This is a genomic window from Thermosyntropha lipolytica DSM 11003 (assembly GCF_900129805.1).
Classification (GTDB): domain Bacteria; phylum Bacillota; class Syntrophomonadia; order Syntrophomonadales; family Syntrophomonadaceae; genus Thermosyntropha; species Thermosyntropha lipolytica.
On the sequence record NZ_FQWY01000006.1, the window covers coordinates 1 to 57,671 of the forward strand.

Consider the following 57,671-nt stretch of genomic DNA (forward strand, 5'->3'; position numbering starts at 1 on the left):
TAGGCTCCGAATTCCAGGGCAGAAATTACGATATGCTCATAGCCCATACAACCATTGTTTTTACCAGATATATTTTGCTGGAATGGGAACGACGCAACAACCAGGACTCACGTAGTTACGGAGAAATATTCTATTTGTTATGCGATGAGGTACAGGATATTGACTACCAGACCGCCATACGGTATCTTTTGCTTTTTATTGCCGAACTGCGCAAAAAAATTTCCCAGGATTTATACGCAGAAATTTTGTGTCAAGTTCGATATTGGATTGCTGGTCAACCAGCATACATTAGGGCTTTGATGCCTGTTTTAAACTGCGAAATTTGAGTTATGAAAAAATAAGCTGGGGAGAGAAAAATGCGTCTTGCATATAAATGGCAGGTTTTGTCAATTGTGAATATAGGAATTTTTATGTCTACTCTGGATGGAAGTATTTTAAATATTGCTAATCCTACTATCGCTAAAAGCCTTTCCGTTTCCTTATCCCAGATACAATGGCTGGTAACCTCATATATGCTGGTAATAACTGCCACCCTGCTGTTTTTCGGCAAGCTTAGCGACCAGGTAGGAAGGCATAAAATATACGCCTACGGTTTTTTAATCTTTGCTTCCGGCTCACTGCTGTGCAGCCTATCCCGCAGCCTTCTTTTTTTGATAGGAGCCCGTATCATACAAGCCATCGGAGCAAGTATGATGATGGCAACCGGTATGGCCATAGTTTCTACTGCCTTTCCGGCTAACGAAAGAGGCAAAGCTCTCGGTTTTACAGCTAGTATGGTAGGTATAGGAAATATGACTGGCCCTAGCCTGGGTGGTATTCTGGTGGCCAATTTCCCCTGGCCTGTAATATTCCTTATCAATGTCCCTATCGGCCTTATAGGTTTTTATCTGGCACAAAAATTCTTCTTGCCAGCTAAAATAAATAATAATCGGCAAAAGCCAGATATAGGTGGAACTATTATCTTAAGTTTGTCTCTGGTTCTCTTCTTGCTTGCTCTTTCCCCGGAAGCAGAAAAGCGAAGCCTGTTTTTAATAATCAGCCTTTTCCTCTTTTTTTTATTTATCCTTCTGGAAAGAAAAATCTCAAATCCTTTGCTTGACTTCGAACTTTTTTATAACAAAAACTTTGTTTTTGGCAACCTCATGGCAATGCTTGCCTATACTACCCAAACCTCCGTTATTTTCATGCTGCCTTTTTACTTTGAAAATATACTGTATTTATCTCCTGCCTATTCGGGATTTCTAATGACTATTCCTCCCATAATTATGGCTCTTACCGCTCCCATAGCTGGTAATCTCTCCGATCGCATAGGAGCCATGCCTTTAACCTCTATTTCGTTTGGCATGTTATCTGCGGCACATACGGTTTTCGCTTTTTCTATCTTAAATCGCAATCTATCTCTAACTATAATAGGGCTTATAATACTCGGCATAGGCATGGGAAGCTTTGGCTCTCCTAACAACAGTTCCATATTAGGTTCCGTGCCTCCTGAAAAATCAGGCTATACCGGGGGATTTATATCTACTGTCCGCAATTTTTCTTTTTCTTTAGGCATCGCTTCTTCGGTAAGCATATTCGTATTCATTTTTAATCACTTGCCGTCTTCTTTAACCTATAATCTCGCCTATGCTAAAGCATTACATTATGTATATATGATCTCGGCAGCTATAAACTTACTAGGACTTGGTACCTCTATACTTACACGTCAATATCGCAGTACATCATCTACCAGCATGCAAAACAGCTCTATATCCTGATATTACAAGAAATTTTTTTGCAAATCTCTTTTTCTTATACTTTGACTTCTGTCCTCTTTTTTGCTATACTAATATCGCGATGTACGCCTGTAGCTCAGTGGATAGAGCGCCGGCCTCCGGAGCCGGGTGGGGAGGTTCGATTCCTCTCAGGCGTACCATTATTTTTATATAGCTTTATTCCGCCTCTGTAAGTATACCCAAATTCGGTATAAGCAGAGGCTTTTTGTTTTTCCTTATTAACCCTTATTTATATGCTGATAATTAAACATTTTCCTGGCACCAGATTAAAAAAATTAACCATTCATGTTAATGCAATTCTTTAAAAAAGCGTTCCCCCCCCCAGAAAAAATACCCGCTTCCCGCTTCCTCCCTTATAAACTGAGCAGTCATAATCCATCTATAAAGCTTTTGTTATATCTTCCTCTCCTCAATTTTCATGGAATATTTTGGAATAAACATTAATACTATTATAATAAAAATATTGACAGAACTTTTGTTTGTATTTATACTTAATTAAAAGAACACTTGTTCTTAAATTGGCGGGGGTGACGAACTAATGTTTCAAGGTTTTACTAAAAAAGAATTCTGGCAAACCTTAGCAGGATCGCTGGGTATGATAACCCTGAGCTATCTTCTAGCTGTAGGTTTTTTCCTTCTCTTCCAATAATAAAAAAGCTCCCTTATAAAGGAGCCTCTTCATCTCCAGGGTAATATTTACATTCGCCGGTACTTATCACCGCAGTTCCCCGGGAGATAGTTATTATACTTTTTTTAAATCTTTCTACGCTAGCTAGCGGAACTAAAAAATCTGCTCTGACTGCCGTATCAAATACTACTCTTTCAGTTAATACATTTTCTAAACGGCATAGATATTCTATTTTTCCCCAGTAAACATAATCAGTTTCTACTTTCAGCCTTTGACCCCGTATAAAAGGCTGTTTTTCCGCTCGTTCCAAAACATGAGAGGCAGCCGTCGCATAAGCCCTTACTAAACCAGAAGCGCCTAAAAGTATTCCCCCAAAATACCTTACTACCATCACCAGCACATTGGTATAATTATAAGACTTGATTACATTTAATATCGGCAATCCCGCTGTACCAGCTGGTTCTCCATCATCGCTGTACTTTTCCCCATAGGGCTCTCTCAATATATAAGCATAACAATAATGAGCAGCTCCCGGCCATAACTTACGAGCCCTGTCCAAAAATTCTCCCGCTTTTTCGGCACTGCTAACCGGAACTGCCCAGGCAATAAAGCGCGATTTTTTTATAACCAGCTCATGGACCGTTTCTGATTTGATACTGTAAAAATCAGCCATAGTTACTCCTGCTTCTTGTCAAAGTTTTGCTTCAGCCAGTTTATCGTATAATCTTCTCTTTTTTTATAATCATAAATAAACTTGTGGTCTGCTCCTTTAAATATCTTTAAAGTACATACAGATAGCTTACTTGTTAGATAATACGCATTAGATAGAGGAACCACCTGGTCTTCTCCGCCGTGAACAATAAGAGTTTTCCTATTTCCTATATTGCGGATATATTTATCCATATCATGATAGCTAAAATCTTCTATTAAGTCAGGTTCTAATTGAAAAACTCCGTTTTCATCAGCAAGCTCTATTTTATGTCCTGATTGCCAGAGCTTATACTGCCAGGCAGGTATAAGCCGGGCAAAAGTAGCAGGAAGAAAAACAGGTGCTGACCATAAAATGAAACCCCTTACCGCCGGATCTTCCGTTCCTCCTGCCAGCACCGTAGTCCCCCCAAAACTCCGCCCTAAAAGGATTATCGGCAGAGAGAAAGTTTTCTTTACATAATCTATAACTATTCGCAAATCCTCAGCCTGCCTGCTTAAAGTAACGCGGGAAAAATCGCCGGGGCTTTCACCACTGCCCGTAAAATCAAAAGCTAAAACGGCAAAGCCTGCTTTCTCAAGCCTGGTGGTGAAATCAAAAATCCTGCCCCCATTCTCCTTGGTTCCCCGAAAGCCATGGCAGATAATAATTATTCCGGAAGCATCAGGAAATATATGGCTATAAGCTTTAAGTATTTTCGATCCATTGCTCAGGCAAATCTTCTCCATAGCTTTTTACCCCTTCTACATGGGTTTTTTCGGTTTTTGCTCTTCTTCGCTCTCATAGCGAACTTTGTAATTACAGCGGTCACACACAAACACAGCATCTTTAGATTGTACAAGCTTGGGATAATCTTTATGGTCTTCCGCCACATCATACGTTTTTCCACACATAATACACCTGGCCGTAACCTGCTTCATGCCCTCTTCCCTCCCCATTTATTAAAGCCTGAACAGCCGGTTAAATCTTAAAATAAGCCATAGCCTCTTCCAGCGAAGCTACTATATCATTAAGCCGTTCTACAGCTGCACTTACCTCTTCTATTCCCGCCATCTGTTCTTCGGCTATCCGGTTTATTTTCAGAGCTGCCTGGGCATTGTCATGAGCCGTTCTGGTAGTTTCCTCCATGGCCATCATAGCTGTTTCCGCACTGGCTGCCATCTCTTCACTGGCTGCGGAAATTTCCTGGATCTGTTCATTTACTACTGAAACCGCGCTCATTATCTGACCGAAAAATTCTCCCGCTTTGGCAATTATCTCGGTTCCGCTATTTACTTCCTGCGTGCCATTCTGCATGGAAACGACCGCATTCCTTGCTTCATGCTGAATTTCTCTAATAAGATGGGCTATTTTCTTGGCGGCTTCCCCTGATTCCTCTGCTAATTTCCGTACTTCTTCTGCTACTACGGCAAAGCCTTTCCCCGCATCTCCTGCCCGGGCCGCTTCAATAGCAGCATTCAGAGCTAAAAGATTAGTCTGATCAGCTATGCTGGTAATCAAATCTACAATCTGCCCTATCTCCTGCGATTTTCTGCCTAAACCTTCCACTATTTCTGCGGTATGGTTAACTGCATCCCTTATAGTGTTTATCTGGTTTATGGCTTCTCTTATGCGTTCGCCCCCTTCTTCGGCCCTGGCATTAGCTGTCATAGCGGAAGAAGCAACTTCTCCGGCATTAGCTGCCAGCTGTTCAATAGCGCTTGACATTTCCGTTATAGCCTTTTTTGATTTTTCAGTAAGCTTAGCCTGCTCAGCCGTATTCTGGTTAAGCTCCTCAACCTTGGTAACCATCTTTTCCATCAGGGTAGAGCTCATGCGGGAGTTTTCCAAAAGCCTGGTACTGGCTTCTGTTACCGTCATGCTCAAATCCTTGGTTCTGCCCAGCAATTCACGCATCCTGTCTATCATCACATTAACCCTGGTAGCCAGCCTCCCCGGGGCATCCTTAGCGCGAACCGGAATCCTGTGGGTAAGGTCACCCTCACTGGCTATGGTTATCGCATTTCCGATGCGCCTTAAAGGCATATAAACCGTATAAGCAATGAGGAAAGCCGCAATCAAACCTACAGCAATCCCAAAAGCCGAATAGCCAATCATATTTAACCTGAATCGGGATACCATATCATCATAAGGCTTAGCTGGCACACCTACATAAAACATGCCTATTATATTTCCATCTTTGTCTCGCAAAGGAGCATAGGCCGTAAAATGTTTTATTCCTACTACATCGGCCTCTCCCAGATAAATCCTGCCCTGTTTAAGAACCACATCACTTACATAATCAGCTGCCTGGGTGTTAATCATACGCTGATTATCTTTCATCACATTAGTAGCTACCCGGATATCACCTTTAAAAATAGTAACTGTGTTACCTGTTAGCTTCCCTATCCTGTCAACCAGTTCATAATTTTCCTCCATCAGGCTATTTCCTTTATAAAGCCTGCTGTCAACTATTTTCCAGGTACCGGGATATTCCTGGTTAACCAGCTCAAGGGTTAAAGCTAAATCTGCCTTTAATTTTTCTTCAGCTGCAGTTATCATTTTGTTACCCATAACATAAGTAGCATAAATTCCCATCAACCCTGTAACCCCAGCCAGGACCAGGGTAAAAGCTAAAATAAGCCTTAGCCTGACATCTACCTGGCGTAAAAGCTTTTCAAACCAGTCAAGAAACCTTTGCACCCCTCTTCGCCCCTCTCCTTTGCATAATATTCCATTGTAAATATATTAACATATGCCGGGTGGCAAAAATTGTCTATTCCTGCCCTTCCTTTTCCGGCAAAATCTTGATATAGAGTACACGCTGGTAGTTATAGGAGCCTATGATATTGCCGTTTTTATCATACAGATAATTTAAAGAAGATCCTCCTACATATACTTTACCATGTTCTTCAATACCCAGGCTTTTAACATAACCGACTATAGACTGGTCATCAGTAAAAACTATCTGTACCTTGATAAGTTCCTGCTTAGGCTTTTTTTTCATATCTAATCCGGAAAAATCCGTACTGCATCCGCTGCTGCTCAAGAGAAAAACTAGAACCAGGGTCAGCAAAAGATAAATAAATCCCCGCAGATTCACCATGCATTCCTCCTGTAACCCCTCGTCTTACCCTTACCTTCAGTTTTGGCAATGCGATTTTGCCTGCGGCTCCAGCTTCTCAGCTTATTATCTACCAGATAGTGTATGGTACCGGGAGGATATTTGCCGTTCTTATCCGGCTTGCCGGCCTCCATACCTGTCAATATCTCCAGCCCTTCATCAATATGTTCTACGGCCCATATGTTGAACTTTTTAGCTTTTACCGCTTCTATTACCTCTTCATCCAGCATGAGCTGAGGTATATTTTGTTTAGGGATAATAACCCCCTGTTTTCCATTTAACCCCTGTTCCTTGCAAACTTTAAAAAAGCCTTCGATTTTCTGGTTGACCCCACCTACCGGCTGGATTTCACCATTCTGGTTCACCGATCCGGTAACGGCAATTCCCTGGTAAATGGGAACTTCAGCCAAACTCGACAGTAAAGCATATAATTCGGCACTGGAGGCACTATCTCCTTCAATTCCTGAATAACTTTGTTCAAAAGTTAAGCTGGCCGAAAGAGACAAAGGCTTATCCTGAGCATATTTAGCTCCCAGAAAGCCGCTCAAAATAAGTACTCCCTTGCTGTGAATCCTGCCGCTTAAATGTATTTCTCTTTCTATGTTTACCAGGCCTTTTTCTCCCATAAACGTCTTGGCTGTAATCCTGACCGGCTTGCCGAAACTGTAATCCCCCAGATCATAAACCGCAAGGCCGTTAATCTCTCCAATTTTCCAGCTCTTAGTATCTATAAGCAGGGTGCCTTCTTTGATATACTCCTGAATTTTATCCTCTAAAAGAGAAGAGCGGTTCTTTTTTTCCTCTATCGCCTTTTTCACATGTTCCCCTGTAACCAGTTCCTCATTTTCATATCTAGCCAGGCAATCAGCTTCGTATATTATCTCTTCCAGTTTATTAAATAAAGTAGTCAGTTTATCCTGGTGTTCAACCAGCCTGCTGCCGTATTCTACCAGTTGGGCAACCGCTTGCGGGGTAAAATGTTTTAAACCTTTACTCGTACAAACTGAACACACAAAACGGGCATAATCATACATATGCTTGCGGCTGCGTTCCATCTCGGTATCAAAATCAGCCCTGATTTTAAAAAGCTTTTGAAAGTCATTGTCATAATTGTAAAGAAGATAATAGTATATAGGTTCACCTATGAGCACTACCTTTATATGGCAGGGAATAGGCTCCGGCTGCAGGGTCTCGGTATTAGTTATGCCGATCATCCGGCCAATGCTCTCAATAGTTATTTCCTGGTTTTTTATCACCTTTTTAAGCTTATCCCATACATAAAAATTATTCAGAATATCATCTACATTTAATACCAGATATCCTCCATTAGCTCTATGTACGGCTCCTGCTTTTATTTTGGAAAAATCTGTAGATAATATACCGAATTCTCCCTCATATTCTATCTGACCAAAAAGGTTGGCATAGGTAGGATTAGTTTCAAAAATCACCGGAGCATGTTTTAGTTCTGAATTATCTACAATTAAATTAACCTGATACCTGCGGAATAAGCTTCTTTTGCTCACATGGGTTAAAAATCCTAAAGGAGAATCATCATGCTTTATAAAGCTGTCCTTGTTTTCCAGAAGGTCTTCCTGCATCTCCTCCAAATAGGTCGTAACTTCGGGAAAATCCCGATACTTTTCTATCAGCTTATTAAAATAAGGCTTAATCACCTCCCGGGCGGTTTCATCTTCCAGAGCTTTCACCTGTTCGCGTACATTTTTCTCCAGTTCCCGGTACTGTCTCAAAGCTTCATTTAATTTTTCCTGTACTACTGCTCCTTTTTTCATTATTTCATCTCTCTCTTCATCCGAGAGGCGCATAAAATCTTCCTGGCTCATTATCTGGCCATCTTTAAGGGGAATAGTAGTTATTCCACTTTCATTCCTGGCGATGGTAAAACCGTAAGCCCTGGCTTCTTCTTCTAATTTCAGATACCGCCGGTTCGTCTCCTCCATAAAATTATTTAATATTTGATTTTTCTTGTTCTCAAACTCTTCGCTGTTTAAAGCTTTGATCAGACTGTCAATAATGCTTTCGATATTTTCTGCCACCGCTTTTTGCAAAACCTTGCCCTGCCCGGGAGGCAGTTCTAAGGCCTTAGGGGCATCAGGATTTTTAAAATTATATACATAACACCAATCAGAAGGTACCGGCTCTTTTTTGGCCTTATTCTCCAGCACCTGCCTGGCCAAAGTCATCTTGCCACAGCCCACAGCTCCCGAAAGATAAACATTATATCCGGGATGGTCAATATCTATTCCTAAGGATACTGCTTTCAAAGCTCTCTCCTGGGCAATAATTCCTGATAAAGGTTTAAGTTCAGCTGTGCTCTTAAATTTAAAAATGCCGGGATTACATTTTTTTCTCAAATCTTTGACCTTGACTTTATACCTGTTAGTCTCCAAACACAAACACCCCCAAAACAGCTAAAATGTAAATATCATACCGGTTTCTCCTTTTATTAATCTATAACCCAGGCTGGCATGCAAAACAGAAGCGGCATAAAAACCTGTACAATGGCAAACTATAACCTTTTCAATGTCATAACTTTCTAGCCTGGCAATAGTCTTATCTATTCTCTCCCGGGAGGCACTCATCAGATGAGTCCCTCCTATATAAGCTTTTATTTTGGTCTTTCCTGTTTTCTGCACAGCATAATCAATAGTATTAATCATTCCGGCATGAGCACAGCCGCTTACTATGATAAGCCCATCTTCCTCATCTATTACTAAAGCCATATCATCGGCTAACTGGTCATCTACCAGTTCATCTCCTATTTTAACCTTAAAATTGCCACCAACATCTTCAAAATCATTACTTCTTGGTATTTCCCCTGTTAAATAAATCCCTGGTCTTATCCTGGTAAATCCCTCGATAAAATTAAATTCGGCTCCTCGTGCTAAAAGTTCATCCTGGCTCACTTTACATCCTATTTCCCGAAAAATCCCCGGTCCTACGGGCAAAGGACGAGGCAAGAAAATATCCTTATGGGCATATATCTTTTTATTTGAAATCGATGCGATTACCGCAAGCAAGGCTCCTGTATGATCAAAATGGCCATGACTTATTATAACACCATCTATATCCTGTAAATGAATACCTAAAACCTGTGCATTCTTTAATAAAGCATCCTTAGAGCCTGTATCAAAAAGATATTTTCCTCCCTCATGCTCCACCAGAGCAGCAAAGCCATATTCTCCTATTAAATCTGGTACCGGAGCAGTATTTTCCACCAGAATAGTAATCTTAGACGGCATTTCCATCCTCTCCCCCCAAATTTTTAAAAGATAAAGAAATTATAAATAATCGCCATTACTGAAATACCTGTAAGCAAAGTAAAAAAAAGGCTTCGCGTCTTTACGGCTACGATGATAGTAGGAATAAAAGCCCATAAATAATGATTTTTAAGGCTAAAATCGATAACGCCCTGGGGAACAAGGACGCTTAATGCGGTTAAAGCTGCTAAAACCGCCGGAGCTATATAAGAAAGCCATTCTTTTAAAACTTCCGGGAAGGTAAAGCGGGAAAAAAAAGCTACCGGCAAAATCCTGGGTAATATGCTTACTATAGATACCCCAACAATCATCATCCATATTTCAGCATTTCCCATTAATAATCACTCCTATAGTTGCTGCAACTACAGTTGCTATTATTATGTTAAAAAGATTATGCATAGAAGCAGGCCAAACCCAGCCTATCCCTAAACATAAAGCTGCTGCCACCAGGGCTACCACCAGTTCAGTTCTTTTGCTTATGACCAGAACTAAAAGACAGGTATACATAGCAGGCAGAGCAAAGCCTAATCCTATTTTATCGGTATTAGCAATAAGAGAGCCTGATAAAGCGCCTACAAAAGTGCTGCTTATCCAGCCTATGTGGGAAGTTATATTTAACCCTGCCATATAAGAGGTCGTAGGGGGTTTCTTTTTATAACGGTTAAAAGCTACAGCATAAGTCTCATCTGTAAGCCCGTAAGAAAGAAGGGTAGCCCATCGACCCGGCACATTATCTTTAAAAAAAGGTACTAAAGAAGTGGCAAACAAAAAATATCTCATATTTACCAGAATATTGGCTATTACCGCTGTAGCAACTGCTCCCCCTGCTTTCATAACGCCAATAGCTATATACTGTCCAGCTCCGGTAAAACAAAGAATAGACATCGCTGTAGCCTGAACAACTGACATTCCTGCCTCACTTGCCAGTATGCCGAAAGCAAAACCTAATGGCACATAGCCCAGCACAATAGGGAACGCATCCCTTATCCCTTCCCACAACTCTTTCTTGGTCATTTTTCTCTCCCCATATCCTTTTATACTTTCACATATAATAAAATTTTAGCATCCAGGCTACATATAAGCTAGATAGGTTTATTATTAAAATCCATATTTTCCTTAATCATATATTAGCCTCAGGTAGATTATTTTCTGTTTCAGGCTGGGGTGTTTCTTTTTCGGCTCCACTACTTTCTTCTTCCTCAATCAAGGGTTCGGTTTCTTCCTCCTCTGTTTTTTCAGGATACCTGTGCATATAACAGATATCCCTAGGAGCAGTTCCTTTTATAAAAGCAGTAACCGAGGTACGCGGGCAAAACTCAGTAGCAATAAGCCCGGTATCCAAACATATGTTTACAAGTTCCACCCCGGACGGTTTTTTAAAATCACCCTTTCCCAGTTTAAACGAAGCCTGTCCTATAAAATTAGCCCAGATAGGCCCTGCTATACTTCCGCCAGGCAAACCTACACTGCGGCCGTCATCATATCCTACCCAAACTGCACAGCAAATCCTGGGAGTATAGCCGACAAACCAGGCATCCCTGTATTCATCAGTAGTACCAGTCTTTCCTGCGGCATTATTACCAGCTATGGCTTTTAAATGCGATCCCGTACCTCCAGGTTCCAGTACCCCCTTTAGCATATTGGTAATTATATAAGCATTTTCCGCAGATATAACCTGCTTTTCTCGGCTCCTGTTTTCTTCCAGAACTCTTCCCCTTTTATCTTCAATGCGCAAAATATAAACTGGTTCATGGTAAAAACCGCCGCTGGCAAAAACCGCATAGCCTGCTGCCATTTCCAGAGGAGTAACCTCACTTGAGCCTAAAGGGAGTGATAAAACAGGTTTAATATTTTTAAAGCCAAATCTTTCGCAATATCTGGCCACCACCTTAGGATTAAGCATATCATTAACCTTCACCGCAACTACATTGTCTGATTTCATGACCGCCTCTTTGAGAGTAAATTCCCGGTTATGATAAGGTATACTTCCATAATCTTTGGGCACATAAAAAGTTCCATCACTCATTTTAAACTGTACCTTGTCACACATTACCATATCAGCCGCGGTAAAACCTGAGGCAATAGCCAGGGAATACATAAAAGGCTTAAAAGTAGATCCCGGCTGCCTCTTAGCCAGCACGCGGTTATAAGGTGAAGTGGTAAAATCCCTTCCCCCTATTAAGGCCCTTATATGTCCGTTTTGCGGATCGATGGCGACTAAAGCTGCTTGTAATTCGGGATTCTTATACTTGATCACATTCTGATAAGCCTGGTTAGCTGCCCTCTGTAAATCTAAATCCAGGGTAGTATATATCCGCAACCCCCCGGTAGCCATAGCCCTTTCTCCATATTTTTTGTTTATATACTTTTCCACCAGGGACATAAAATAAGAAGCCTCCCCGCTTATGTAGGGTGATTTTTGAAATACCAGCTTTTCATTTAAAGCCTGATTTTTTTCTTCTTCTGTTATATATCCTTCCTCCCACATCCTTTGTAAAACTATTTCCTGCCTTTTTTTAGCCGCCTCTGGATTTTGATAAGGATCATAATGGGAAGGCCACTGAGGGAGACCAGCTAAAAGAGCTGCCTCAGCCAGAGTAAGTTGGGAAGCGTTTTTGGCAAAAAAAGTGCGCGCTGCTGCTTCCAGACCATAAGCACCATGCCCAAAATATACATGGTTGCAATACATAGTTAAAATCTCATCTTTGCTGTATTTGCGTTCTAACTGCAAAGTATAATAAAGTTCCTTTATTTTACGGGCGAAAGTTCTTTCATTGGACAGATAAATATTTTTAGCTGTCTGTTGAGTTATAGTGCTCCCGCCGGCTACAATCTTCCCTGCCTTTACATTAATCCAAACTGCCCTTATAATCCCTGTCAGGTCTATACCATGATGTTTATAAAAATTCTTATCTTCCACTGCTATTACCGCCTGTTTAAAATAGAGCGGAATCTGATCATAATTAAGATTTATTCTGTTTTGGGTAGCTATACCTTCTATAGGCCGATTATTTATATCATAAACGACAGATGGCTCAGGCTCCTCTGCGCCGGGGAGCATGAGAGCACAACCACTCATATTCACCATCAGTAAAATCAATAAAAAAATCGCTAAGTATTTACGCATATAATCCCTCCTGATTCCTAAATTACCCAAAATTTATAAATTTTATCCTTAATCAAGAATTATGCCGTTATTTTTGACGAAAAATAAGTGAGACTTTGGCGTAATTCGAAAAAACAAGACGCAGAGGTTTAGGGTTTTTGTCACCTCAAAAATTCGGCAAAATGGGGGCAAGTCCTTTTTTATCTAAATTAAATCCCTGATTTTTCTGGGCTGGTTAATTTGTAAAAGTCTCAGTTTACATATTGTTTTGCATGCCAAAAAGAAAACCGTTTTTAGGTTTTAACTCCTAAAAACGGTTTGGTCTACAATCTGAGCCTTGCATTAAACTTTTATAATGGCAAGGCTTTATTTTTTATGAGTATTTGACTACTATACCGCTTAAAAGTTCTGCTACTTCCTGTACATAGTCCTGGGCCATCTCAATATGTTCATAAATCTCACGCCACTTTATTATTTGCATAGGATCATTTTCATTTTCAAATAATATAGCTAATCCATTGCGATACAGGTTATCCTGCTTTCTTTCCAGATAGGTTATCTCCTCACAGCACGCGATTATTTCATTTTTATTCTGCTCCACCTTGTTTAAAAGATTAAAAGCTTTTTCCTGAAGCTTAATTGCTTCCAGCAATACTTCTACCATTTCTTTTACCCTGTTATCTGGTTCCCCTGCCTTATAGAGAATCATGCGGTCGATGATCCCGGTTATATAGTCTAAGACCACAGCCAGAGACTGTACCAGGGCAAAAGCATCCTCCCTGTCAAAAGGAAGTATAAAAGAAGCATTAAGCCTTCTTACCAGTTCTTCAATAATGCGATCCCCTTCATGTTCCAGAGCAGTCAATTTAGCTAGTTTGAGTTCCAAGTCCTGGTAATCGTAAACTACTTCCTGTAAAATCTCTCCTCCTCTCAGCACTACCCGGGCACTTTCGTTTAACAGCAAATAAAGTTCTTTATCTTGGCGTCCAAAAAACCTCAAAATTTTCACCCTTTATGCCGTTTTTATTAATTATATCATAACAGGGACATAAGTTATAAAGCTCTCAGATAATCCGGCCTCAAATAGCGGCGGTCATTTTTTTCGATAATAGTTTTAATCAGAGCCAGCATTTTTTCTTTATCATCAGGAAGCCTTCCCTTTATGGGCAAATAGTTAGAAGCATGATTGCTTCTAAATTCCGTCCCCTGGCACTCCAGATGTTTTATCATTATATACATTTCCTCTAAAATTTCAAAAGGACCTGGCAATTCAAATTCTCCTCTTTGCTGGCGCCGGAACAGTTCAGTATTAGGGACTATCATTAAGGTTAAAGCTCCTATATAGTCTGGATTTATATCATTTAATATGCGGGCCGTGTTTTTAGCATGTTCCACCGCCTTAGGAGTTCTTCCCGCCAAACCCAAAAGCACGGTAACTGATAGTTTAATGCCTGCTCTTCTTATCCTGCGCCCTGCTTCCACCATCTCATCATAAGTTACACCTTTGCGAATATCCTGCAGAAGCTCAGGATCACCGGTTTCTACACCCAGATAAGCTATAGAAAGGCCGGCTGCCTTTAAAGCCGTAAGTTCGGTTATCTCTTTAGATAGTATACTGTCAGGGCCTGCATATATTCCTACATGTCTTAAACTGGGGAAAGTCTTATACAAGGTTTCCAATACTTCAAGAAGCTGGTCAGTAGGCATAGCCAGAGCGTCGCCATCAGCTAAAAAGACTTTTTCCACATCTCCATAATAAAGTTTAGCCATGCGGATATCAGTTTTTATCTCTTCTAAAGAACGCACCCGGAATTTTTTATCCTTGTACATGGCACAGAAAGTACAGCGGTTATGGGTACAGCCGATAGTAACCTGTAAAATATAGCTATTAGCCTCACTGGGGGGCCTGAATATATTTCCTTCATACCTCATTTCCTTCCACCTCCCTTTAATAATATTATTTTATTACAAAATAAGCTAACATGCGAAATAGTTTACAAATTATAAATTATAATCTAGCTATATTAAATTAAATTTTACCCAAAATAATAACAGGTGCGGGTTAATTGTTTAAGGAGGTATTATAATATGTCTAGACGCCGAGGTATTATGTCTGAACAGTTAAAGTACGAAATTGCCCGTGAGCTGGGAGTAGATCACATTGTGGCTACTGAAGGCTGGGGAGCAGTAAGCTCTCGCGACTGCGGCAACATGGTCAAAAAGGCTATTGAATTAGCCGAAAGGGGTTTGGCCAGCAGACAATTTTAACTCGCACCTGATTTATATGCCGGAGGGGCCTTGAGCCCCTCTTTAATTACAAAATAAAGGGGAGATTCCCCTTTATTCTAAGTCATAAATTTTATTGCTATATTTCATAACCCTGTTTTCCCAGGTACGGATAGTTATTTCTTCCTCGCCCCATGATATAAGGTATTCAGGCAGCATGGGAGTCTTACCATAACCTCCCGGAGCATTTATTATATAAGTAGGAACTGCCAGTCCCGAAGTATATCCTCTTAGTTTTTCCATAATTTTTATACCGGTTTCTACCTTGGTTATAAAATGGGAAGTTCCCCTTACCTGTTTAGCATGAAAAATATAATAAGGCCTTACTCTAATTTTCAACAATTCCTGATTCAGCTTTTTCATTACATGTTCATCATCATTTATCCCTCTCAAAAGAACCGCCTGATTACCCAGCACTACACCGGCTTTTATCAGCATATCACAGGCCTTTTTGGCTTCGGGAGTAACTTCCAGTGGTGAATTAAATTGCGTATTTATATATATAGGAGGATGTTTTTCCAGTATGCTGCACAGCTCAGGAGTAATCCGCTGCGGCAAAGTAACAGGAACCCGGGTTCCTATACGCTTTATCTCCACATGGGGAATAGAATCAAGCTCGCTTAAAATCCACTCTAACATAACATCACTTAAAAGAAGGGCATCTCCACCGGTAATAAGGACATCTCTTATTTCCCGGTTTTTTCTTATATAGTTTAGAGCTTCTTTTATCTGTTTTTTGGTGGCATGTTCATCTTTTTCCCCAAAATTGCGCCTTCGCTGACAGTGCCGGCAGTACATGGCACATTGATTAGTAACATTTATGATAAGGCGATCAGGATAGCGTCTGGTAATACGAGGAGCTGGATTAGTATAACTTTCCCCCATGGGATCATCAGATCCATTTCTATCCAGCAGTTCTTCAATTACAGGAACTGCCTGTTTATATATCGGAGAATTTTCATAATGTTCAAAATCAATCAAGCTCAAGTAATAGGGGGAAATCGCCCAGCGAAAGTGTTTGGATAATTCTACCAGTTCGGCATATCTTTTTTCATCCAGAGGTAAGAACTCTTTTAGCACTTCCGGCTGGCAGATCCTGTGCTTCATTTGCCAGATCCAGTTATTCCAATCTTCTTCTCCTGCCCCCAAATATTTTAAAATCTTTTCTTTATTAGCTTCATTTCTTTTTACCATCCGAAATCCTGTCTCAATAAAAGGCTCTTTTTCAAGATAATCATGGATGCTCTGTTTCAACTCATAAGCCCTTTTAAGGGCAAATTCCCTTCTATCTTCTGCTAAATTATGCATCACTATTATCCCTCCTTACTCAAGCATATGCACTGGTCTTTTCTAGGACGCAACAACCAACACTATTGGCGGAGGGTTTTTTTACCTGTCCCCTCCCTTAAAACGCTTACGAAGTTAGCTGACGGGTTAGGGCCTTAAGGGTAGCCCCTCGAATATAGATTCGATTCACCCCAAAAAAGTGGTTCCCCCGCTCCAGGTGTTCTACCTGGATTCAGCGTTTAACTCAACAGGTATTATATTATTTTTATTTTAAACTAAAAAGAAAAATTTGTTAATATTTTATCTCATGCCAATTATTATACCCAAAATAGCTACTATCCAGAGAGCAGCAGCTTTATTCAGACCTCTTATTTTTTTATCTTTGCCCAGCCATATAAAACCTGCTCCAATAAAACCTAAAGCACTGACTATCTGCGCCGACAATCGCCCCGGATCGGCATACCAGGGAAAACCGGAAACCTGAAAAAAATATATAGAGGTTATAGTTACCAGAGTTGATCCTACACCAACAAAAGCAAAGATTCTGGCTGTACGCCCATTATACAAAAACAAACCCAGGAAAAAGGGAAAAACCGTCGCCACAACAAGTTTCAAAATTATCTCTAACATACTACCCCCTGTAGTTAGGTGCTTCTTTGGTAATATCAACATCATGCGGGTGGCTTTCAATCAATCCGGCATTCGTTATCTTAATAAAACGCGTTTTGGTCTGCATTTCCTTGATATTCCTGGCTCCACAGTAACCCATGCCTGCCCGCAAGCCTCCCACCAGCTGGAAAATGGTATCAGCTACACTTCCCCGGTAAGGAACCCGGCCTTCTATTCCTTCCGGTACCAATTTCTTAGCATCTTCCTGGAAATAGCGATCACTGCTTCCCTGGGTCATAGCCCCCAGAGAACCCATACCTCTATATACTTTATAGCTTCTTCCCTGCCATATAACCGTTTCCCCTGGAGCTTCATCCGTACCAGCCAAGAGGTTGCCCAGCATTACGGAATCAGCTCCAGCAGCAATAGCTTTGGCTATATCCCCAGAATATTTTATACCTCCATCGGCTATGATAGGGATATCATATTTTTTCGCTACCCTACTACATTCATATACTGCCGTAATCTGGGGTACTCCTATACCTGCCACTACCCGGGTAGTACAGATAGACCCCGGACCAATACCTACTTTAACGGCATCAGCTCCAGCTTTTATAAGCTCCTCGGTCGCTTCCGCCGTAGCCACATTGCCAGCAATAAGGTCAACTTCCGGGAATTTCTGTTTTATCTTTTTTACCATATTTATTACCCCCAGGGAATGTCCATGGGCAGTATCAACCACAATAACATCAACCCCGGCCTTTACCAGAGCCTCTACCCTTTCTAAGGTATCTTTAGCCGTACCCACAGCTGCCCCGGCCAGAAGCCGTCCTTTTTTGTCTTTGGCGGCATTAGGATACTTGTGAGCCTTTTCTATATCTTTTATAGTAATAAGTCCCATAAGGTTATAGTTTTCATCAACCAGGGGTAGCTTTTCAATCTTATGCTTACGCATTATCTCCCGAGCTTTTTCCATGCTGGTTCCTACCGGAGCCGTAATCAAGCCTTCACTGGTCATTACCTCACGTATAGGCTTTTCAAAATCAGTTTCAAACCTGATATCGCGGTTAGTTATAATTCCTACCAGTTTGCGCCCTTCCGTAATAGGTACTCCGGAAATATGATAATGTTCCATAATAGCCAGGGCATCTTTTATTTTATCATCAGGTGATAAATAGAAAGGATCTGTGATTACCCCATGCTCTGATCTTTTAACCCGGTCCACCATCCGGGCTTGTTCCTCAATAGACATGTTCTTGTGAATAATTCCTATCCCACCTTCGCGGGCCATGGCGATAGCCATTTTGCTTTCGGTAACTGTATCCATTCCTGCACTCATTATCGGAATTTCCAGCCGTATGTTTCGAGTAAGCCAGGTGGAAACATCGACTTCACTAGGCATTACTTCTGAATAGCCAGGAATCAAAAGCACATCATCAAAAGTAAGCCCCTCTTTGGCAAACTTGTCATCCATTTCTGAACTCCCCTTTTTTAAATTTTAAATATCTTATAATAAATAATAGTAATTTGCAAGATAGTTATAACCTATTTTGTACACAGTGTACAAAATAGGCTAATCTCCTCCCATGGTTGAATTTACGCCATAGTGGAAGAAATGATCTTTTAGCAGTTTTATCGTCTTTTTACTTACATTGAACCTATCTGCCATTTCCTCATCAGTCGCTCCTCTTTGCAAGCAGGCAATAAATTCATCAAAATCTACTCCTGCTTCTCTGGTCATCTTGGCCAAATCATCTATTCTGCTCCAGGGCGGGAAAGATCCTCCATATTTCATAACCATTCAGCACTCCTTTTTCTTTTATCTTTCCCGCTGCCACCAAGGTTTTTTTATGGTAAAAATATCCTCATCTATATAAAATTTAAGCCAAGATATCGCAAATATCTTGGCTTAAATATATCGCTTAATCAATTATATATCAGGATAGTTTATGAATAAATATCCCGCTTCTCAGTTTAGGTTCAAACCAGGTAGATTTAGGAGGCATCACCTTGCCTGCATCGGCAATATCCATTAAATCCTCGATAGTGGTAGGATACATGGAAAATGCTACTTTCATCTCCCCACTGTCTACCCTTCTTTCCAATTCCTTTAATCCCCTTATGCCGCCTACAAAATCTATCCTCTTATCTGTTCTCGGATCAGCGATGCCCAAAATAGGAGCTAAAAGATTATTTTGTAAAATAGAAACATCAAGACGGTCTACAGGGTCATGGGGATTGAAGGTGCCTTCTTTAGCCGTAAGTTTATACCACTTTCCCTCCAGATACATGCCAAAAGTATGTTTGGCTTCCGGCCGGTAAGGAGCATTAGCCGCTTCTTCCACGATGAATTTTTCACTTAGCTTATTTAAAAATTCTTCGGTTGAATAACCATTAAGATCTTTTACTACCCGGTTATAGTCCATTATATATAAATCAATATCCGGAAAGATAACGGAAAGGAAATAATTAAACTCTTCTTCGCCGGTATAATTCGGATTTTCCTTACGCCTCATCTGACCCACTTTAACTGCGGAAGCACAGCGATGATGCCCATCGGCAATATATAAATAATCTACATTTTTGAATAGATCAATCAGCTTGTTTATTGTAGCTTCATCATCAATAATCCATACCCGGTGGGCTACCCCATCTTCGGAAACAAAGTCATATACCGGTTCTTTTACCGTCCAGCCTTTAACTATTTCATCAATCTCAGGTTTTACCCGGTAGGTCAAAAAGATAGGCCCGGTATTAGCATCACAATAATCAACATGATTTATGCGGTCCTGTTCTTTTTCGGCCCGGGTATGTTCATGCTTTTTAATAATATCATTCATATAATCATCAATAGAAGTACAAACTACCAAACCAGTCTGTACCCTGCCATCCATTACCTGTTGATAGATATAGAAGTAAGGTTTTTCATCCTGGATGAAAATTCCTTCTTCTATCATACGGTACAGATTTTCCCTGGCTTTTTCGTAAACCCTCTTGTCATATAAATCAATACTCGGATCTAAGTCAACTTCGGCTTTGTCCACATGTAAAAAAGAATAAGGGTTGTCTTTAACCATCTCTCTGGCTTCATCACTATCCATAACATCATAGGGCAAGGCTGCTACCTTGCTTACCAGTTCTTTCTTTGGCCTTATGGCCTTAAAAGGACGCACAACCGCCATAATTACTCCTCCTAAACCAGGTTAAAATTGGTAATTCATTATTATATCTACGATTTCTGCTCCAATCCGCTGTTGAGCCTCAACCGTAGAAGCTCCTATATGTGGCGAAACTGATACTTTGGGGTGATTTACCAATTTTTCATTATGCGTAGGCTCTTCTTCAAAAACATCGATACAGGCTCCTGCCAGCTTACCAGACTCTAATGCTTCAAGGAGAGCATCTTCATCTACTACGCCCCCACGAGCCAAATTCACCAGATAAGCTCCATCCTTCATCATTTCCAGCTGTTTTTTGCCTATAACCGGACCATACTCGCAACTATACGGGCAATGGAGAGATACGAAATCACTTTCTCTTAAAAGATCCTCAAATTCACGATATTCATATTCGCCAGCATCATCTAATTTTCCTCTAATGTCTGTATAAATTACTTTCATGCCTAAAGCCTTGGCTCTTTTGGCTACTTCTCTGGCAATACGTCCAAAACCGACTAAGCCTAAAGTTTTTCCATTGATTTCTATACCATTATAGTTTTTCTTATCCCATTTGCCCTGGCGCATGGTGACATTGGAAAGATGTAAAAATCTTGCCACGGCCAGCATATGCGCAATAGTAAGCTCTGCTACTGATGCACTGCTGGCATTAGGAGTATTTAAAACCTGAATACCGTTTTCCATAGCATAAGCTACATCTATGTTATCTACACCTACTCCGCCCCGGATTATAAGTTTAAGCCTTCCCGTTTCTAAAGCCTTATCTATATGCTCTCTTCTTATCTTAGTAGCCGAACGAACAACGACTATATCAAAATTTTTAAGCGCTTCTCCTAACTCCTCCGGTGCATAATGCTGTTCTACTACTTCAAAACCTGCCTGACGCAGAGATTCAACTGCCGTCTGCTCCATTCCATCCGTAACCAGTATTCTGACCATTACTGTTCCTCCCGTTTCTATCTATATATTTTAACTACCAGCACCCGATTTTATAATTTCAATATATCTTCGATATGGCCTAATACTTCCTTAACATCATCTAAAGTATAATCAGCCATATGGGCTATGCGGAATGTCTTGTCTTTCATCTTGCCATAACCATTGGAGATCTGGAAACCTCTCTTGCCTAGTTCTTTATTCAATTCAGCTATGTCAATGTTGCGGGTATTACTGATAGTAGTAAGAGTATTGGAAAGATAACGCTCATCGGCAAAAAGCGCAAAATGCTTCTTAGCCCATGCCCTTACATATTCAGCCATTTCTATATGCCGGGCAAAACGGTTATCCAAACCTTCTTCGAAAATCTTGTCTAATTGATAATCCAGAGCAAACATGTGCGAAAGTGATGGAGTTGAAGGATACTGATAATCTTTCTTCTGAATGTAGTCATATAGAGACAATAAATCTAAATAATAACCGCGATGAGGTACCTGTTTGGCTCTTTCTACTGCTTTTTTAGAAAAAGTGCAAATAGCAAGTCCTGGAGGTAACCCTAATGCCTTTTGGGTAGAAGTTATACATATATCTATACCTAATTTATCGACTTCTATCTTGCTGCCGCCTGCTGAACTTACCGCATCAACACACCATACTACATCAGGATATTTTTTTATTACTTTAGAGATTTCTTCTATCGGATTCATTACCCCGGTAGAAGTTTCATTATGGGTTATCGTTACCAGGTCATATTTGCCGGTAGAAAGAGCTTCTTCCACCATTTCAGGAGTGGTAGCCTGTCCCCACTCTACTTCAAAAAGGTCAGCCGGAACATTATTGCTCACTGCCATTTCATACCATCTTTTGCCAAAAGCTCCTACCGAGAAAACGGCAGCTCTTTTAGCCGTACAGGAACGAATAGCTCCTTCCATAAGCCCGCTTCCCGAAGTGGTAGAAAGAAGTATTTCCTCTTCGGTATAAAAAAGTTTTCTCAGCTTGTCACTTATCCTTCTCTGTAAGGCAGAAGCATCTTTACTGCGATGTCCTATCATAGGAGTCGCCATTTTTTCGAGTACATCTGGTTTTACCGATACAGGTCCAGGTATAAACAACTTTTTATGCATGATTCAGCCCTCCAAATATTTATTTTTATCCATGACAACAAATAAATTTTAATAGAAATTATAACATCTAACCAGCCCGACATTGAGGATTTTTTAGTATAATCCCCATTATTATTAACTATAAAGCTCATCAAAGATATTTATTTCTATACCAGGCCCAAGAATAGCTGTTATTATTATTCGTCTCTTTCTCTTTTTTAAACCAAAAAAGAGGATGTTTTTAATACATCCCCTTCTTTATGTATTTGTACTTAATTAACTCTAAATAGAATTATTCTTAAGCCGCATGTGCGTATGATCCAGATCAACCACGATTACTTCCCGCCCAATTTTCTTTACTGCTTCCCAGGGTATAACTAGTTTTTGCCTGTCAGCCCAAAAATTAAACATGTTCCCCCGGTTAGGTAAAATTATAGAAATTATTTTTCCGGTTTGGTCATCAATCAGCATATCTGATTCCCCTACCGTTCCCATTCGCATACCATCATAGATGTTTATTATCTCTTTACCCACCAGATCATTGAGTTTCATTAAATCCCCCCTCTTATACTCCGGTATGTCCAAAACCGCCAGCTCCCCTCGCTGTTATTTCTAAATCATCTGTTTCTTCTAATTCCACCTTTTCTACTCTGGCAAAAACCATCTGGGCTATACGTTCTCCTCTTTTCAAAATATACTCTTTGTCCCCCAGATTTATAACCAGAACTTTTATTTCTCCACGGTAATCAGCATCAATAGTTCCCGGAGTATTAAGGAGGGTAATGCCGTATTTCAAAGCCAGCCCGCTTCTAGGCCTTATCTGCGCTTCATACCCTTCGGGAATAGCAACTGCCAGTCCGGTAGGAACCAGAAAAAATTTACCTGGTGGTATAACTACTTCCTGGTCAACAGCAGCATAAATATCTAATCCTGAGGCTCCAGGTGTCATATACTGAGGTAAAGGAAGATCATGGCTATGCAGCCTTTTTACAAGTATTTTCATCCCTAACTACTCCTTTTTAAACCATTTTTTATATTCATGCTGTACTTCTTGCAACACCTTTTCAGGTCCAATAGCAGCTAAAGAAATCTCTTCCGGTCTTAAAAGCTTAGCTGCCAAATCTCTTACCATGGCAGGAGTTACCTTTAATACCTCTTCCATAACTTTCTCTACCGGAACTACTTCTCCATACATCATAACTGATTTGCCCATACGACTGCTCCGGTTAGTTACACTTTCCTGGCCCAGGTACATATTAGCCTTGAGAAGCTGCTTGGTACGATAAACTTCTTCTTCGGTAACCCCTTCACCAAGAAAACGATTCAATTCTTCATAAAAAGCAGCAAAGAACTGTTTTATCTTATTAGGCCCCGTTCCTATATATATAGCATAAGAACCAGTATCTGAATAATTAGAAGGATAGGAATAAACCGAATAGGCTAAACCCAATTCTTCACGCATAGTCTGAAAAAGCCTTGAACTCATACCTCCACCCAAAATGCTGTTCATTACATGCTGGGTATATCGTTCCTTATCCCAATACGAAATACCCGGAGCCCCCAAACATATTTGAATCTGCTCAGTATCCCTAGGTAAAAGGGTAATAAAAGGTACCGTTGCATAAGGCTTGTCCTGGTTATTACTGTCTAAAGTATAATTTTTACCGTCAAACTGGTTTAAATAAAACTCTACCTGGGGTCTGATCTTATCAGCCTTAACATTACCGGCTACAGATATTACCATATTAGATGGAATATAATTTTGCTTGTAAAAATGGTAAACTTCGTCGCGGGAAAAGTTGGCCACCGTTTCTAGAGTTCCTAAAATAGGTCTTCCCATAGCATGGTCCTGCCATAAACTTTGGGTAAAAAGGTCATGTATAAGTTCATCCGGGGTATCTTCATACATGTTAATTTCTTCTATTACTACTCCTTTTTCGGTAGCGAAATCTTTAGCCGCAAAACGAGAATTAAAAATCATGTCAAAAATAATATCCATGGCCTGGTATATGTTTTCATCCAGAGTGCGGGCATAAACACAGGTATATTCTTTAGAAGTATAAGCATTAAGCTGTCCACCAATAAGTTCAAAGCTTTCCGCTATATCCCGGGCGGTTCGCTTTTCTGTTCCTTTAAAAAGCATATGTTCTATAAAATGGCTGGCCCCTGCCATATTTTCTTTTTCGTGCCTGGAGCCCACCTTTATATAAACACCTATCGCTACTGACTTAACATAAGGTATCTCCTCAACTACCAGTTTTGCTCCCTGGGGCAGAATCCAATAGTAAATCAATATCAATACCTCCACATGTAAACTATTTTATTTTAATTTAACCATTGCCGGTATAATTTTTCTATAAGATTATTTCTCTTTTTTACCGTTTGACCACAGAGCAAATCTACACTCGTAACCGGTTGGCCATCTGCATATACGGTAAGGCTTCCTATTTTCTCCCCCATCATTACCGGTGCGTTAAGATTATATTTAAGTTTTACTTTTTTTTCAATATAAGGGGTACCATCTCCTACCCATAAAGATATCTCATTTCTAGGGTATATATCAACATAAGCCGGATTGCCATTTGTCACTTTAAGCTGTTTAAAAGGTGTGCCTTGATCTACGATTTTTACTTTTCGCGTATTATTATAGCCATATTCTAATAATCTTCTACAATCACCGGTACGATCTCCCGATTTTAAAACTACAGCAATAAGCTTTCTTCCATCCCTCTGGGCTGATGCCACTAAACATTTACCTGCAGCATCAGCAGTACCTGTTTTTATGCCATTAACCCCTTCATAAGCCCCCAATAAACCATTAGTATTAGTTATAGTTATAGGTTGTCGATAGCCAGGATGTTTAAACTTGGCAACCTTAGTAGCTACCAGTTCACTGCTTACTTTTTTAGACAATAAGTACCTTCCTATAAGGGCCAGATCATAAGCCGTACTGAAATGGTCAGAGGCTGGGAGCCCAGAAGCGTTAACAAAGTGGGTATGAAAAGCTCCTAATAAAAATGCTTTTTTCGTCATAAGGTGAGCAAATAGCCTTTCTTCTCCGGCTACATGTTCAGCCAGCACCACTGCGGCATCATTAGAAGAACAAATCAATAACGGTTTTAAAAGTTCTCCTACTTCAATTTTTTGTCCTTTTCTAAGTCCAATAGTAAACTCCGGGGTCCTGGCTGCATTATAACTTACCTCAGCTATTTCGTCCATCTTACAATACTCTTCCACCAGTATAGCAGTCATCATTTTAGTAGTGCTAGCTACCGGACGGGGTTCACCCGCATTCTTAGAAATTATAATCTGACTACTTTCACCATCTATAAGGCAGTAATAATCTGAATAAACGGTAGGATAAGCTCCTACTTCGGATACCCATATAAAAAGGAATAAATTTAGTATAAGCCAGAAAAAACTCCTTTTCATCAAATTATAACCTGTCCTTATCATTTATTCATCGCCTTTTCCCTTTACCAGTATCTCCTCAATAGTTACCATTTTATAACCTTCACTTTTAAGCCTGGCAATCATTTCCGGCAAAGCCTTAACCGTAGGTTCAGTAGGATGCATAAGAATTATAGCATCATTATGGGCTTTATTTACTACTCTCTTAACAATAGTTTCCGGACTTGGCCTTTGCCAGTCTATAGTGTCAATACTCCACATTATAAGCTCATAACCCAAATTAGAAACCGCAGTTAATATCTTATGATTTTGTTCTCCATAAGGGGAGGCAAAAAACTTCGTCTTTTTGCCTGTAATTTCCTCAATAATTTTTTCGGCTTTTCTTATCTGTTCCATGGACTGTTCCACAGAAAGCGAATTAAAATGAACATGTTCATATCCATGATTTTGGATACTATGCCCTTCCCGGCTCATCTTTTTTAAAAGTTCACGATTTTTCTCCGCCCATTTACCAGTCACAAAAAAAGTAACTTTTACCTTTTCCTTAGCCAGTATAGCAAGCATCTGGGGTATATATTCTTCCCCCCAGTCAACATTGACAGTAATAGCAACTACTTTTTTCCCGGTATTCCCCTGATATATAGGTTCCCCCAGGCGTACCGCTACGGTATTTTGACTGTAATAAATTAAAGAAAAAGTTAAAAAAGAAACTAACAGAATAAAAATCATACCTGATAATAACAGATTTTTTCTGGTAATAAAATAAATCCTCATCTATCTCTCCCCCCAAATTTCCACTACCAGTTTTCCACCTTTCACCGCTGATTTTATAATAACCGGACCTGCTGTATTGTTTTCAAACCTGAGGTCTAAAGACCCATAATCTACGGTAGCATCCATCCCTTCCGGGACATAGTGTATGCGCCTGCTGTGCATATGTCGCTCTATAATTTTCAGCCCTGCCTTTAAAGCAGCATTATAGAGCGTGCTTGCTACCTGACACACCCCCCCTCCGTAATCAAAATCCATAGCACCCATCATTATAACCGGAGCCGGCATATAGCCACGTTCGGGAGTCCTGGGCCCTACGGTATTATTAAAGGAAAAGATTTCCCCGGGCCAAACCACAGTATTATTTATAGCCTTGCTGGCTAAAGATATATTGTTAAAACGGGCATAACTGCCCGCAATAAAAGTACAATAGCTCCCAATAACGGTATCAGCCCTTTGCAAATCATCTGCCGAATAACGCGGTTTAATCTTTATTACCTTTAAACTTATCTTTTCATTTTCTCCTGCTCTTAAAACTTCATTTACAGTACTTTCCACATCAATAATAACCCCATATTTTTCAGGTATAATTTCCCCCGTAATCTTATCAATAGTTGGTTCTATCGGCACTTTTTGATATCTGACAGCTAATTCTTCAACTACTTCCTGCACTTCTTCAGGAAGTAACCCTTCCACCTTCTCTCCTGCTACTTCTACTCCCGGCTTCACACCAAAAAAATGCCTTTCTACTCTATCTAGCCAGCTGTTTATAAGAGGCAAACTTATTAAAAAAGTAAAAAGAATAAAGGTTCGCCGATTTAAGTAGCAAACATAAAACATTTTTTTATAAAATATCGACCACCCCTTAGATTTACTCATAAATTTATATGTACCAAAATTATTTAATATAACCTCATAACCCCAGAAAACACAAATAAACCGAGGTAGCTCGGTTTACTTGGAATTTAACTTATAATTTTTTAATTTTTGTTACTTTTTACATTTTTTAAAACTGCTTTGCGGGATAGATTTATCCTGCCCTGTTTATCTATATCCGTCACTTTTACTAAAATCTGATCACCTATATTTACAACATCAGTAACTTTATTCACTCTTTCCTCAGCCAACTGAGAAATATGAACTAACCCTTCTTTACCCTGGGTACCTAAAACTCCTGGTATTATCTCAACAAAAGCTCCGAAATCCATAATGCGCTTAACCGTACCCAGATAAGTCTTGCCCACTTCTACATCAGCAGTTATAGCTTCAATATAAAACTTGGCTTTTTGACCTGCTTCTTCATCGGCTGCCAGTATGAATAAAGTGCCATCATCTTCAATATCAATTTTACAGCCAGTTTCTGCTATTATGCGATTAATAGTCTTGCCCCCAGGGCCAATGACATCTCGTATCTTATCGGGATCAATCTTCATCCGGATCATGCGCGGAGCATAAGGAGAAAGTTTTTCATTGGGCTTATCAATAGCCTCCAGCATTTTGCTTAAAATATACATGCGTCCTTCTCTAGCCTGGGCTAAAGCTTTTTCAATTATTTCCCGGTTAACTCCCAGTATCTTGATATCCATCTGGATAGCAGTTACACCTTTTTCCGTTCCTGCTACTTTAAAATCCATATCCCCAAGAGCATCTTCTATTCCCTGAATATCACTTAATATGGCAAACTTATCTCCTTCTTTTACCAGTCCCATGGCAATACCAGAAACTGGTGCTTTTATAGGCACCCCGGCATGCATAAGCGAAAGCGTGCTGCCACATACACTGCCCATGGAAGTAGAGCCATTTGATTCTAATACATCAGAAACTACACGAATAGTATAAGGAAATTCCTCCTCACTAGGTATTACAGGCAGAAGCGCTCTTTCCGCTAAAGCTCCATGTCCTATTTCTCTCCTTCCCGGTCCTCGCATAGGCCTGGTCTCTCCTACACTATAAGGCGGGAAATTGTAGTGATGAATATAGCGTTTAGATTCTTCGATTCCTAATCCATCCAATATCTGCTCTTCGCCTAAGGAGCCTAAAGTAGTAACCGAAAGTACCTGGGTTTGTCCCCGGGTAAAAAGGCCTGAACCGTGAGGACGGGGAAGATATCCTACTTCACAGCTTACAGGTCGTATCTCATCTAGTTTGCGGCCATCTACCCGTTCGCCTTCTTCCAGGATCATTTTGCGTACAATTTCTTTTAAAACCTTTTCCAGGATCTCACTTATTACCTTTTCCTGTTCCGGATATATTTCGGCAAAATGTTCCAGAGTAAGTTTGTTAACTTCTTCTACTTTGCTCTCTCGCGCTTTTTTATCCGGATTCTTTACAGCTGCTTCTAATTTAGCTGTGGCAAATTCGCGTACCGCTGCCTCAATTTCGGGATCAGTTTCCTGTAATTTAGGTATCGATTTTTGCGGTTTAATTTCGGCAATGATTTTTTCCTGAAACTCGACTAATTTCTTTATTTCCTCATGGGCAAAGAAAATAGCATCGATTACCTGATCTTCAGGAATTTGATTCATTCCACCTTCTACCATCATTATGGCATCTTTACTGCCGGCTACGGTCATATGCATATCACTTTTTTCCATCTGCTCTACGGTAGGGTTAATAACAAACTTGCCATCTACCCTGCCTACTACTACACCTGCAATAGGGCCATTAAAAGGTATATCAGATATAGATAAAGCAATAGAAGCACCTGTTATAGCCGTAACATCAGGAGCGTTGTCTTTTTCCACAGATAAAACAGTTGCTACTATATGGACATCATTGCGATAACCTTTGGGGAAAAGCGGTCTTATAGGCCTGTCAATAAGTCGGGCACTTAAAGTAGCAAGTTCCGTAGGTTTTCCTTCGCGTTTTATAAAACCTCCCGGAATTTTCCCTACCGCATAAAGCCTCTCTTCATAATCAACAGTTAAAGGGAAGAAATCTATTCCTTCACGCGGTTCTTTGGAAGCAGTAGCCGTGACTAAAACTACGGTTTCGCCATAACGCATGACAACTGCGCCATTTGCCTGTTTGGCTACTTTGCCTATTTCGGCTACCAGCTTTCTTCCTCCTACTTCAGTTTCGAAATACCTTACCAGATAAAATTCCTCCTTTCGCATCAGGTTGGCATTAGTTTTTTATAAAGTTAAAGAGCGGCATTTCCGCTCTTTATCTACGTAGTCCAAGCCTGTTAACAATATTGCGATAGCGTTCAAAATCATTTTCCTTCAGGTAATCTAACAGGGCACGGCGTTTACCTACCATTTTCAAAAGTCCCCGCCGGGAATGAAAATCTTTTTTATTAACCTTCAAGTGCTCATTAAGATAATTGATCCTTTCGGTAAGAATAGCAATCTGTACCTCAGGAGAGCCGGTATCATTTTCATGAATCTGGAATTCCTTGATAATCTGCTGTTTTCTTTCCGGGGTTAAAGCCACTCCTTTTCACCTCCTCCTTTAACTAATCGCCAAATACCAAGAAAAGCGTCGGAGAACTCGCATTTCCTAGTAAATGGTTCTAAGTTATCACTGTCTGACTACCACAAACAGTTTAACCTCAGCAAAGCTTATGCCGCTCTTTACTCCAGGAAAAATCTTTTATACAACAAAGTAAATTTTAGCATAGACCAAACAAAAAGTAAATGTTGCTTCCCAGGTTAAAAAGATACTATCTTTTCGGCCTGTTCGCGATCTCGTTTAAGCTGTTCAATCAATTCTTCTACCCCTCTAAACTTCTTCTCATCCCGTAATTTATCCAAAAAAGATATATTTAATAACTTTCCATATATTAATTCCCTGAAATCTAATAGATGAGCTTCGATAGAAACGGGAAAATGTTCATGAAAAGTAGGCTTATTTCCTATATTCACCATACATTTATATTTTTGCCCATCTACATCAGCAATAGCAGCATAAACACCTTTCCCGGGTATCATTATATCCTCATCTACAGCCAGATTAGCTGTTGGGAAACCTATTTCTCTTCCCCGCTTCTCACCTTCTACTACTCTGCCTTCAACAAACGGATAATAACCTAAAATTTTGCTGGCTCTTTTTATATCTCCCTTGGCCAGCAGTTCTCTTACCAAACTGCTGGAAGCTATCTCTCCATCTACTTCCACCGGTTGAATAATATGGACCTTGAATCCATATAAATCACCCAGGCTTTGCAATAAATCAGGGTTTCCTCTTCCCCGGTAGCCAAAAGAATAATTAAAACCGACAAAAACTTCGCGCGCTTTTATGCGCTCCACAATGACTTTTCTTACAAAATCCTCTGGTTCCCATTTCGAAATTTCTTCGGTAAACGAATTATATATAAGAAGGTCTAATCCCATGTTCGCTAAAAACTCCGCTTTTTTCTGGGCACTTAGCAAAAGCTTGGGTGCTTTAAGAGGATTTATTATTTTCGCAGGATGGGGATCAAAAATAAATGCCGCAGCTATTCCTCCCTCTTCATGTGCTTTTTCAATCATAGTCCTTATCAGCTTCTGATGCCCTACATGCACCCCATCAAAATTTCCCAGGGCTAAATACACTGGTTTATCATATAAAGGCATATTTTGTACTTCTCTTACTATTTCCATGGCAAACCCCTTGTTCTCTTTTTTAAATTTTTTAGATAACCTTTTCCGGCTGCAAAAAATACTCTTTCCCCCTGCGCTGCAGTTTAGCAATGGCCAGGAGAGTATCATCTTTATATAACTTTACCCGGTCGGTTTTAGGTCTGAAATCCCGGCAATTTATGGGATTACCATTTTGTACCACCTTTATATCCTTATCTGCCAAGAGATAATAGGCATCCATAGCGGGCAGAGGATAATCAAGGGGCAAAAGCAAATCCCTTAGTTTTTCCACATCGGTGATATCCTGCAAATAGCAGGCAGATTCTAATTTAAAAACTCCCGATTTTATCCGGACTAAATCAGCCATATAGGCTCCAGTTCCTAAATCAGTTCCTATATCATGACATAAAGTCCTTATATAGGTACCGCGCGAACACTCTACATAGAGTTTTATAACTGGTAAATCCCCTTTTTTATAAATATCTAAAAGCTTTAATTCCTTAATCAAAACCTGCCGACTCTTTCGCTCAACTACTATCCCTTCCCGGGCTAATTCATAAAGCCTTTTTCCTTTATAATGAACAGCTGAATACATAGGGGGTATCTGCTCTATAAATCCTGTGTATTTTTGTAAAATAGCAATAAGTTCATCTTCCTTAAACCAGGTTTTACCAGTATAAGTTATATTTCCCCAGGCATCCTGGGTATCAGAAAATCCGCCTAAAACCATTTCGGTTATATATGCTTTATCCTCATTTTCCAAATAAGGTATTAATTTAGTAGCCTTGCCTAAAGCAACAGGCAAAACACCCCTGGCCATAGGATCAAGAGTTCCCAGGTGCCCTATTTTAGTAGGAGTAGAGAGCGTTTTTTGCAAATAACGAATAACATCAAAAGAAGTCATTCCTGGTTCTTTATTTATGTTTAAAAATCCGTCCATTATTTCACCACTTCTTCTACCATAGCCAAAACCTGAATCTTCACTTCTTCTAAACTTCCTTCCCGCGAAGCCCCGGCTGCTTTTTTATGTCCCCCTCCTCCTATTTTAGAAGCTAGAGCAGCTACATCCACTTCCCCCTTGGAGCGGAAGCCTATTTTCACCATTCCCGGGCTTATCTCGCGAAATAAAATACCGACCTCTACCCCTTTTATCATGTGCGTATAATTTATTATCCCTTCGGGATGAAGTCCTAACGCTCCTATACTTTCAACATCTTTATAAGATAAAGTCATCCAGGCTATTTTACCATGGGAGCTGAATTCCAGACTTTGCAGCGCTTTAGAAAGGAGCAAAATCTCTTTTTTATCTTTAGATTCCCAAAGATTAATCCGCAGTTTATCCAGATCTACCCCTTTTTCCAAAAGGTGGGCAGCAATGCGCAAGGTGCTGCTCCGGGTATTGCTGTATTGAAAACTTCCCGTATCCATAAGCATACCGGTATATAAAGCTTCAGCTATCCCGGAGTCTATATCAACTCCCATATAGTCCAAGATATTATAAACGATCTCGGCGGTGGAGGAAGCAGTCGGGTCAACATAGTTATAATGGGCAAAAAAGTCGTTGGTAGCATGATGGTCAATATTAAAAGTATATTTAGGTGAACTAAAGCTAGCAAGAATCGATCCTCCAGCCCTTTCTCGGTCTGAACAATCTAAAAATATCAGGTTATAATCTTTACCTTCCGGGGTGGCCGATGATTTTACGGTATGGACAGCAGCTAAAAAATGGTACAGATCAGGAACCCCATCTTCCAGTACCATTGCTGCTTTTTTGCCTAAGGACGTTAATCCCAGATAGAGTCCCAATAGAGAACCTACGCAATCCCCATCCGGAATAATATGACCTATTATATAATAATTATCTTCTGCTCGGAGTTTCTCTCCTATTTCTCTGAGGGTGCACCTTTCCGGCATAAATCATTCCTGCCTTTTTTCTTCTTTATTCAATTCTTCTAATATAGAAGCTATTTTTATTCCATGTTCAATAGATTTGTCTAAACGAAGATCAATCTCAGGCGCATGCCTTAACTGTATTTCTTCAGCCAGCCTGCTCCTTATAAATCCTTTTGCCTTCTGAATAATCCTCATGGTTTCTTCCTGTTTGGCTTCATCGCCTAAAATGCTGATATTTATCCGGGCATGACTTAAATCACTGGTTAAGTCAACCCTGGTTACGGATATGCCGGTAAAATCGATACGCGGATCTTTAAGCTCCTTTATTATCATAGAAACCGTACGCTTAATCTCTTCAGCCAAACGTTCCTGCCTGCGTCTGCTCATAAAAATCCCCCTAATCATAAAAGAATAAAGCATGAGGGCAATAAATGCCCTCTTCACTTCCTCTTAAAGCTGTCTAGGTACTTCTTCTAAAGTATAAGCTTCAATAATATCATTTACCTTTATATCATTGAAATCCTTTATACCTATACCACATTCATAGTTTTCTGCTACTTCTCTTACATCATCCTTAAACCTTTTTAAAGAAGAAATAACCCCTTCATAAACTACTACCCCATCTCTTAAAACCCTGACATTAGCATTTCTCTGGATTTTGCCTTCTACTACATAGCAGCCAGCCACAATTCCTACATTAGGCACACGGAAAGTAGCTCTGACTTCGGCACGTCCCAAATATTTCTCCCGATATTCCGGCTCCAAAAGGCCAGCCATAGCCTTTTTTACATCATCAATCACTTCATATATTACCCGGTAAAGGCGAACATCTATGCCTTCTTCTTCCGCATGTTTACGGGCCTTACTTTCAGGTCTTACATTAAAACCTATTATTATCGCATTGGAAGCAGAAGCCAGCATAACATCAGTTTCCGAAATGGCTCCTACAGCAGCATGGATGACATTAACTTTGACTTCATCTGTCGATAACCTTTGCAGTGATTGCGACAAAGCTTCTATCGATCCCTGTACATCGCCTTTGATGATAACATTCAGTTCTTTTACCTCAGCATCCTGCATATGCTTGAAAAATTCATCTAATGATACCCGGCTGCTCTTTTTCTGCTCTTCCAGCTTCTTTTCATTAAGCCTTAGTTCTACTATCTGTTTAGCAATCTTTTCATCACAGGCAATTACTTTTCCTCCTGCTTCTGGTACATCTGACCAGCCCATAACTTCAACCGGCATAGAAGGCAAGGCTTTTTCTACCCGGCGGCCTTTATCATCCATCATAGCTCTTACTTTACACATATTGCTGCCACATACCAAACAATCTCCTACATGTAAAGTACCTTTCTGTACCAGTACCGTAGCCACCGGCCCCCGGCCTTTATCCAGCTTGCTTTCTATGACCACACCTTCAGCCGGGCGATCAGGATTAGCTTTTAATTCCTGCATTTCGGCTACCAGCAATATCATTTCCAGAAGATTATCTATTCCCTGTCCCGTCTTGGCAGAAACAGGAACAAATATAGTATCTCCACCCCATTCTTCAGGTACTATATTGTACTCGGTAAGCTGCTGCATAACCCTTTCGGGATTAGCCTCCGGCTTATCAATCTTATTTACCGCTACAATAAAAGGAACACCTGCGGCCCGGATATGATTTATAGCCTCCACGGTCTGAGGCATTACCCCATCATCAGCAGCTACCACCAAAACTACTATATCAGTAACATTAGCTCCTCTAGCCCGCATGGCCGTAAATGCTTCATGGCCTGGCGTATCAATAAAAGTGATTTTGCTGTCATTTATGTTAACCTGATAAGCACCTATATGCTGGGTAATACCTCCTGCTTCTCCCAGAGCAACATTTGATTTTCTTATCCTATCCAGAAGAGAAGTCTTACCATGGTCAACATGACCCATAACCGTTACTACCGGAGGCCTGGGTTTAAGTTGACTTTCATCATCAACTATTTCCTGCAAAAGTTTTTCTTCTTCCGGTATTTCACGCTGTACTTTTACTTCATATAAGCTGGCGACAATCTCAGCCGTATCAAAATCGATAACCTGATTTATAGAAGCCATGGTTCCTAGTTCCATAAGCTTTTTAACAATTTCGGCCGGAGTTTTATTTAATTTTTCCGCCAGTTCCCTTACAGTTATATTATCTTCAATAGTTATAATTTCCGGAGTAGGTTTGTTATCATCCTCTTTTTTCTTTTTATGCTTAGACTTCTTCTGGGGACGACTATAATCTTTACGCACTTCTACTTTAGTTTCATCTTTTTTGAACTTGGTAGGCTTTATCTTTACTATTTTTCCCCCAATTTTTTCTTCATCCACAATTTTATCACTATAATCAATTATTTCTACACTATCAGATTTTATCAAATCTCTATCTCCCAATCTTTTCTCCGGTTTTTTATTTCTCTCTTTCATATTATTCCCTTTGCCATCGCGTTTCGGTTTCATATTATTCTGTTTATTCTGTCCAGCAACACCGCTCTTTTCCCGGTTATCTTCTTGCGCGCTTAAAGGGACATTTGGGGCCGAAGCAGAGGGGAAAACATCTCGCTTACCTTTTTTCTCATAAGATGTGTGAGGTTGTTCAGGCCTATCATCAGGTCTTATTCTATTCTCCACAGAAACATCATTATTTTCTCCTTCCGGGATTTGAGTTTTGTCTTCAACCGGCTTAAGCTGTTTTTTTACCCAAATCACCTGAGAATCTTCCATCGTGCTCATATGATTTTTAACATCAATTCCCATATCCTGCAATATATTAACCATTTCCTTGCTTGATAAACCTAATTCTTTTGCCAGCTCATGCACTCTTATTTTGGCCATTCAAACACCCCCATACTATTTGCTTCGTCTCCCATCCCTTTGGCCACTTGCAAAATTTTCTCTGCCATCTTGCGGTCATTTATAGTTATCGCTACACGATAAGCTTTACCCACACAATTTCCTAGCTCATACTTATTGCCCAGGAAAACAAAAGGTATACCTTTTTTTTCACATAAAGAAACCAGAGTTTCTTTATTATTGGCAGCTATATCATTGCTCATCACCAGCAAACAAGCTTTACGCCTTATTATACTGGATTTAGCTGCCATTACGCCTGATGAGACCTTACCTGCTCTTTGCGCTAAACCTATTATATTATAAACCTTCTGCAATGTATCACACACCTTAAAAACTATAACTCTATCTCCGCAATCTTTTTTTGCAGAGAAGAGATGACTTCATCGGGAATATCATGTTCCAAAGCTTTCTGCAGCCTTTTCCCTTTTATTGCCTGGTTTAAACATTCCAAACGCGGGCAAATATAAGCCCCTCTACCTGATTTCTTACCCGTAGGATCAACTGCAATCTCGCCTTCAGGGGTTCTTACTACCCTTATTAAATCCCTTTTATTCTTCATTTCCCGGCAACCTACACACATTCTCTGTGGAAGCTTTTTAGTCCTCACCATCGTTCCCCTCAGACTCCTTATCTATTTGGCTTTCACTTTTAATATCGATTTTAAAACTAGTTAACTTGGCAGCTAACCTTACATTTTGCCCCTCTTTACCGATGGCCAATGAAAGCTGGTTATCGGGAACTATTACCCGGGCCCATTTTTCTGCCTTATTTACCGAAACAGAAATTACCCGGGCTGGGCTTAAGGCATTAGCAATATATTCAGCCGGATCAGAAGAGTATTTTATAATATCAATTTTTTCGCCATTCAGTTCATTTACTACATTCTGCACCCTTAAGCCTTTAGGCCCCACACAGGAACCTACGGCATCTACTTTGTCATCAAGTGAATACACCGCTATTTTAGATCTAAAACCTGCTTCGCGCGCAATAGACTTAATTTCTACTATACCATCGTAAATTTCTGGTACCTCCAGTTCAAAAAGACGACGCAAAAAATAAGGATGCGTTCGGGAAACAAATATATTCGGTCCTTTAGGACTGTTCTTGACTTCATAAATATAGGCCTTTACCCTCTGGCCTAACTCATATTTTTCTGTCGGCATCTGGTCAGGAGGAAGCATTATTCCTTCGGTTCTACCTAATCCTATAAATAAGGTTTTATTTTCGATACGTTCAATAATTCCGGTTACTATTTCCCCTTCCCTTTCTAAAAACTCTTCATAAATTATGCTCCGTTCAGCTTCCCTTAGCTTCTGTATTACTACTTGCTTGGCCGTTTGCGCAGCAATACGTCCAAAATTGGAGGGGGTAGCTTCCACATAAACCATATCCCCTAGCTTACAGTTAGGATAAAGTTCTCTGGCTTCTTCCAGGGATATCTCCAGGCGGTAATCTTTTACATTTTCTACAATAGTTTTCTGAGAAAAAACCTTAACTTCACCTGTTTCTTCATTAAATTGTACACTTACATTTTGCGCCGTACCAAAATTTTTTTTATAGGCCGTATTCAGTGCCGTTTTAATAGCATCGATAAGCGCAGATTTGGGAATCCCTCGTTCTCTTTCTATCTCATGCAATGCCTGAATCAACTCACTAGACATTGTTTTTCCTCCTCATCAAATATCTGGATATAACCTTACGGTCAATGTCATTTCCCAGGGGATTTCAACTACCTCTTCATCAACTAATAATTCTATCTTTTCTTCATCTACACCATACAATATTCCCGTAATGTTTTTAAAGGAAGGATAATCTTTTTTCATTTTGATTTTTACTTTGCGACCGATAAACCTCTCAGGCGATTTATCTTTTTTAATTATCCTGTCTAACCCGGGGGAAGACACTTCCAAATGGTCATAAAAAATGTCTTCTTCATCTATTATATCTTTGATAGCCCTGGTAGCTCGCGTGCAGGTATCAATATCTACCCCTTGTGGGGTATCAATAAAAATTCTTAATATCTGCTCCTTATTTTCTTTCCGATACTGGATGTCAACTAACTCTATATTGATACTGCTTAATATAGGCGCGATCAGGGCTTCAATTTCCTGCACCGCAACTTTTGGCATTAAACTACCCCCTGCCAAATGAATATTTACAATAGAAAAAGTGGGCACGAACCCACCTTTTCTCCAAGCCATATTACTTCGCTTATTTAGAGTATAACACAACAACGCAAATTTATTCAAGTAAATACAAATATAAGTTTTTAAGCAAAAAGCGTCATTTGACTGCTTTCTGGCATACCTTTAAAACATCCATGCTGTTTTAAAATTTCCATAGCTGTTTTATTAAGTTTGGTTCTAAGCTGGAAATCCTCTATAGATATAAACTTTCCTTCTTTTCTGGCTTCTAAGACACCCTGGGCTGCAGCTTCTCCTACATTGGGAAGAGCTGAAAACGGAAGTATGAGGCCATCTTTATAAACTTTAAATTTAGAAGCATCGGAAACATATATATCTACCGGATAAAACTTTATCCCCCGGGCATAAGCTTCCATAGCTAATTCTAAAACCGGCAGCAATTTCTTATCTTTCTGGGAAGCGGCATTGCCCATCCTTTCAATTTCCTCAATCCTCCTTCTTACGGCATCATAACCTTTAAGAATCGTATCGGCTTCAAAATCTTCAGCTCTGATGCTAAAAAAGCTGGCATAAAATTCCTTGGGATAATAAACTTTAAAATAGGCAATACGAAAAGCCATAGTTACATAAGCTACCGCATGGGCCTTGGGAAACATATATTTTATCTTTTTGCATGACTCAATATACCATTCGGGTACCCCATGCTGTCTCATCAGCTCTTCATCTTCCGGATTTAACCCTTTTCCTTTACGCACCTGTTCCATTATCTTAAAGGCTCTCTTTTTATCCAGACCTTTGTAAATGAGAAAAACCATAATGTCATCGCGCGTACATATTACTTCACTTAAAGTGGCTATACCCTTCTGAATAAGATCCTGGGCATTATTAAGCCAAACATCGGTACCGTGCGAAAGCCCACTTATGCGTACCAGCTCGGAAAAACTAGTGGGCCTGGTCTCTTCCAGCATTTGCCTTACAAAACGGGTACCAAACTCCGGTATCCCAAAAGTTCCCACCTTAGAACCTATATCTTCCGGCTTTATTCCTAAAGGCTCCACACTGGAAAATATGCGCATAGTCTCTTTTTCACTAAGGCTTATACTGCGCGCATTAACTCCTGTTAATTCTTCTAACTCCCGAATAACCGTAGGATCATCATGCCCCAGTATGTCAAGTTTTACCAATTGAGCATCAATAGCATGATAATCAAAATGAGTAGTTATAACCCCTGCTTCCTGATTATCGGCAGGATACTGAATGGGAGTAAATTCAAAAATACTCTTGTCATGAGGAACAACAATCATTCCCCCGGGATGCTGCCCGGTTGTTCGCTTAACTCCAGTTATGCCTCTAGCTAGGCGAAGTATCTCCGAATTTTTTAAAAAAATGTCATTATCTTCGGCATATTTTTTGACAAAACCATAGGCAGTTTTTTCCGCAATAGTTGAAATAGTACCAGCCCGGAAAACATTTTCCTTGCCAAAAATTTCTTCTACATATTGATGAGCCCGGCTCTGATAATCACCGGAAAAGTTCAAATCAATATCAGGTACCTTATCACCTTCAAAACCTAAAAAAGTTTCAAAAGGTATATCAAATCCATTCTTACTCAGCTCTTCCCCACAACGGGGACATAATTTATCTTCCAAATCAGCTCCACAACCTACGGAACCATCAGCAATAAACTCACTGTATTTACATTGCGGACAAAGATAGTGCGGCGGCAGGGGATTAACTTCTGTTATGCCGCAAAAATAAGCTACCAGCGAAGACCCTACTGATCCTCTTGACCCTACCAGATAACCATCTTCATTAGATTTCTTAACTAATTTGTGAGCAATAAGATAAAGCACACTAAAACCATTATTGATAATCGCATCCAGCTCTCTCTTTATCCTCTCTTCCACCATGGGCGGCATATTTTCGCCATACTTATCCCTGGCCACATTCCAGGTTAAATTAATAATCTCCTGTTCAGCACCTTCAATCTTCGGCGGATAAAAGCCATCCAAAACCGGTTTCACATCTTCTACCATCCCGGCAACCTTATGGGTATTATAAATAACTACTTCTTTAGCTTCTTCTTCTCCTAAATAACTAAATTCTTCCAGCATCTCTTCCGTAGTTTTAAAGTAGAGAGGAGCCTGGGCCTCGGCATCAGCATATCCCTGTCCTGCCTGAATAATGCGGCGGAAAACCTCGTCTTCGGGATCTAAGAAATGAACATCTCCGGTAGCCACCACCGGTTTTCCCAACCTTTTTCCCAATTCGTAAATAAAACGGTTAATCTCTTTTATTCTCTCCTCATTTTCTACCCAGCCATTTTTTATCATAAATTCATTGTTTTTTAGAGGCTGGATTTCAAAATAATCGTAAAATGATGCTATCTCTAAAATCTTATCTTCACTTGCCCCATTGCGGACAGCGGTAAAAAGTTCCCCCGCCTCACAGGCAGTTCCTACCAGTATCCCTTCCCGATGGGCTATAAGATCTGCACGCAGGATTTTAGGTTTGCGATAAAAATTTTCCAGATAAGATTTGCTGACCAGTTTATATATGTTCTTTATTCCGGTACGATTACAAGCGAGAAGCACTATATGATAAGGCTTTTCTTTCTTGTCATTTTCCACCAGATAGCCTTCTACCCCATAAATAAGCTTGATTTTATGTTTTTCGGCGGCATGCCAGGCTTCCGGATAAGCCTGAACACATCCATGATCAGTAATGGCAATAGCCGCATGCCCCCAGGAAGCAGCCCTAGCCACCAGCTCCGAAGCCTCTACCAGCCCATCCATAGCACTCATCTTGGTATGAGCATGGAGTTCAATTCTTTTTTCCTGACAGCAGTCCCTCCGCCTTTGGGGCTCTATCTTCTGATAACCTTCCAGAAAAAGCACCAGTTCACGGGCAAAGTTATCATAGCGCACCCCGCCACATGCCTTTATCCAATCACCAGTATTTATCTCATCTTCCTCTAAATCATCCACAAAATATTTGATCAATATAGTGTCTGTATGGTCAGTAAGCCAGTAGGTAACCACATAACGCCCATCCCGCAGCGAGGTTACCTCTTTATTCCATATTTCTCCCTGTACTACCGCTCTTTTTAAGCCTTCTTCCAGTTCACACACCTTTATCACATTATCAGTTTCCAAAAGATTATTCTTTTTCTTTAATCTTCGTCCTCTTGGCTTTTCTTTATTAGTAAAAGCTGCTTCCTTTAGCGCAGGGGAAGGGTTGAAGTCCAGTATTTCTACTTCCCCAGCGGTAAAAACTTTGTCCGGCAAAGAGGAAATGTTCTTGCTATTATGGGTAAATATTACCCGTACCAGCAGGCGCAAAAGATAATGATGCCAAAACCAGGCCGACAATCGGTTTAAAACCTGATTCTTAATTATATAATCGTAAACCTTTTCCTCTTCCACTACCAGGTCAATGCGACCTTCCTCCACCTGCCAGCTGATCCGGTTATAAAAGTCAGTACCAGCAAAAAAATCCTGTTCTAATTCCCGGGCTCTGAATGCCAGAATATTTTTTACATTCTTTTCAAAATAGTTTAGATAAGGAATAATTTGTATATTGTCTAAAAAGGGGAATACTTTACGGTTAAGCTGGCTGGCCGTTTCATTTATTATCTCTGCTGTCAGGGGCTTATTTATATTTACATGTAAACGCCAAAGCCGGTTTTTATGACAAACCTCCAGCCTTGAGATTACTGCCCCTTCCCACAGTTTGGCATAACGCCTATCCAGGTTATCAGCCAGAAACTGGTCAAACCTTCGGTTCATTATCCTCTTCCCCTTTAGCAGATATAAAACCCTAATATTATCAGTTAAGCCTGTCTACACTCTTTATTCCTCTAGCCCCAGCAAGCTCTTCCATTACTTCACCAATGGTTACACTGCCCGGTAAACTTAAAAGGAGCTCTATTTCCAATTCGTCATCTTTTTCCATACGGTTTAGCTGAATATTTTTTATGGAAACCCCCATTTCTCCCAGTATAGAACCTATTATCCCTACCTGCCCGGGCCGGTCTTCAACTACCAGTACCAGGCCTTTATATTCACGAAGTCCGGTAAACCTCTGTTCGAACCTCACAAAATATATTAATACAAACAAGATAAGCAAAGTAGTAGCAACAGCCGGTAAATAAAGCCCTGCTCCTACAGCCAGCCCAATACAGGCTACCACCCATAGACCGGCCGCCGTAGTCAGTCCTCTAACCGTCGCTCCTTCCCTCATTATGGTGCCAGCTCCCAGAAAACCTATCCCGCTTACTACCTGGGCCGCAATCCTTCCAGGATCTGCATTTACCGTATGATAGTAAGCATAATACATATCCAGGGAAACAATCATGGCTAAAGCCGAACCTACACAGACCAGGGTGTAAGTCCTAAGTCCAGCCGGACGGTTTAAACTTTCCCTCTCCAGGCCTATTAATCCGCCCAGGATACAGGCTAAAGTAAGTTTAAAAACAATTTCATAGCTAGACATTTCCCTTCACTTCCCGCTAAATATTCAAAAAATCTTTTACTTTAGCCAAAACCTCGGAAACAGCAACTAGTTCTGCATCTTTTTCCCATCTTTTCTTTATTTCTACCTTATTTTCCTTCAGCGATTTGGAACCAATAGTAATCCTTACCGGAATACCGATGAGATCAGCATCTTTGAATTTTACCCCGGCTCTCTCATCCCGGTCATCTAGTATAACTTCTATACCAGCAGCAAGCAAAGTCTTATATATTTCTTCTGCCACCACCCGCAGTTCAGCATCCTTAATGTTTACGGGAACAATTATCACCTGGTAAGGGGCAATAGGAACTGGCCATATGATGCCATCTTCATCATGATTCTGCTCTACCGCAGCTGCCATAGTACGCGAAACCCCTATGCCATAACACCCCATGATAAAAGGTTTTTCCTTGCCATCCTGGTCTAAAAAAGTAGCTCCCATGGCTTCAGAGTATTTGGTTCCCAGTTTAAATATATGTCCTACCTCAATCCCGCGCTGAACCTCAAGCTCTTTTCCACAAACCGGGCATTTATCCCCTTTAACGGCATTGCGTAAATCAGCAACTGCTTCCGGAACAAAATCCCGCCCCATATTTACATTTATAAGATGGAATCCATCTTCATTAGCACCACATACAAAATTGCGCATACGGGCAACCTCCAGATCTGCATATACCTTGCAAGGAAGTCCTACCGGTCCTAAAGAGCCAAATCCCGCCGCACAAATTTTTCTGACTTCATTTTCCTCAGCCATGGCCAGGTGAGTACAATGGAGGAAATTCTTAAGTTTAGTTTCATTTAACTCCCGGTCTCCTCTTATTACTACGGCAATAATTTCCCCGTCCGCTTTATACAGCAAAGTCTTTACATGTCTGGATGCCGGCAGTCCCAGGAATCTGGCCACTTCTTCAATAGTCTTTTGTCCTGGTGTGGCTATCTTTTCCAGGTCTAGCAAGGGTGAAGTATCTTCCTCTTTCGGGGCTAAACAGCTTGCTTTTTCTACATTAGCCGCATAATCACAGTTATCACAAAATACTATTTCTGACTCTCCCGTATCAGCCAGAACTACAAACTCATGGCTCTCGCTGCCGCCGATAGCTCCACTATCAGCTTCCACCACGCGATATTTAAGATTTAAGCGGTCAAAAACCCTTTTATAAGCTTCATACATCTTGTTATATGAAACATCCAAGCCTTCATAATCAGCATCAAAAGAATATAAATCTTTCATTATAAACTCCCTGCCCCGCATCAAGCCAAAACGAGGGCGGATCTCATCACGGTATTTATTCTGAATCTGATACAACATAAGGGGCAAATCACGATAAGAATGTACATCTGCATTTACCAGGCTGGTAATAAGTTCTTCATGGGTGGGCCCTAAGGCAAAATCACGGTTATGTCTGTCTTTCAGTCTGAACATTTCTTCCCCATATACAGCCCAGCGCCCTGACTGTTCCCAAAGTTCACGCGGCTGAATAATCGGCATAAGCAGTTCCTGAGCGCCTGCCCTATCCATCTCTTCTCTTATGATATTCATAATTTTTCTTAAAACCCGCTGGGCTAAAGGCATATATGTATAAACCCCAGCCGTAGTCTTACGGATAAAACCTGCTCTTAAAAGCAGCTGATGGCTTACCACTTCTGCCTCACTGGGGACTTCGCGCAAAGTTGGACAAAAAAGCTCTGAATACTTCAATTTCCATACCTCCTTAAAGATCATTGATGCAAGAATTGTCGTCCAGCATGGCATAAATATGCTGCATCAGTTCGGCAGCCATTTCTTCCTCACGCACTTTTTTTACTATCTTGCCTTTTTTAAAAAGCAAACCATAACCTTTTCCTCCTGCTACTCCTATGTCGGCTTCTTTCGCTTCCCCGGGACCGTTTACCACACAGCCCATAACTGCTACTTTCAAAGGCTTGTCTATACTGCGCAGTCTGTAATCTATCTCTTCAGCAATTTTAAGTAAATCTATTTCACACCGGCCACAGGTAGGACAGGAAATAAGTTCTGCTCCCCGGTTCCTGAGCTCTAAGCTGCGCAAGATTTCATAAGCTGCCCATACCTCATCTACCGGATCAGAAGTCAAAGAAACCCTTATCGTATCTCCAATACCTTCATGCAGTAATATCCCTATTCCCAGAGCTGACTTTATAAGCCCTCTATCCTTGGTTCCCGCCTCCGTTATCCCCAGATGTAGAGGATAATCAACTAAATCTGCCAGCAACCGGTAAGCCTCTACGGTCAAATTTACACTGGACGCTTTCAGGGATACTTTTATATCCTGAAAATCCATATCCTCCAAAATCTTTATACTGTTCATTGCACTTTCTACCATAGCCTGCGGAGTTATCCCGCCGTATTTTTCCAGCACACCTTTTTCCAGTGATCCGGCATTAACTCCAATCCTTATCGGTATTCCTTTTTCCCGGCAAACTTTCACTACTTCGCGTACCCTTTTTATATCCCCTATGTTTCCCGGATTGATGCGCAGTCCATCAGCCCCGGCTTCTACACTTTTTAGAGCCAGCCGGTAATTAAAATGAATATCAGCCACCAGAGGAATAGAAATCTGCTTTTTTATCTCCGCAATAGCTCGGGCTGCTTCTTCATCTACTACCGCCACCCTTACTATCTCACATCCCGCTTTTTCTAACGCCTGAATCTGTTTTATCGTTGCCTGTATATCCCGGGTGTCGGTATTAGTCATAGACTGAACTACAACCGGATTATCCCCTCCAACTTTAACCGATCCGATATTTATTACCCTCGATTGGCGCCGCATGATATCATCCTTTTATAAGTTTTACTATATCATTATAAGTTACAATTATTATCAAAAGCATAAGAAAAATAAATCCCAGCCAGTGAATAAAGCCTTCCTTATCAGGCTCGATAGGTTTTCCCCTTACCAATTCAACCAGGGCAAAGACAATCCGGCTCCCATCCAGGGCCGGAATGGGGAGTAGGTTTAATATCCCTAAATTTATACTTAAAAAGGCGGTAAAACTTAAGAGAAATACTGTCCCTACCTGCGCTGCTTCCCCCACCAGTTTCGTAATACCTACTGGGCCTGCCAGATCAGCAGCCGAAGCTCCTCCCGTAATCATAAGCCATAAACCGGAAAGCAAAAGAACGGTAAGCTGATAAGTTTGTTTAAGCCCAATAGCTATAGAATCTATAATATTCTGCTTAGTATAAGTAATTTTATTCATAACCCCTATTATGGGTACTCCACTGCTCTCATTCCTAATCGGTTTTACCTTTACCGTTATAAATTTTTCTCCTCTCTGTACCAGCAATTCTACATAATCTCCTTCGGGAGTAGCAGCTATTTTGCGGGTAAATTCTTCCCAGGTGTTTATTTTTTCTCCATTCACTTCAACTATGCGGTCATCAGCTCTCAGCCCTGCTTCATAAGCTGGTTTTCCGGCTATTACTTTCCCTAAAACCGGCTCATCAGAAGCATGAGGTATGCCGATAAAAGTATAAATATATACAAATATAAGAACTGCCAGTATAAAATTCATAAAAGGCCCGGCAAAAGCTACACTCATCTTCTCCCCGGGAGTACGGCTACTAAAACCATTAGGGTCGCTGTGGTCCCCCGGCTCTTCTCCGGCCATGCGTACAAAGCCTCCGAGAGGAATAAGCCTTAATGAGTACTCTACTCCATCCTTATTAAAAGAAAAAAGCTTATATCCAAATCCTAAACTAAATTCATATACAGGTATGCCAATCCTGCGCGCAACGATAAAATGTCCCCATTCATGCACCAGGATCAAAACAGCAATAATAATCAAAGTAGTTATAATTGTCACTTTTCAATTAGCCTCCTTGAGAACTAAATATTCAGCTTCTTTACGGGCCCAGGCATCGATAGCCAAAATATCGTCCAGAGTCGGCTTTACCAGGGGTGTATGTTTTTGCATGACTTTTTCCACAATAGCAGGTATGGCCAGAAAGCTTATTTGCCGCCTGATAAATGCCCCTACGGCAACCTCATTAGCCCCATTTAAAACGGCCGGCATACTGCCTCCGGTTTTCCCTGCCTGGTAAGCTAAATCCAGAGCCGGAAATTTTACCCGATCTGGCTTGGCAAAATGCAAAGCTTTAAGGGCAAAAAAGTCTAAAGGAGATGCTAAGGAAACCAGCCTCTCGGGATAGGTCAGGGCATACTGAATAGGTATGCGCATATCAGGAACCCCTAAATGAGCGATAAAGGAGCCATCTACTAATTCAACCAGGGAATGGATTATGCTCTCCGGATGAACTAATACTTCAATTCTATCATAATCCACCCCAAAAAGGTGATGAGCTTCAATAACCTCCAGCCCCTTATTCATCAGGGTAGCCGAATCAACAGTAATTTTAGGCCCCATTTTCCAGTTGGGATGTTTTAAAGCCATATCAACTGTTACCCTGGCCAAATCCTGCAGGCTAAACTCACGAAAAGGTCCTCCAGAAGCAGTAAGCCAGATCTTTTTTAAATTTTTTTCCTCTCCTTTAAGGCACTGAAAAATCGCCGAATGTTCACTATCTACGGGAATAATCTGTACTGATCTTGCCCTAGCTTCTTGCATCACAATATCACCGGCTACCACCAGGGTTTCTTTGTTGGCAAGGCCAATCCTTTTTCCCGCCCTTATAGCTGCTAAAGTCGGTTTTATTCCTACCGCACCACTTACGGCTATCAGAACAAAATCTACTTCTTCTAAAGAGGCTAGTTCACACATACCTTCTATACCCGCTTTTACTTCAACCCCTGCCGGGCAAAAATCCTTCAATTGCCTGTAGGTATAATCATCGTCTACCGCTACTATCTTAGGTTTATACCTTATAATCTGTCTTTTCAGCTCATCAACCTCATCTTTGGCTGCTAAAGCCACTATCTTAAATCTTTCCGGGTATTTATCAACTACCTCCAGTGTCTGCCGCCCGATAGAACCGGTAGAGCCTAAAAGCACCAAATTTATGGTATCATTATCTCTCATGAAGTTGGCCTCCATTTAATATTATCAAAAACCCCTGCTTTGTAAGCCGCAATTATCACTACCATCAAAACCGGTCCCAAAACCATGCCAGTTACCCCACCTAACTTCAAACCCACATAGAGAGAAAATAAAGTAGCCAGCGGATGTAGCCCCAGATTGTCACCTACTATTTTAGGTTCTAAAAACTGCCTTACAGCGGAAATAAGAGTATATAATATTAAAATCCCTACTGCCAATCTGCTATTGCCAGTAATGAAAAGCCATATTGCCCAAGGGATGAAAAAAATTCCCGGTCCCAATACAGGTAAAATATCTAAAAGCCCTACAATTATCCCTATTGTAATTATATACTTTACCCCTAAAATTTTAAGTCCTATCATAGTTACAAGGGCAGTTATAGATACCAAAATACTGTAAGCTTTAAAAAAACCAGTTAGAGCACTAAAAAGCTGAGCGGCTACATTTCTTGTTGGTGATTGAGCCTGCACAGGAATGAACTTAAAAAAGAAAACCCGTATCAGAGCTCTATCCTTAATTATGAAATAGGTAGCCACCATGGCGATTATTAAAAAAATAAACAGCTCGGGAAGTAAGGCCAGGATTTTTATTAAAAAATTAGCACTCTGCCCCATCAGGTCTTCTAAACCTTTTAAACTGTTTTGCAAATTCTGCTGTATAGAGTTTTGCAGTTCCGGAGGGATGTTTAGCCTTAAATACCACAGCTTTATATCACTCAAGGCATTAACCACATTGGACGTTATATGATCAGAATAGCCAGCAAGTTCCGGCAACATACCGGAAATTTCCCTTACAATTTTAGCAATCAATAAAGAAATTATACATATAGACCCACCTACAACTAACAGCAAACTAACTATAACCGCGATACTTCTTTTAAAACAAAATCTCTTCTCAAAAATATTTACCAGCGGTTCAATTACTACAGCTAGTATAATAGCAATTATAAAAGGCATAAATAGAGCAGGAATATAAGAAAGCAGCTTTCCCAGTATGGGAAATACATAAATAAAAAGCAAATAAAAAGCAATCAGTCCCATAACCAGGATAGCCAGTTTAGTCAAAATTTTCAAATACCTCAAAAGTTCAGGTTCCAAACATATCCCCTCACTTTCCCTGTAGCACCCAAAAAGCAAAGAAATAATAAACTACCGGCAAAACCAGCATAAAACTATCAAATCGGTCCAGGACTCCACCATGTCCGGGAATAATATGGCCGGCATCTTTTACGCCAAAATACCTCTTTATGCTCGAAGCAAAAAGGTCTCCCAGCTGCGCCATAATGCTGGCTAAAAATCCCAGAACCAGAACATATCCATAATGCCAGCTGTAGTAAGGAGTAAGTTTAGAAAATACCCAGGCAGCCAAAACACATAAAAATACCCCTCCTGCAGCTCCTTCCCAGGTTTTCTTCGGACTCAAAACCGGTGTCATCTTATGTTTTCCCCATCTTTTTCCAAATATGTACCCGCCAATATCTGTGCACCAGGTTAAAACAAAAGTTAAAAGCATTATGATAAAACTATGTTCAAAATGATGCCCTATTTTTAAAGCATAGCCCAATAAAATTCCTATATAGATAGCCCCCCAAAAACTTAAGGCGGCATCATCAAATTTAATCCGGGGAAAAGCGATTACACTCAATATAATAGTTATTATCAGCACCAGAGTAAGGGAAAATATCATATCCCCATAGTCCATCTTACTCTGCCAGAAGCAAATTAACATTAATAAATAACCAGGTATCCACAAGGGCTTTAACCCTTTCTCCTTCATCATCCGGTATATCTCAAAAAGCCCTATAATCCCGATAAAGAGGAAAAAAATTTCCCACCATATCCCGCCCAGATAAAGAACCCCTATTATAAGGGGGATGCCAATAACCGCACTTATTACCCTTTCCTTAAGCATTCTCTTCACCTTTTTCCTTTATAATTAATCCTCCAAATCTTCTCTCTCTCCTGCTATAATCATCTATAGCTTTTAATAAGTCTTCTTCCGTAAAATCAGGCCATAATTTATCTGTTATCCATATTTCCGAATAAGCAATCTGCCATAATAAAAAATTGCTTACCCGCATTTCTCCCGCCGTGCGTATCACCAGATCAGGATCAGGCATGCCTCGAGTAAATAAAAAGTCAGCAAATAGCCTTTCATCAATATCCTCAGGAGATATCTTGCCTTCTTTAACCAGTCTCCCTATTTCCCTGACGGCTTTTATTATCTCCAGCCGCGCTCCATAGTTGAGAGCAATATTAAAAATCATTCCGCTGTTACCTGCTGTCAAATGCAGGGCTTTTTTAATCGCCATCTGACATTCGAAAGGAAGCTGCAAGTAATCCCCCAGTACATTAATACGAATATTCTGCTCATGTAATTCAGCCAATTCTTTATTTACAAATTCCACCAGTAATTTCATTAAATAATCTACTTCCTCACCTGGCCTTTTCCAGTTTTCCGTAGAGAAGGCATAAACTGTTAATATCGGTATATTAAATTTTACACATGCCTTTACTACTCGTTTTAAGGCAGCCATACCGGCTCTATGCCCCATAGTACGGGGCATCAGCCTTTTTTTAGCCCAGCGTCCGTTTCCATCCATAATTATAGCAATATGATAAGGTATTTTATCAGGCACTTTTACGGTTTTATTCTCTCTGGGTACTGCCATTATCTATCTTCCCTCATTTCAAATTATAAAACCCCCGTTACACTGGGGGTTTATCATTATTATAGCCTTATTTATATTTTAAGCAAACTACTTATTATTTAAACTTCCATTATATCCTTTTCTTTGGCCTGTAATATAAGATCAATCTCTTTTACATATTTATCGGTAAGCTTCTGAATATCATCAACCGCTTTTTTAGCTTCATCTTCGGAAACGAGCTTTTCTTTTTCTTTTCCCTTTATCTCATCATTGGCTTCCCGTCTGATATTACGTACCGCAACCTTGGCATCTTCAGCCCTTTTCTTGGCTACTTTAACTAATTCCTTTCGCCTCTCTTCCGTAAGCTGGGGAATAGCTACTCTTACCACATTGCCATCATTAGTAGGGGTAACGCCCAGGTCAGATTTCATAATCGCCTTTTCTATCTCCGGAATAACACTTTTGTCCCAAGGCTGAATTACTAAAAGCCTGGCTTCAGGTACGGTAATATTAGCCAATTGATTTATGGGAGTAGGTGTACCATAATAATTAACCATAACCTTATCCAGCATAGCCGGATTAGCCCTTCCCGCCCGCAAAGAGGCCAAATCCTGCTTCAGGTGTTCAATTGCTTTTTTCATTCTTTGCTCGGCATCATTAATGATATCTTTTATCATAACCTTACCTCCCAACATACGTACCTATCTCTTCGCCCATCACTGCCCTTAAAATATTCCCGTTTTTGGTTAAATCAAAAACTATGATAGGGATCTTATTATCCATGCACAGTGAAGTGGCTGTAGAGTCCATAACCCCCAACCCTTTGTTTAAAACTTCAATATACTCTAAATCAGTAAATTTCTTGGCATTGGGGTTCTTAAGGGGATCAGAATCATATACCCCATCAACCTTTTTCGCCATTAAAATAACTTCGGCTTCTATTTCGGCAGAACGTAAAGCAGCTGCGGTATCAGTAGAAAAATAAGGATTACCTGTTCCGGCGGCAAATATAACTACCCTTCCTTTTTCTAAATGGCGAATAGCCCTGCGTCTTATATAAGGCTCAGCAATTTCTTTCATTTCAATAGCTGACATAACCCTGGTTTCTATGCCTAATTTCTCCAGAGCATCCTGCAAAGCCAGGGCATTTATAACCGTTGCCAGCATTCCCATATAATCTGCCGTAGCCCTATCCATACCGCGAGCACTTCCCGCTACGCCGCGCCAGATATTGCCTCCGCCCACTACAATAGCTACTTCTACACCTAACTTTACTACTTCCACTACCTGTTTGGCAATAGAATTTATTATTTCATGACTTATTCCGTATCCTTGATCCCCAGCTAAAGCTTCTCCACTTAATTTCAAAACTACTCTTTTATATTTAGGCTTTTGCAAGAGATTACCTCCCAGGCATTTTTAATTATTATTATTTATTATATTATCTATTCACCCTTAATCTGTGCCATTACCTCAGCCGCAAAGTTGGTTTCTTCTTTTTGTATGCCTTCACCTACTTCATAGCGCACAAATCTTCTTATGTTTATATTTTCTCCGATTTTAGCAATATGTTCATGTACCAATTCCTGCACAGTTTTATCGGGATCTTTTATAAACGGCTGTTCCAAAAGGCACTTTTCTTTAAAGAACTTTTCTAAACGTCCCTCAATCATTTTTTCAATAACCTTTTCCGGCTTACCTTCCTCTAGAGCTTGAGCGCGCAAAATCTCTTTCTCATGGTTTATTACTTCTTCCGGAACTTCTTCACGTCTTACATATTCCGGACTGGAAGCTGCTATCTGCATAGCGATGTCATGTACCAGACTCTTAAATTCATCCGTCTTGGCCACAAAATCTGTTTCGCAGTTTACTTCTACTAAAACCCCTATTCTTCCTCCCCCATGAATATAAGAAGCTACTATGCCTTCACTGGCAATCCGGCCTGCTTTTTTAGCTGCTTTAGCCAAACCTTTGGTTCTAAGTTCATCAATCGCCTTTTCTATATCACCATTAGTCGCCATCAAGGCCTTTTTGCAGTCCATCATACCTGCGCCTGTTCTTTCTCGCAGTTCTTTCACCATTGCTGCTGTTATTTCCACTCTTATTTACCTCCTAGCCAAATAAAATTATTCGTAAGAAAAGGGGTGCATAAGATAAAACCTACTCACCCCTTTAAAAGCCAAAAGCTAAGCCATAACTTGTTCTCCCTGCTTGGCTTCCAGAACGGCATCGGCAATTTTGGAAGTAATAAGCTTAACCGCTCTGATAGCATCATCATTACCAGGAATTACATAGTCTACTTCATCAGGATCACAATTGGTATCCACAATAGCCACTACCGGTATACCGAGTTTACGGGCTTCCGCTACGGCAATTTTTTCCTTGCGCGGATCAACAACAAAAAGAGCCCCCGGCAGTTTGTCCATATTTTTGATACCACCTAAAAACCTTTCTAATCTTTCTCTTTCCTTTAATAATTTGGCAACTTCTTTTTTGGTCAGGACTTCAAAAGCGCCTTCTTCTTCCATGCGCTCTAAGTCTTTAAGACGCTGAACCCTTTTTTGAATAGTCTTAAAATTGGTAAGCATACCGCCCAGCCAGCGCTGATTGACATAGTACATGCCACAGCGTTCCGCTTCTTCTTTAACACTTTCCTGGGCCTGCTTCTTGGTGCCGACAAAAAGAATCGACTTGCCTTCAGCAACTACACTTTTAACAAATTCATAAGCCTCATCGAATTTTTTAACTGTTTGCTGAAGATCAATAATATAAATGCCATTTCTCTCCATATAAATATATGGAGCCATTTTAGGGTTCCATCTGCGCGTCTGGTGTCCAAAATGAACTCCTGCCTCCAGGAGCTGTTTCATGCTAATTACTGACACCGACCGCACCTCCTCTCTTTTTGTTTTTGTCCTCCGCACAAATCATCCTTCCTGAAGACTTCGAGCGAAGCACCCTTCAGCAAGTCATCGGCGTGTGTAATACCAAGAGATAATATACCACAAGCCTTCCGCCATTTGCAATATAAAAGCACCTTATTTTGACTTTTTTTCTACTAATAATATACCCCTAAAGGCTAGGCTTAAAACAAAAGGTGAAGCTTTAAATTAAGCTCCACCTCAAATAGCCCTATTTTTGTAGGCTAAATTTAAGAGAATCTGAACTTCGCCCTGGCCTCGGCCCAGAAACTTGGCTATTTCTTTTATAGTATAGCCCCTTTCGTACAATGCGCGTACAGCCATATAAGGATGAGCGTTTTTAATATCCTCTAATATATCATCTATATCATCTTTTTCGGATAGATAATCTTTTCTATCAACGGTATCAGTATTTTCATTGTTATCAAACTGGGATATGGTGTTATATTCTTTGTTTTTTATATTGTCAGATGGAGGATTCCCCACCTCGATTGCTTTTATTTTATCTAGTAAGGCCACATCCAGTGTATTTAGCTGACTATTCACTTTATACCCCATCTGGCGTAATATAGTTATTAACACTTTGCTATCCATGCCTAAATATTTAGCTGCCTGATATACCCTTATTTTCTTCTTATTAGCTATATTTTCTCCATTTTCTAATACATAACTTTTTTCCAGTTTATCATGCTGGTCTATAAGTTCCTCCTGATAGTTTATTTTTTCGTGTAGTTCATTATTTATCCTTGCCGCTATTTTTACTGCATTATCTAACAAAAAATTCAAATCTTCCTTTACCTTCTTGGCATCATTAAGGGTAGCCTCTAGGTCTCTAGCATAGTTTTCCAGAAAATTTTTTTGCCGGCTTAAGCTTATAAAAGCTAAAACTAGTAAAAGTAACGCTAGCGAAAGTATGAATGTAGTTATAACCGCCACCACCTTATATTTTAATATCTATGCTGCTCCCTCTATCATCCCCGGGATAATCTTTATCGCCCTTTTCTTTTTTCACCTCTTTTTTCCTTCTTCGTTTATCTCTTTCTTCATTATTGTTTACTATCTTTTTTTCCCCCGGCAAAGTTTGATTTACGGTTTTGCTGTAGCGGACAGTATCCTGGCTTATCATATTTATAAAATCCTGCTGCCGATTATTGGCTGCTGACTGCTCCGCTTGCTTTATCTTGGCTACTTCACCTATTTTCTGCACCAGGACCTGCATATCAATACTCCTTATGGTCATAATATCATCCCCTCTTCCTAACTAAGCGGAGCTATCCTTACTTCCCCTTCTTCCAGCACAAAAGCTGAGTATTTTATAGGATTATCTACAATATATATCGACTGCCCTAGAATGATGCGGACACCTGGATATACAACCTCCCATACCTTTACCTTGGCCTCGGTAATCTTCTGCATCTCCTCACTTAGAAAATTAAGCCTCTCTTCCATTTCGGCAATTTCTTTGCGCAGTTTTTTAAACTCATCTAATAATTTCATCAGCATAATCCTGCGCTTAGGATCTAATTTTTCCGGCGCTATATTAGCTTTTTGTATGATCTGCAGATTATGTGCTATATTTTCCAAAGTATTTTTTTTGGAAGGTAGGTTCTTAAAAATCTTTTGATATTCTTCCCTATACTGAGGATTAACCCCTACTTCAATTACCGTCGGCGTAGCCAGCTGTGATCCTATGAACTTGGCTTCCACTTCCTGACAGGCCTGAACCTTTCCTCCAATTATAGAAGCCCTCCTATCTGTTACCCTTACACTTCCTCCTGCTCTTACTGTTGACTGGATTATAGCTTCGCGGATTATTATGTCGTTTTCGGCTTCTACCCTGGAATTTTCAATAAATCTGGCATATATATTACCACCTGCTTTTACCAGGCCGCGCTGGCCGGTTACAATACCGCCTTTTACTACGACATTGCCTCCCGCAACTACTTCTGCTCCTTCGATAAAACCTTTAACTTCAATATCCCCGGCAGCATATACCTTAAAACCGGTATTGACATTGCCATTTATCACTACACTTCCTACAAAATCTATGTTGCCAGTAGAATAATCTATATCTCCATTGACCTGAAAAACCGGAGAAACCGTAACCTTGTTATCAATAATGGTAACATTGCCATCTATAGCGGCAAAAAGCCGCAAGTTTTCCTCATCGGCAATAGTATTCTTGCCCCGCGGCAGCATCACATCTTTTCCTCTTTTAGGAGGAATATCCCTGCCAGTTATATCTTTGCCTGCTACCCCTTCAGTGGCAGGAATCTTTTCCGCTAAAAAATCTCCCATTTTTACATTATGTATAAGTCCCAGGTCATAATAATCGGCTCGGCCTTTTTCATCAATTCTAGGTCCTACCCTATCTTGCGGCAGGGGAAAATGGTATACAATCCTTGCATTCTCCCCATCCCGGGCTGCTTCACCCTGAGCGATCAGGATTCTTTTTCCCCAGTTTTCAGGCTCTAAGGCTTTTTGCAAATTTTCTTCCTTAATGCCATAGACTATATTTTTCCTGGCTAATAATTCCTTTACCTTTTCCAGCGTACAAGGTTTGCCCTTGCCTACAGGTGGGGTTACCTGCAAAAAGGCCTGCAGTTTATCTTTAGTTATAAAAACTTCGGCCTCTCCATCTTTGTCAATTTCAGCATTTATCTGGTTTTCCATGTTTTCAGGCATAAACTCATCCCCCCACCCTCACCTATATTATCTGTTGCTTTTTCTTGCCCAGACTCCCTCTCAATCTCAATATAGCTTTGGTATGCAGCTGCGATATGCGGGATTCAGAAAGATTTAAAACTGCTCCTATTTCTTTTAAAGTCAAACCTTCATAATAATAGAGATAGATAACTAATTTTTCTTTTTCCGGCAATTTGGCTATCGCCCTTGCCAGTATCTCTTTCGTTTCCGTAAGTTCAAGGATTTCTAGGGCATTTATGCTGTCTCCATCTTCAATAATATCAGCCCATCTCTTTTTCTTTTCTTCTCCTTCTTCACCCGCATAAAAATCCTCTAATGATATTATCGTCGTAACTGCTACTTCTCTTAATATTTTATTAAGCTTTTCCAGGTCTATGCCCATTTCCTCGGCTACTTCTTCATCGCTAGCTGCCCGGCCCAGTTTAGCCTCCAGCCTGCTGTACACTTTTTCCAGCTCCTTGCTCTTTTGCCTTATGGAAACCGGAACCCAGTCCATAGATCTTAAGCCGTCGATTATAGCTCCTCTTATGCGGGTAATGGCATAAGTTTCAAACTTGATGTTGCGCTGGTGATCAAATTTTTCTACCGCATCAATTAAACCTTCCACCCCATAAGAATAAAGCTCATCAACCTCTACGGCTGAAGATAGATTTATAGCCAGCCGGTTAGCTACATACTTTACCAAACCTGCATAGTGCAAAATAAGCTCTTCCCTGGCCTTTTCATCCCCTTGTTCCTTATACCGCATCCAGAGCTGGTTCACATAATCGGGGTTCATTTAAATTATTCTCTCCCCATGTCCAATAGTCCGCACCAATAAATCCCCGGTAGCGGGATCATAGGTTATAGTACGCCCATAATTGCCTCCTACATCCTTGGCCAGTATCTTGATACCGTACTTTTGCAGATATTCTTCGACGGCGGCAGCATTGCGCTGCCCTATTTTCATTATATCACTCTCACCGGAAAACTTGAACATCTGAGCTCCTCCGGCAAATTTAGCCTCTAAACGGGTAATATCAGCACCATTGCGCTTCATCTCTTCTACCAGCAGTTCTATAGCTGTATCCGCAAATTTAGCTTTATTATCCGCATTGCGTGCCTGTGTGCTTAAAGGCAGCATTATATGGGCTAACGCGCCCAGCTGTTTACTTTTATCCCGCACACATATCCCTATACAGGAACCTAATCCTGCAGTCATAAGCTTATCTGGAGCTTTGGCCAATTTGAGATCTGCCATCCCTACCTGGATAATCTTGCCCATCACATGCTCACCCCAAGTGCTTTTAGTATAGTGTCAAGCGCTCCAGGCTCAGGAAGCAGAATAAAATGGCCTACCAGATCTACCGCTTCTTTTCTAAAATCGGTCTCTAAAACCAGAACATGATCAGCTACTTCGCCAAACTGAGCCAAAATCGCATCCATAACGGCCCCTGCCATATCTATTCCCAGAGCCGGAACCGAAGGCAAAAGCTTTAGGCCAGTAAAAGCTGCCAAAGCATTAAGATAAGTTGCCGAAATTATGTTACCTAGCTCCATCATCGCCGACATTTCCATATCGCCAAAATTATCCATATTCGTAGTACCTAAAGGCTTAAACATCAGCATATCAACCAGCAAACAAGCTTTCTCTACCGGTATAATAAAAAGGATGCTGGCTGGGGCCGAGCCTTCCACCCGTAGATAAATACCTACTACATGCTTATCTGCTCCCCCCACCAGGTCGGGAACCTCGGAAAAAAGCATTATCCTGGCCTGAGGCACACTCATATCAATCTTGGCATTTATCATCTGGGCCAGAGCAGTTGCTGCATTGCCGGCTCCGATATTCCCAATCTCTCTTAACGCATCCAGCTGCAAACCGGATAATTTGCTGAAATCATCTACCATCCATATTTCACCACCTAAAAAATTAAGCTCCCAGAATCTTCGCTATGTCAAGCAGTATCAAAAGCCGGTTATCTACCTTGGCTATGCCTTTTATATGATCAGTATCGATAGAGCTGTAAACCCTGGAGGTTTCTTCTATATCCCCCTTATTCAGCCTTAAAACCTCAGAGACCTCATCTACGATTATGCCGGCTTTGGTATCATCAAACTGAAATACTATAATCCTCTTATCTTCCTCATCGCCTACCGCTTCAATATTAAAACGGGTGTGAAGATTTATTATGGGAATAATATTGCCCCGCAGATTTACTACCCCTTCAATATATTT

General features: G+C 40.5%; 58 protein-coding genes, 1 tRNA gene, 1 pseudogene and 1 riboswitch (1 of these 61 running past the window's edge). Of the genes and pseudogenes, 4 read left to right on the top strand and 56 right to left on the bottom strand.

The window, feature by feature from the left end; genetic code table 11:
- The 3 genes and pseudogenes from BUB92_RS02300 to BUB92_RS02310 form a co-directional block, all read left to right on the top strand.
- A pseudogene (locus BUB92_RS02300) lies at positions 1-326 on the top strand (IS4 family transposase); the annotation flags it as partial.
- 30 nt (positions 327-356) lie between these two features.
- A complete protein-coding gene (locus BUB92_RS02305) occupies positions 357-1,757 on the top strand; it encodes an MFS transporter (protein WP_073089506.1) in 1,401 nt (466 codons plus the stop codon).
- Positions 1,758-1,840: 83 nt separating this feature from the next.
- Positions 1,841-1,915 (top strand) — tRNA-Arg (locus BUB92_RS02310).
- Between the two features lie 522 nt (positions 1,916-2,437).
- On the opposite strand, the gene BUB92_RS02315 is transcribed toward BUB92_RS02310, so the two are convergent.
- From BUB92_RS02315 to BUB92_RS02365, 12 genes are all read right to left on the bottom strand, one after another.
- Positions 2,438-3,076, bottom strand: a complete 639-nt coding sequence (locus tag BUB92_RS02315; RefSeq protein WP_073089508.1) for an IMPACT family protein — start codon at positions 3,074-3,076, stop codon at positions 2,438-2,440.
- Positions 3,077-3,078: 2 nt separating this feature from the next.
- A complete protein-coding gene (locus tag BUB92_RS02320) occupies positions 3,079-3,840 on the bottom strand; it encodes an alpha/beta hydrolase (RefSeq protein ID WP_073089510.1) in 762 nt (253 codons plus the stop codon).
- A 15-nt stretch (positions 3,841-3,855) separates the two neighbouring features.
- On the bottom strand, positions 3,856-4,032 hold the full coding sequence (locus tag BUB92_RS11335) for a DUF2197 domain-containing protein (RefSeq protein ID WP_143156844.1): 177 nt from the start codon (positions 4,030-4,032) through the stop codon (positions 3,856-3,858).
- Between the two features lie 40 nt (positions 4,033-4,072).
- Positions 4,073-5,794: a methyl-accepting chemotaxis protein gene (locus BUB92_RS02325; protein WP_073089512.1), complete on the bottom strand. Its 1,722-nt coding sequence runs from the start codon at positions 5,792-5,794 to the stop codon at positions 4,073-4,075.
- Positions 5,795-5,867: 73 nt separating this feature from the next.
- Positions 5,868-6,197 carry a hypothetical protein gene (locus BUB92_RS02330; protein ID WP_143156845.1) on the bottom strand — a complete coding sequence of 110 codons (330 nt, stop codon included), beginning with the start codon at positions 6,195-6,197 and terminating at the stop codon, positions 5,868-5,870.
- The gene (locus BUB92_RS02335) at positions 6,191-8,623 is read right to left on the bottom strand and encodes a Lon protease family protein (RefSeq protein WP_242938979.1); all 2,433 of its coding nucleotides are present in this window, start codon (positions 8,621-8,623) and stop codon (positions 6,191-6,193) included. Before BUB92_RS02335 ends, BUB92_RS02330 begins: the two co-directional genes overlap by 7 nt.
- Before the next feature lie 21 nt (positions 8,624-8,644).
- Positions 8,645-9,475 carry an MBL fold metallo-hydrolase gene (locus BUB92_RS02340; protein ID WP_073089666.1) on the bottom strand — a complete coding sequence of 277 codons (831 nt, stop codon included), beginning with the start codon at positions 9,473-9,475 and terminating at the stop codon, positions 8,645-8,647.
- Between the two features lie 23 nt (positions 9,476-9,498).
- Positions 9,499-9,828 carry an AzlD domain-containing protein gene (locus BUB92_RS02345; RefSeq protein ID WP_073089516.1) on the bottom strand — a complete coding sequence of 110 codons (330 nt, stop codon included), beginning with the start codon at positions 9,826-9,828 and terminating at the stop codon, positions 9,499-9,501.
- Positions 9,815-10,507, bottom strand: coding sequence for an AzlC family ABC transporter permease (locus tag BUB92_RS02350; protein ID WP_073089517.1), 693 nt, complete (start codon positions 10,505-10,507; stop codon positions 9,815-9,817). The genes BUB92_RS02345 and BUB92_RS02350 overlap by 14 nt, the downstream gene beginning before the upstream one ends.
- Positions 10,508-10,613: 106 nt before the next feature.
- A complete protein-coding gene (locus BUB92_RS02355) occupies positions 10,614-12,620 on the bottom strand; it encodes a transglycosylase domain-containing protein (protein WP_073089519.1) in 2,007 nt (668 codons plus the stop codon).
- Between the two features lie 352 nt (positions 12,621-12,972).
- The gene (locus BUB92_RS02360) at positions 12,973-13,599 is read right to left on the bottom strand and encodes a DUF47 domain-containing protein (protein WP_073089521.1); all 627 of its coding nucleotides are present in this window, start codon (positions 13,597-13,599) and stop codon (positions 12,973-12,975) included.
- Between the two features lie 53 nt (positions 13,600-13,652).
- Positions 13,653-14,531, bottom strand: coding sequence for a radical SAM protein (locus BUB92_RS02365; RefSeq protein ID WP_073089523.1), 879 nt, complete (start codon positions 14,529-14,531; stop codon positions 13,653-13,655).
- Between the two features lie 156 nt (positions 14,532-14,687).
- Between BUB92_RS02365 and BUB92_RS02370 the strand changes: the two genes are divergently transcribed.
- The gene (locus tag BUB92_RS02370; RefSeq protein WP_073089525.1) at positions 14,688-14,867 is read left to right on the top strand and encodes an alpha/beta-type small acid-soluble spore protein; all 180 of its coding nucleotides are present in this window, start codon (positions 14,688-14,690) and stop codon (positions 14,865-14,867) included.
- A gap of 72 nt (positions 14,868-14,939) precedes the next feature.
- Here the strand turns inward: BUB92_RS02370 and eam are convergent, their stop codons facing one another.
- The 44 genes from eam to BUB92_RS02590 form a co-directional block, all read right to left on the bottom strand.
- Positions 14,940-16,193, bottom strand: coding sequence for a glutamate 2,3-aminomutase (gene eam / locus BUB92_RS02375; protein WP_073089668.1), 1,254 nt, complete (start codon positions 16,191-16,193; stop codon positions 14,940-14,942).
- 87 nt (positions 16,194-16,280) lie between these two features.
- Positions 16,281-16,420, bottom strand: a riboswitch (cyclic di-AMP (ydaO/yuaA leader).
- Positions 16,421-16,472: 52 nt separating this feature from the next.
- On the bottom strand, positions 16,473-16,802 hold the full coding sequence (locus tag BUB92_RS02380; protein ID WP_073089527.1) for an MgtC/SapB family protein: 330 nt from the start codon (positions 16,800-16,802) through the stop codon (positions 16,473-16,475).
- 1 nt (position 16,803) lies between these two features.
- A complete protein-coding gene (gene guaB, locus BUB92_RS02385; RefSeq protein WP_073089529.1) occupies positions 16,804-18,255 on the bottom strand; it encodes an IMP dehydrogenase in 1,452 nt (483 codons plus the stop codon).
- Between the two features lie 99 nt (positions 18,256-18,354).
- On the bottom strand, positions 18,355-18,582 hold the full coding sequence (locus BUB92_RS02390) for a hypothetical protein (RefSeq protein WP_073089531.1): 228 nt from the start codon (positions 18,580-18,582) through the stop codon (positions 18,355-18,357).
- 136 nt (positions 18,583-18,718) lie between these two features.
- Complete coding sequence (locus BUB92_RS02395; protein WP_073089532.1) at positions 18,719-19,963, bottom strand: DUF1015 domain-containing protein; 1,245 nt, start codon at positions 19,961-19,963, stop codon at positions 18,719-18,721.
- A 21-nt stretch (positions 19,964-19,984) separates the two neighbouring features.
- Positions 19,985-20,896: a D-2-hydroxyacid dehydrogenase gene (locus tag BUB92_RS02400; RefSeq protein ID WP_073089534.1), complete on the bottom strand. Its 912-nt coding sequence runs from the start codon at positions 20,894-20,896 to the stop codon at positions 19,985-19,987.
- Between the two features lie 50 nt (positions 20,897-20,946).
- A complete protein-coding gene (locus BUB92_RS02405; RefSeq protein ID WP_073089536.1) occupies positions 20,947-22,017 on the bottom strand; it encodes a pyridoxal-phosphate-dependent aminotransferase family protein in 1,071 nt (356 codons plus the stop codon).
- A 261-nt stretch (positions 22,018-22,278) separates the two neighbouring features.
- Positions 22,279-22,548 (bottom strand): YlmC/YmxH family sporulation protein, encoded by a 270-nt coding sequence (locus BUB92_RS02410; protein WP_073089537.1) that lies wholly within the window; start codon positions 22,546-22,548, stop codon positions 22,279-22,281.
- Positions 22,549-22,561: 13 nt separating this feature from the next.
- Positions 22,562-22,999, bottom strand: coding sequence for a dUTP diphosphatase (gene dut / locus BUB92_RS02415; RefSeq protein WP_073089539.1), 438 nt, complete (start codon positions 22,997-22,999; stop codon positions 22,562-22,564).
- Positions 23,000-23,005: 6 nt separating this feature from the next.
- The gene (locus BUB92_RS02420; RefSeq protein ID WP_073089541.1) at positions 23,006-24,289 is read right to left on the bottom strand and encodes a M16 family metallopeptidase; all 1,284 of its coding nucleotides are present in this window, start codon (positions 24,287-24,289) and stop codon (positions 23,006-23,008) included.
- 32 nt (positions 24,290-24,321) lie between these two features.
- Positions 24,322-25,452, bottom strand: a complete 1,131-nt coding sequence (locus BUB92_RS02425) for a D-alanyl-D-alanine carboxypeptidase family protein (protein ID WP_073089543.1) — start codon at positions 25,450-25,452, stop codon at positions 24,322-24,324.
- The gene (locus BUB92_RS02430) at positions 25,453-26,181 is read right to left on the bottom strand and encodes a polysaccharide deacetylase family protein (RefSeq protein ID WP_073089545.1); all 729 of its coding nucleotides are present in this window, start codon (positions 26,179-26,181) and stop codon (positions 25,453-25,455) included.
- Positions 26,182-26,874 (bottom strand): VanW family protein, encoded by a 693-nt coding sequence (locus tag BUB92_RS02435; RefSeq protein WP_242938980.1) that lies wholly within the window; start codon positions 26,872-26,874, stop codon positions 26,182-26,184. It lies immediately after the preceding gene.
- 284 nt (positions 26,875-27,158) lie between these two features.
- Positions 27,159-29,294, bottom strand: coding sequence for a polyribonucleotide nucleotidyltransferase (locus BUB92_RS02440; protein WP_073089547.1), 2,136 nt, complete (start codon positions 29,292-29,294; stop codon positions 27,159-27,161).
- A gap of 49 nt (positions 29,295-29,343) precedes the next feature.
- Complete coding sequence (gene rpsO, locus BUB92_RS02445; RefSeq protein WP_073089548.1) at positions 29,344-29,613, bottom strand: 30S ribosomal protein S15; 270 nt, start codon at positions 29,611-29,613, stop codon at positions 29,344-29,346.
- A 218-nt stretch (positions 29,614-29,831) separates the two neighbouring features.
- Positions 29,832-30,761, bottom strand: coding sequence for a bifunctional riboflavin kinase/FAD synthetase (locus tag BUB92_RS02450; RefSeq protein WP_073089550.1), 930 nt, complete (start codon positions 30,759-30,761; stop codon positions 29,832-29,834).
- 31 nt (positions 30,762-30,792) lie between these two features.
- Complete coding sequence (gene truB, locus BUB92_RS02455) at positions 30,793-31,680, bottom strand: tRNA pseudouridine(55) synthase TruB (RefSeq protein ID WP_073089552.1); 888 nt, start codon at positions 31,678-31,680, stop codon at positions 30,793-30,795.
- Positions 31,680-32,654, bottom strand: a complete 975-nt coding sequence (locus BUB92_RS02460; protein ID WP_073089554.1) for a DHH family phosphoesterase — start codon at positions 32,652-32,654, stop codon at positions 31,680-31,682. Before BUB92_RS02460 ends, truB begins: the two co-directional genes overlap by 1 nt.
- Before the next feature lie 3 nt (positions 32,655-32,657).
- Complete coding sequence (gene rbfA, locus BUB92_RS02465) at positions 32,658-33,020, bottom strand: 30S ribosome-binding factor RbfA (protein ID WP_073089556.1); 363 nt, start codon at positions 33,018-33,020, stop codon at positions 32,658-32,660.
- A 63-nt stretch (positions 33,021-33,083) separates the two neighbouring features.
- Complete coding sequence (infB, locus tag BUB92_RS02470) at positions 33,084-35,486, bottom strand: translation initiation factor IF-2 (protein WP_073089558.1); 2,403 nt, start codon at positions 35,484-35,486, stop codon at positions 33,084-33,086.
- The gene (locus BUB92_RS02475) at positions 35,474-35,818 is read right to left on the bottom strand and encodes a L7Ae/L30e/S12e/Gadd45 family ribosomal protein (protein ID WP_073089560.1); all 345 of its coding nucleotides are present in this window, start codon (positions 35,816-35,818) and stop codon (positions 35,474-35,476) included. The genes infB and BUB92_RS02475 overlap by 13 nt, the downstream gene beginning before the upstream one ends.
- 20 nt (positions 35,819-35,838) lie before the next feature.
- Positions 35,839-36,114, bottom strand: coding sequence for an RNase P modulator RnpM (rnpM, locus tag BUB92_RS02480; RefSeq protein WP_073089561.1), 276 nt, complete (start codon positions 36,112-36,114; stop codon positions 35,839-35,841).
- The gene (gene nusA, locus BUB92_RS02485; RefSeq protein WP_073089563.1) at positions 36,101-37,165 is read right to left on the bottom strand and encodes a transcription termination factor NusA; all 1,065 of its coding nucleotides are present in this window, start codon (positions 37,163-37,165) and stop codon (positions 36,101-36,103) included. Before nusA ends, rnpM begins: the two co-directional genes overlap by 14 nt.
- Before the next feature lie 15 nt (positions 37,166-37,180).
- Complete coding sequence (locus BUB92_RS02490) at positions 37,181-37,633, bottom strand: ribosome maturation factor RimP (RefSeq protein WP_073089565.1); 453 nt, start codon at positions 37,631-37,633, stop codon at positions 37,181-37,183.
- Positions 37,634-37,773: 140 nt separating this feature from the next.
- A complete protein-coding gene (locus BUB92_RS02495) occupies positions 37,774-41,436 on the bottom strand; it encodes a PolC-type DNA polymerase III (protein WP_084728285.1) in 3,663 nt (1,220 codons plus the stop codon).
- A 40-nt stretch (positions 41,437-41,476) separates the two neighbouring features.
- Positions 41,477-42,142 carry an MgtC/SapB family protein gene (locus BUB92_RS02500; protein ID WP_073089568.1) on the bottom strand — a complete coding sequence of 222 codons (666 nt, stop codon included), beginning with the start codon at positions 42,140-42,142 and terminating at the stop codon, positions 41,477-41,479.
- A 16-nt stretch (positions 42,143-42,158) separates the two neighbouring features.
- Positions 42,159-43,859, bottom strand: a complete 1,701-nt coding sequence (locus BUB92_RS02505; protein WP_073089570.1) for a proline--tRNA ligase — start codon at positions 43,857-43,859, stop codon at positions 42,159-42,161.
- 13 nt (positions 43,860-43,872) lie between these two features.
- Positions 43,873-44,949, bottom strand: a complete 1,077-nt coding sequence (ispG, locus tag BUB92_RS02510; RefSeq protein ID WP_073089572.1) for a flavodoxin-dependent (E)-4-hydroxy-3-methylbut-2-enyl-diphosphate synthase — start codon at positions 44,947-44,949, stop codon at positions 43,873-43,875.
- 4 nt (positions 44,950-44,953) lie between these two features.
- Positions 44,954-45,985, bottom strand: coding sequence for an RIP metalloprotease RseP (rseP, locus tag BUB92_RS02515; protein ID WP_073089574.1), 1,032 nt, complete (start codon positions 45,983-45,985; stop codon positions 44,954-44,956).
- A 3-nt stretch (positions 45,986-45,988) separates the two neighbouring features.
- Positions 45,989-47,158: a 1-deoxy-D-xylulose-5-phosphate reductoisomerase gene (locus tag BUB92_RS02520; RefSeq protein WP_073089576.1), complete on the bottom strand. Its 1,170-nt coding sequence runs from the start codon at positions 47,156-47,158 to the stop codon at positions 45,989-45,991.
- A complete protein-coding gene (ytvI, locus tag BUB92_RS02525) occupies positions 47,155-48,273 on the bottom strand; it encodes a sporulation integral membrane protein YtvI (protein ID WP_073089578.1) in 1,119 nt (372 codons plus the stop codon). The genes BUB92_RS02520 and ytvI overlap by 4 nt, the downstream gene beginning before the upstream one ends.
- Before the next feature lie 10 nt (positions 48,274-48,283).
- Positions 48,284-49,087, bottom strand: a complete 804-nt coding sequence (locus tag BUB92_RS02530; protein WP_073089580.1) for a phosphatidate cytidylyltransferase — start codon at positions 49,085-49,087, stop codon at positions 48,284-48,286.
- Positions 49,080-49,847, bottom strand: a complete 768-nt coding sequence (locus BUB92_RS02535; RefSeq protein ID WP_073089581.1) for an isoprenyl transferase — start codon at positions 49,845-49,847, stop codon at positions 49,080-49,082. The genes BUB92_RS02530 and BUB92_RS02535 overlap by 8 nt, the downstream gene beginning before the upstream one ends.
- A gap of 98 nt (positions 49,848-49,945) precedes the next feature.
- Positions 49,946-50,503: a ribosome recycling factor gene (frr, locus tag BUB92_RS02540; RefSeq protein WP_073089583.1), complete on the bottom strand. Its 558-nt coding sequence runs from the start codon at positions 50,501-50,503 to the stop codon at positions 49,946-49,948.
- 4 nt (positions 50,504-50,507) lie between these two features.
- Positions 50,508-51,224, bottom strand: a complete 717-nt coding sequence (gene pyrH / locus BUB92_RS02545) for a UMP kinase (protein ID WP_073089585.1) — start codon at positions 51,222-51,224, stop codon at positions 50,508-50,510.
- 47 nt (positions 51,225-51,271) lie between these two features.
- Entirely contained in the window at positions 51,272-51,925 is a 654-nt protein-coding gene (tsf, locus tag BUB92_RS02550; protein WP_278280487.1) for a translation elongation factor Ts, read from the bottom strand.
- A gap of 87 nt (positions 51,926-52,012) precedes the next feature.
- On the bottom strand, positions 52,013-52,711 hold the full coding sequence (rpsB, locus tag BUB92_RS02555; protein ID WP_073089587.1) for a 30S ribosomal protein S2: 699 nt from the start codon (positions 52,709-52,711) through the stop codon (positions 52,013-52,015).
- Positions 52,712-52,948: 237 nt separating this feature from the next.
- The gene (locus tag BUB92_RS02560; protein ID WP_143156846.1) at positions 52,949-53,683 is read right to left on the bottom strand and encodes a translation initiation factor IF-2 N-terminal domain-containing protein; all 735 of its coding nucleotides are present in this window, start codon (positions 53,681-53,683) and stop codon (positions 52,949-52,951) included.
- A gap of 4 nt (positions 53,684-53,687) precedes the next feature.
- On the bottom strand, positions 53,688-53,987 hold the full coding sequence (locus BUB92_RS02565) for a hypothetical protein (RefSeq protein WP_073089590.1): 300 nt from the start codon (positions 53,985-53,987) through the stop codon (positions 53,688-53,690).
- Positions 53,988-54,004: 17 nt separating this feature from the next.
- Positions 54,005-55,432, bottom strand: a complete 1,428-nt coding sequence (locus BUB92_RS02570; protein WP_073089592.1) for a DUF342 domain-containing protein — start codon at positions 55,430-55,432, stop codon at positions 54,005-54,007.
- A gap of 22 nt (positions 55,433-55,454) precedes the next feature.
- Complete coding sequence (locus tag BUB92_RS02575) at positions 55,455-56,231, bottom strand: FliA/WhiG family RNA polymerase sigma factor (RefSeq protein ID WP_073089594.1); 777 nt, start codon at positions 56,229-56,231, stop codon at positions 55,455-55,457.
- A complete protein-coding gene (locus BUB92_RS02580) occupies positions 56,232-56,717 on the bottom strand; it encodes a chemotaxis protein CheD (RefSeq protein ID WP_073089596.1) in 486 nt (161 codons plus the stop codon). It abuts the gene before it with no gap.
- Positions 56,717-57,343 carry a chemotaxis protein CheC gene (locus BUB92_RS02585; protein ID WP_073089598.1) on the bottom strand — a complete coding sequence of 209 codons (627 nt, stop codon included), beginning with the start codon at positions 57,341-57,343 and terminating at the stop codon, positions 56,717-56,719. The genes BUB92_RS02580 and BUB92_RS02585 overlap by 1 nt, the downstream gene beginning before the upstream one ends.
- Positions 57,344-57,365: 22 nt before the next feature.
- On the bottom strand, positions 57,366-57,671 hold the 3' portion of the coding sequence (locus BUB92_RS02590; RefSeq protein ID WP_073089599.1) for a chemotaxis protein CheW. Its footprint extends 162 nt past the window's final position; the window shows 306 of its 468 coding nt (coding positions 163-468); its start codon lies off the right edge, out of view; its stop codon occupies positions 57,366-57,368.

Coding starts and splice junctions, on each gene's coding strand:
- BUB92_RS02425 (WP_073089543.1), bottom strand. CDS start 25,452: ATGATAAGGACAGGTTATAATTTGATGAAAAGGAGTTTTTTCTGGCTT.
- BUB92_RS02440 (WP_073089547.1), bottom strand. CDS start 29,294: ATGCGAAAGGAGGAATTTTATCTGGTAAGGTATTTCGAAACTGAAGTA.
- BUB92_RS02315 (WP_073089508.1), bottom strand. CDS start 3,076: ATGGCTGATTTTTACAGTATCAAATCAGAAACGGTCCATGAGCTGGTT.
- BUB92_RS02390 (WP_073089531.1), bottom strand. CDS start 18,582: ATGGTTATGAAATATGGAGGATCTTTCCCGCCCTGGAGCAGAATAGAT.
- BUB92_RS02495 (WP_084728285.1), bottom strand. CDS start 41,436: ATGAACCGAAGGTTTGACCAGTTTCTGGCTGATAACCTGGATAGGCGT.
- BUB92_RS02460 (WP_073089554.1), bottom strand. CDS start 32,654: ATGCCGGAAAGGTGCACCCTCAGAGAAATAGGAGAGAAACTCCGAGCA.
- frr (WP_073089583.1), bottom strand. CDS start 50,503: ATGATAAAAGATATCATTAATGATGCCGAGCAAAGAATGAAAAAAGCA.
- BUB92_RS02580 (WP_073089596.1), bottom strand. CDS start 56,717: ATGGGCAAGATTATCCAGGTAGGGATGGCAGATCTCAAATTGGCCAAA.
- rbfA (WP_073089556.1), bottom strand. CDS start 33,020: ATGAGCAGACGCAGGCAGGAACGTTTGGCTGAAGAGATTAAGCGTACG.
- BUB92_RS02410 (WP_073089537.1), bottom strand. CDS start 22,548: ATGAAACTCAATGATCTGGTGGGTAAAGAGATAATAAACATCTATGAT.
- BUB92_RS11335 (WP_143156844.1), bottom strand. CDS start 4,032: ATGAAGCAGGTTACGGCCAGGTGTATTATGTGTGGAAAAACGTATGAT.
- BUB92_RS02370 (WP_073089525.1), top strand. CDS start 14,688: ATGTCTAGACGCCGAGGTATTATGTCTGAACAGTTAAAGTACGAAATT.
- BUB92_RS02355 (WP_073089519.1), bottom strand. CDS start 12,620: ATGCGTAAATACTTAGCGATTTTTTTATTGATTTTACTGATGGTGAAT.
- BUB92_RS02450 (WP_073089550.1), bottom strand. CDS start 30,761: ATGGAAATAGTAAGAGAAGTACAAAATATGCCTTTATATGATAAACCA.
- BUB92_RS02395 (WP_073089532.1), bottom strand. CDS start 19,963: ATGGCGGTTGTGCGTCCTTTTAAGGCCATAAGGCCAAAGAAAGAACTG.
- BUB92_RS02430 (WP_073089545.1), bottom strand. CDS start 26,181: ATGAGGATTTATTTTATTACCAGAAAAAATCTGTTATTATCAGGTATG.
- BUB92_RS02575 (WP_073089594.1), bottom strand. CDS start 56,231: ATGAACCCCGATTATGTGAACCAGCTCTGGATGCGGTATAAGGAACAA.
- BUB92_RS02345 (WP_073089516.1), bottom strand. CDS start 9,828: ATGGGAAATGCTGAAATATGGATGATGATTGTTGGGGTATCTATAGTA.
- BUB92_RS02320 (WP_073089510.1), bottom strand. CDS start 3,840: ATGGAGAAGATTTGCCTGAGCAATGGATCGAAAATACTTAAAGCTTAT.
- BUB92_RS02535 (WP_073089581.1), bottom strand. CDS start 49,847: ATGGCAGTACCCAGAGAGAATAAAACCGTAAAAGTGCCTGATAAAATA.
- BUB92_RS02520 (WP_073089576.1), bottom strand. CDS start 47,158: ATGAGAGATAATGATACCATAAATTTGGTGCTTTTAGGCTCTACCGGT.
- BUB92_RS02585 (WP_073089598.1), bottom strand. CDS start 57,343: ATGGTAGATGATTTCAGCAAATTATCCGGTTTGCAGCTGGATGCGTTA.
- BUB92_RS02380 (WP_073089527.1), bottom strand. CDS start 16,802: ATGTTAGAGATAATTTTGAAACTTGTTGTGGCGACGGTTTTTCCCTTT.
- BUB92_RS02565 (WP_073089590.1), bottom strand. CDS start 53,987: ATGACCATAAGGAGTATTGATATGCAGGTCCTGGTGCAGAAAATAGGT.
- BUB92_RS02530 (WP_073089580.1), bottom strand. CDS start 49,087: ATGCTTAAGGAAAGGGTAATAAGTGCGGTTATTGGCATCCCCCTTATA.
- BUB92_RS02365 (WP_073089523.1), bottom strand. CDS start 14,531: ATGAGGTATGAAGGAAATATATTCAGGCCCCCCAGTGAGGCTAATAGC.
- infB (WP_073089558.1), bottom strand. CDS start 35,486: ATGGCCAAAATAAGAGTGCATGAGCTGGCAAAAGAATTAGGTTTATCA.
- BUB92_RS02350 (WP_073089517.1), bottom strand. CDS start 10,507: ATGACCAAGAAAGAGTTGTGGGAAGGGATAAGGGATGCGTTCCCTATT.
- BUB92_RS02570 (WP_073089592.1), bottom strand. CDS start 55,432: ATGCCTGAAAACATGGAAAACCAGATAAATGCTGAAATTGACAAAGAT.
- rnpM (WP_073089561.1), bottom strand. CDS start 36,114: ATGGTGAGGACTAAAAAGCTTCCACAGAGAATGTGTGTAGGTTGCCGG.
- ispG (WP_073089572.1), bottom strand. CDS start 44,949: ATGCGGCGCCAATCGAGGGTAATAAATATCGGATCGGTTAAAGTTGGA.
- BUB92_RS02330 (WP_143156845.1), bottom strand. CDS start 6,197: ATGGTGAATCTGCGGGGATTTATTTATCTTTTGCTGACCCTGGTTCTA.
- dut (WP_073089539.1), bottom strand. CDS start 22,999: ATGAAAATACTTGTAAAAAGGCTGCATAGCCATGATCTTCCTTTACCT.
- BUB92_RS02400 (WP_073089534.1), bottom strand. CDS start 20,896: ATGGTCAGAATACTGGTTACGGATGGAATGGAGCAGACGGCAGTTGAA.
- BUB92_RS02340 (WP_073089666.1), bottom strand. CDS start 9,475: ATGCCGTCTAAGATTACTATTCTGGTGGAAAATACTGCTCCGGTACCA.
- eam (WP_073089668.1), bottom strand. CDS start 16,193: ATGCATAATTTAGCAGAAGATAGAAGGGAATTTGCCCTTAAAAGGGCT.
- truB (WP_073089552.1), bottom strand. CDS start 31,680: ATGGACGGATTTTTAAACATAAATAAAGAACCAGGAATGACTTCTTTT.
- BUB92_RS02490 (WP_073089565.1), bottom strand. CDS start 37,633: ATGCCAAAAGTTGCGGTGCAGGAAATTGAAGCCCTGATCGCGCCTATA.
- nusA (WP_073089563.1), bottom strand. CDS start 37,165: ATGTCTAGTGAGTTGATTCAGGCATTGCATGAGATAGAAAGAGAACGA.
- BUB92_RS02405 (WP_073089536.1), bottom strand. CDS start 22,017: ATGCATAAAAAGTTGTTTATACCTGGACCTGTATCGGTAAAACCAGAT.
- BUB92_RS02305 (WP_073089506.1), top strand. CDS start 357: ATGCGTCTTGCATATAAATGGCAGGTTTTGTCAATTGTGAATATAGGA.
- BUB92_RS02500 (WP_073089568.1), bottom strand. CDS start 42,142: ATGTCTAGCTATGAAATTGTTTTTAAACTTACTTTAGCCTGTATCCTG.
- guaB (WP_073089529.1), bottom strand. CDS start 18,255: ATGGATGACAAGTTTGCCAAAGAGGGGCTTACTTTTGATGATGTGCTT.